General features: G+C 41.9%; 49 protein-coding genes and 2 pseudogenes (1 of these 51 running past the window's edge). 30 read left to right on the top strand and 21 right to left on the bottom strand.

The features are described from left to right. Together Xbud_RS05075 and Xbud_RS05070 are read left to right on the top strand one after the other, a co-directional pair. Positions 1-1,198, top strand: partial view of an HlyD family type I secretion periplasmic adaptor subunit gene (locus Xbud_RS05075; RefSeq protein WP_099135042.1) — the 3' portion only. 155 nt of this gene lie to the left of the window's left edge; only the last 1,198 of its 1,353 coding nucleotides appear in the window; its start codon lies off the left edge, out of view; its stop codon occupies positions 1,196-1,198. 23 nt (positions 1,199-1,221) lie between these two features. Then, positions 1,222-2,607 carry a TolC family outer membrane protein gene (locus tag Xbud_RS05070; protein WP_099135041.1) on the top strand — a complete coding sequence of 462 codons (1,386 nt, stop codon included), beginning with the start codon at positions 1,222-1,224 and terminating at the stop codon, positions 2,605-2,607. 34 nt (positions 2,608-2,641) lie between these two features. On the opposite strand, the gene xni is transcribed toward Xbud_RS05070, so the two are convergent. The 7 genes from xni to Xbud_RS05035 all read right to left on the bottom strand — a co-directional run bounded on the left by xni (position 2,642) and on the right by Xbud_RS05035 (position 12,143). After that, a complete protein-coding gene (gene xni, locus Xbud_RS05065; RefSeq protein ID WP_099135040.1) occupies positions 2,642-3,397 on the bottom strand; it encodes a flap endonuclease Xni in 756 nt (251 codons plus the stop codon). Between the two features lie 61 nt (positions 3,398-3,458). Next, complete coding sequence (gene ppnN, locus Xbud_RS05060) at positions 3,459-4,826, bottom strand: nucleotide 5'-monophosphate nucleosidase PpnN (RefSeq protein WP_099135039.1); 1,368 nt, start codon at positions 4,824-4,826, stop codon at positions 3,459-3,461. Positions 4,827-4,965: 139 nt separating this feature from the next. Next, positions 4,966-5,811, bottom strand: coding sequence for an NADPH-dependent 7-cyano-7-deazaguanine reductase QueF (gene queF / locus Xbud_RS05055; RefSeq protein ID WP_099135038.1), 846 nt, complete (start codon positions 5,809-5,811; stop codon positions 4,966-4,968). Between the two features lie 351 nt (positions 5,812-6,162). Continuing rightward, positions 6,163-7,860: an ABC transporter ATP-binding protein gene (locus Xbud_RS05050; RefSeq protein ID WP_099135037.1), complete on the bottom strand. Its 1,698-nt coding sequence runs from the start codon at positions 7,858-7,860 to the stop codon at positions 6,163-6,165. A gap of 322 nt (positions 7,861-8,182) precedes the next feature. Further along, positions 8,183-9,109, bottom strand: coding sequence for a dimethylarginine dimethylaminohydrolase family protein (locus Xbud_RS05045; protein WP_099135036.1), 927 nt, complete (start codon positions 9,107-9,109; stop codon positions 8,183-8,185). 48 nt (positions 9,110-9,157) lie between these two features. Further along, the gene (locus Xbud_RS05040) at positions 9,158-9,883 is read right to left on the bottom strand and encodes a phosphatidylserine decarboxylase (protein WP_099135035.1); all 726 of its coding nucleotides are present in this window, start codon (positions 9,881-9,883) and stop codon (positions 9,158-9,160) included. A 565-nt stretch (positions 9,884-10,448) separates the two neighbouring features. Then, positions 10,449-12,143, bottom strand: coding sequence for a cholesterol oxidase substrate-binding domain-containing protein (locus tag Xbud_RS05035; protein WP_099135034.1), 1,695 nt, complete (start codon positions 12,141-12,143; stop codon positions 10,449-10,451). 343 nt (positions 12,144-12,486) lie between these two features. Between Xbud_RS05035 and syd the strand changes: the two genes are divergently transcribed. The 4 genes from syd (at position 12,487) to Xbud_RS05015 (ending at position 15,255) form a co-directional block, all read left to right on the top strand. Beyond that, positions 12,487-13,038 (top strand): SecY-interacting protein, encoded by a 552-nt coding sequence (gene syd / locus Xbud_RS05030; RefSeq protein ID WP_099135033.1) that lies wholly within the window; start codon positions 12,487-12,489, stop codon positions 13,036-13,038. Between the two features lie 571 nt (positions 13,039-13,609). After that, on the top strand, positions 13,610-13,960 hold the full coding sequence (locus tag Xbud_RS05025) for a YqcC family protein (RefSeq protein WP_099135032.1): 351 nt from the start codon (positions 13,610-13,612) through the stop codon (positions 13,958-13,960). 5 nt (positions 13,961-13,965) lie between these two features. Continuing rightward, a complete protein-coding gene (gene truC, locus Xbud_RS05020) occupies positions 13,966-14,727 on the top strand; it encodes a tRNA pseudouridine(65) synthase TruC (RefSeq protein ID WP_099135031.1) in 762 nt (253 codons plus the stop codon). An 81-nt stretch (positions 14,728-14,808) separates the two neighbouring features. Beyond that, on the top strand, positions 14,809-15,255 hold the full coding sequence (locus tag Xbud_RS05015; protein ID WP_099135030.1) for a flavodoxin: 447 nt from the start codon (positions 14,809-14,811) through the stop codon (positions 15,253-15,255). An 86-nt stretch (positions 15,256-15,341) separates the two neighbouring features. Here the strand turns inward: Xbud_RS05015 and Xbud_RS05010 are convergent, their stop codons facing one another. Then, a complete protein-coding gene (locus Xbud_RS05010; protein WP_099135029.1) occupies positions 15,342-15,728 on the bottom strand; it encodes a DUF3461 family protein in 387 nt (128 codons plus the stop codon). Positions 15,729-15,964: 236 nt separating this feature from the next. Between Xbud_RS05010 and Xbud_RS05005 the strand changes: the two are divergent. After that, positions 15,965-16,600: pseudogene (locus tag Xbud_RS05005) on the top strand (hypothetical protein). A 121-nt stretch (positions 16,601-16,721) separates the two neighbouring features. On the opposite strand, the gene dapD reads toward Xbud_RS05005, so the two are convergent. The 4 genes and pseudogenes from dapD to map form a co-directional block, all read right to left on the bottom strand. Further along, complete coding sequence (dapD, locus tag Xbud_RS05000; protein WP_099135028.1) at positions 16,722-17,564, bottom strand: 2,3,4,5-tetrahydropyridine-2,6-dicarboxylate N-succinyltransferase; 843 nt, start codon at positions 17,562-17,564, stop codon at positions 16,722-16,724. Positions 17,565-17,609: 45 nt separating this feature from the next. Beyond that, positions 17,610-20,264, bottom strand: a complete 2,655-nt coding sequence (gene glnD, locus Xbud_RS04995; RefSeq protein WP_099135027.1) for a bifunctional uridylyltransferase/uridylyl-removing protein GlnD — start codon at positions 20,262-20,264, stop codon at positions 17,610-17,612. Between the two features lie 178 nt (positions 20,265-20,442). Beyond that, positions 20,443-20,941: pseudogene (locus Xbud_RS04990) on the bottom strand (IS1 family transposase); the annotation flags it as partial. A 208-nt stretch (positions 20,942-21,149) separates the two neighbouring features. After that, the gene (gene map, locus Xbud_RS04985) at positions 21,150-21,953 is read right to left on the bottom strand and encodes a type I methionyl aminopeptidase (RefSeq protein ID WP_099135026.1); all 804 of its coding nucleotides are present in this window, start codon (positions 21,951-21,953) and stop codon (positions 21,150-21,152) included. 398 nt (positions 21,954-22,351) lie between these two features. Here map and rpsB point away from each other — a divergent pair, with 398 nt between their 5' ends. The 17 genes from rpsB to accA all read left to right on the top strand — a co-directional run bounded on the left by rpsB (position 22,352) and on the right by accA (position 42,144). Next, positions 22,352-23,077, top strand: a complete 726-nt coding sequence (rpsB, locus tag Xbud_RS04980; RefSeq protein WP_099135025.1) for a 30S ribosomal protein S2 — start codon at positions 22,352-22,354, stop codon at positions 23,075-23,077. Positions 23,078-23,239: 162 nt separating this feature from the next. Continuing rightward, positions 23,240-24,097 (top strand): translation elongation factor Ts, encoded by an 858-nt coding sequence (tsf, locus tag Xbud_RS04975; RefSeq protein WP_099135024.1) that lies wholly within the window; start codon positions 23,240-23,242, stop codon positions 24,095-24,097. A 140-nt stretch (positions 24,098-24,237) separates the two neighbouring features. Continuing rightward, positions 24,238-24,966, top strand: a complete 729-nt coding sequence (gene pyrH / locus Xbud_RS04970; RefSeq protein ID WP_099135023.1) for a UMP kinase — start codon at positions 24,238-24,240, stop codon at positions 24,964-24,966. 146 nt (positions 24,967-25,112) lie between these two features. Continuing rightward, positions 25,113-25,670, top strand: coding sequence for a ribosome recycling factor (gene frr / locus Xbud_RS04965; RefSeq protein ID WP_047679441.1), 558 nt, complete (start codon positions 25,113-25,115; stop codon positions 25,668-25,670). A gap of 167 nt (positions 25,671-25,837) precedes the next feature. Continuing rightward, positions 25,838-27,034 (top strand): 1-deoxy-D-xylulose-5-phosphate reductoisomerase, encoded by a 1,197-nt coding sequence (gene ispC, locus Xbud_RS04960; RefSeq protein WP_099135022.1) that lies wholly within the window; start codon positions 25,838-25,840, stop codon positions 27,032-27,034. Between the two features lie 349 nt (positions 27,035-27,383). After that, positions 27,384-28,103, top strand: coding sequence for a (2E,6E)-farnesyl-diphosphate-specific ditrans,polycis-undecaprenyl-diphosphate synthase (ispU, locus tag Xbud_RS04955; RefSeq protein WP_211283495.1), 720 nt, complete (start codon positions 27,384-27,386; stop codon positions 28,101-28,103). A gap of 9 nt (positions 28,104-28,112) precedes the next feature. Then, positions 28,113-28,976 carry a phosphatidate cytidylyltransferase gene (gene cdsA / locus Xbud_RS04950; protein WP_099135020.1) on the top strand — a complete coding sequence of 288 codons (864 nt, stop codon included), beginning with the start codon at positions 28,113-28,115 and terminating at the stop codon, positions 28,974-28,976. Positions 28,977-28,986: 10 nt separating this feature from the next. Continuing rightward, positions 28,987-30,339, top strand: coding sequence for a sigma E protease regulator RseP (gene rseP / locus Xbud_RS04945; protein ID WP_099135019.1), 1,353 nt, complete (start codon positions 28,987-28,989; stop codon positions 30,337-30,339). A gap of 34 nt (positions 30,340-30,373) precedes the next feature. Then, the gene (gene bamA, locus Xbud_RS04940; protein ID WP_099135143.1) at positions 30,374-32,839 is read left to right on the top strand and encodes an outer membrane protein assembly factor BamA; all 2,466 of its coding nucleotides are present in this window, start codon (positions 30,374-30,376) and stop codon (positions 32,837-32,839) included. 96 nt (positions 32,840-32,935) lie between these two features. Then, a complete protein-coding gene (gene skp, locus Xbud_RS04935; RefSeq protein WP_099135018.1) occupies positions 32,936-33,433 on the top strand; it encodes a molecular chaperone Skp in 498 nt (165 codons plus the stop codon). A 4-nt stretch (positions 33,434-33,437) separates the two neighbouring features. Then, positions 33,438-34,466: a UDP-3-O-(3-hydroxymyristoyl)glucosamine N-acyltransferase gene (gene lpxD / locus Xbud_RS04930; protein WP_099135017.1), complete on the top strand. Its 1,029-nt coding sequence runs from the start codon at positions 33,438-33,440 to the stop codon at positions 34,464-34,466. A gap of 162 nt (positions 34,467-34,628) precedes the next feature. Beyond that, complete coding sequence (gene fabZ, locus Xbud_RS04925) at positions 34,629-35,081, top strand: 3-hydroxyacyl-ACP dehydratase FabZ (protein WP_099135016.1); 453 nt, start codon at positions 34,629-34,631, stop codon at positions 35,079-35,081. Between the two features lie 3 nt (positions 35,082-35,084). Further along, a complete protein-coding gene (lpxA, locus tag Xbud_RS04920) occupies positions 35,085-35,882 on the top strand; it encodes an acyl-ACP--UDP-N-acetylglucosamine O-acyltransferase (RefSeq protein ID WP_099135015.1) in 798 nt (265 codons plus the stop codon). Positions 35,883-35,886: 4 nt separating this feature from the next. Beyond that, positions 35,887-37,071 carry a lipid-A-disaccharide synthase gene (gene lpxB / locus Xbud_RS04915; protein WP_099135014.1) on the top strand — a complete coding sequence of 395 codons (1,185 nt, stop codon included), beginning with the start codon at positions 35,887-35,889 and terminating at the stop codon, positions 37,069-37,071. Next, a complete protein-coding gene (gene rnhB / locus Xbud_RS04910; RefSeq protein ID WP_099135013.1) occupies positions 37,071-37,661 on the top strand; it encodes a ribonuclease HII in 591 nt (196 codons plus the stop codon). The genes lpxB and rnhB overlap by 1 nt, the downstream gene beginning before the upstream one ends. A 28-nt stretch (positions 37,662-37,689) precedes the next feature. Beyond that, the gene (gene dnaE, locus Xbud_RS04905) at positions 37,690-41,172 is read left to right on the top strand and encodes a DNA polymerase III subunit alpha (RefSeq protein WP_099135012.1); all 3,483 of its coding nucleotides are present in this window, start codon (positions 37,690-37,692) and stop codon (positions 41,170-41,172) included. 12 nt (positions 41,173-41,184) lie between these two features. Beyond that, positions 41,185-42,144, top strand: coding sequence for an acetyl-CoA carboxylase carboxyl transferase subunit alpha (accA, locus tag Xbud_RS04900; RefSeq protein WP_099135011.1), 960 nt, complete (start codon positions 41,185-41,187; stop codon positions 42,142-42,144). A gap of 350 nt (positions 42,145-42,494) precedes the next feature. On the opposite strand, the gene Xbud_RS04895 is transcribed toward accA, so the two are convergent. Continuing rightward, positions 42,495-43,397, bottom strand: a complete 903-nt coding sequence (locus tag Xbud_RS04895; protein WP_099135010.1) for a DMT family transporter — start codon at positions 43,395-43,397, stop codon at positions 42,495-42,497. Positions 43,398-43,409: 12 nt separating this feature from the next. Then, the gene (locus tag Xbud_RS04890; protein WP_099135009.1) at positions 43,410-44,183 is read right to left on the bottom strand and encodes a 2OG-Fe(II)-dependent halogenase WelO5 family protein; all 774 of its coding nucleotides are present in this window, start codon (positions 44,181-44,183) and stop codon (positions 43,410-43,412) included. 420 nt (positions 44,184-44,603) lie between these two features. On the opposite strand from Xbud_RS04890, the gene Xbud_RS04880 reads away from it, so the two are divergent. The 4 genes from Xbud_RS04880 (at position 44,604) to Xbud_RS04865 (ending at position 48,985) form a co-directional block, all read left to right on the top strand. Next, complete coding sequence (locus Xbud_RS04880; protein ID WP_099135008.1) at positions 44,604-45,149, top strand: biotin transporter BioY; 546 nt, start codon at positions 44,604-44,606, stop codon at positions 45,147-45,149. A gap of 623 nt (positions 45,150-45,772) precedes the next feature. Then, positions 45,773-46,687 (top strand): DMT family transporter, encoded by a 915-nt coding sequence (locus tag Xbud_RS04875; RefSeq protein ID WP_099135007.1) that lies wholly within the window; start codon positions 45,773-45,775, stop codon positions 46,685-46,687. Between the two features lie 32 nt (positions 46,688-46,719). Next, the gene (gene tilS / locus Xbud_RS04870; RefSeq protein WP_099135006.1) at positions 46,720-48,105 is read left to right on the top strand and encodes a tRNA lysidine(34) synthetase TilS; all 1,386 of its coding nucleotides are present in this window, start codon (positions 46,720-46,722) and stop codon (positions 48,103-48,105) included. 418 nt (positions 48,106-48,523) lie between these two features. Continuing rightward, positions 48,524-48,985: a VapA/VapB family virulence-associated protein gene (locus tag Xbud_RS04865; RefSeq protein WP_099135005.1), complete on the top strand. Its 462-nt coding sequence runs from the start codon at positions 48,524-48,526 to the stop codon at positions 48,983-48,985. Between the two features lie 218 nt (positions 48,986-49,203). Here Xbud_RS04865 and rof read toward each other — a convergent pair whose 3' ends face one another. Further along, entirely contained in the window at positions 49,204-49,470 is a 267-nt protein-coding gene (rof, locus tag Xbud_RS04860) for a Rho-binding antiterminator (RefSeq protein WP_099135004.1), read from the bottom strand. A gap of 325 nt (positions 49,471-49,795) precedes the next feature. On the opposite strand from rof, the gene nlpE reads away from it, so the two are divergent. Next, positions 49,796-50,494 carry an envelope stress response activation lipoprotein NlpE gene (gene nlpE / locus Xbud_RS04855; protein WP_099135142.1) on the top strand — a complete coding sequence of 233 codons (699 nt, stop codon included), beginning with the start codon at positions 49,796-49,798 and terminating at the stop codon, positions 50,492-50,494. A gap of 101 nt (positions 50,495-50,595) precedes the next feature. Here nlpE and proS read toward each other — a convergent pair whose 3' ends face one another. The 6 genes from proS to metN form a co-directional block, all read right to left on the bottom strand. After that, on the bottom strand, positions 50,596-52,317 hold the full coding sequence (gene proS, locus Xbud_RS04850) for a proline--tRNA ligase (protein WP_099135003.1): 1,722 nt from the start codon (positions 52,315-52,317) through the stop codon (positions 50,596-50,598). Positions 52,318-52,481: 164 nt separating this feature from the next. Then, positions 52,482-53,198, bottom strand: a complete 717-nt coding sequence (gene tsaA, locus Xbud_RS04845) for a tRNA (N6-threonylcarbamoyladenosine(37)-N6)-methyltransferase TrmO (RefSeq protein ID WP_099135002.1) — start codon at positions 53,196-53,198, stop codon at positions 52,482-52,484. Positions 53,199-53,248: 50 nt separating this feature from the next. Beyond that, complete coding sequence (rcsF, locus tag Xbud_RS04840; RefSeq protein ID WP_099135001.1) at positions 53,249-53,641, bottom strand: Rcs stress response system protein RcsF; 393 nt, start codon at positions 53,639-53,641, stop codon at positions 53,249-53,251. A 152-nt stretch (positions 53,642-53,793) separates the two neighbouring features. After that, entirely contained in the window at positions 53,794-54,609 is an 816-nt protein-coding gene (locus Xbud_RS04835; protein WP_099135000.1) for a MetQ/NlpA family lipoprotein, read from the bottom strand. Between the two features lie 179 nt (positions 54,610-54,788). Next, entirely contained in the window at positions 54,789-55,442 is a 654-nt protein-coding gene (locus tag Xbud_RS04830) for a methionine ABC transporter permease MetI (protein WP_099134999.1), read from the bottom strand. Next, positions 55,435-56,466, bottom strand: coding sequence for a methionine ABC transporter ATP-binding protein MetN (gene metN / locus Xbud_RS04825; RefSeq protein ID WP_099134998.1), 1,032 nt, complete (start codon positions 56,464-56,466; stop codon positions 55,435-55,437). Before metN ends, Xbud_RS04830 begins: the two co-directional genes overlap by 8 nt. Positions 56,467-56,650: 184 nt before the next feature. On the opposite strand from metN, the gene gmhB reads away from it, so the two are divergent. Beyond that, positions 56,651-57,217: a D-glycero-beta-D-manno-heptose 1,7-bisphosphate 7-phosphatase gene (gmhB, locus tag Xbud_RS04820; protein WP_099134997.1), complete on the top strand. Its 567-nt coding sequence runs from the start codon at positions 56,651-56,653 to the stop codon at positions 57,215-57,217. Positions 57,218-57,671 lie beyond the last annotated feature (454 nt).

Here is a 57,671-nt window from a genome sequence, read left to right as displayed (position 1 = left end):
CCCGCTCGATAAAGGGGTTGCCTCTTCTGGCCTTGTCGTGGTGGATGGTAATCGTAAAACGGTGCAGTCCCCGACTAATGGCATCATCAGGCAGATACTGGTGACAGAAGGAGAACATATCAGTGCAGGTCAGGTATTGGTTCAGCTCAGTCAGGTTCAAGTCAATGCCCAGATTGATTCTTTGACACAACAGTTACATACCACATTGGCAACGGAGGCGCGATTACTGGCTGAACAACAGGGGTTGGATACACTGGTTTTTTCGCCTGATTTACTGGCTCAGCGCTCAGAACCACGGTTTGACAATATCCTGGCGTTGCAGAAACAGCTTTTCATGTCACGTCGGGAAATGTTGAGAAGTGATCTGGCGGGAATACAGCAGGCAGAGGAAGGATTGATTTTCCAGATCAAAGGGCTGCGGGAAGCAATGGCAAACAAACAGCGTCAGCAGGCCTCACTTAAAGAACAGGTTACTAACCTGAGTCCGTTGACGGAAGAAGGCTATTTTCCCCGTAACCGTTATCTGGAACTGCAACGAAACCAAATTGAGTTAAGTGGCAGTATGGCTGAGATGACTGGTCGAATAGGACAACTTGAGAAGCAGCAACAGGAAACGCATCAGCGCATGATTCAACGGCAGGCAGATTATCAGCGTGAAGTACGCAGCCAGCTTGCAGATATTCAGGTTCAGGCCAATGAGCTGAAAAATAAACTGGAAACAGCGCAGTTTGATCTATCCCACACTTCTATTACGGCACCTGTTGAGGGAACAGTTGTGGGGTTGAAAGTATTTACCCAGGGAGGCGTTGTGGCATCGGGGGAGAAACTGATGGAAATCCTGCCTGATCAGAGTGCGTTGGAAGTTGAGGCACGTTTGATGGTGCACCTGATTGATAAAGTGAATATCGGGCAGAATGTTGATCTGATGTTTACTGCATTGAACCAGAACAGTACACCTAAAGTGACTGGAAAACTATTGGTCATTTCTGCCGATCGTTTAGTCGATGATATGACCAGAGAATCTTATTACCAAATCCGGGTAAGGGTTACGCCAGAAGGTATGGAAAAACTGGCTGATCTGCATATCAAACCGGGTATGCCAGTTGAGGTTTTTGTTAAAACAGGGTCACGTTCATTGTTGAGTTATTTATTCAAGCCATTGGTGGACAGAGCATCTACATCGCTGATTGAGGAGTAATAGGCATGTTCAGGAATCATCGAATGATAGGGAAATATTATGCACGATTCTCCTTGTTGGTGACCTTGTTTTTGATCATTGTGCTGACAATATTGCGTTCTGGCCCAGTTAAAGCACTTTCTTTGACCGAGGTTTATGCGCTGGCACTGCAACATGACCCAACATTTCAGGCCGCGATCAAAGAACTGGAAGCAGGGCAGGAAGAAAAAACGCTTGGTCGGGCAGAATTGTTACCCAAGTTGTCAATTAGCTACCAAAATGCCCCGAAGAATTGGCAGAAGATGGAAAACAATGTCTCAGAGCGGCGGGGGAATGCGGTTAAAGAGCGTTATGATCGGCAGTACGACAGCTACAGTGGTGCACTGGTTCTGACCCAACCATTATTCGATGTCGAAGCATGGGCACGTTATCAGACCCGTAAAGCTTATGCGTTGATGAGTGATGCCCGTTTTCGGGCTGACAGCCAGCAACTGGTTGTGAGGGTGGTGAACAGTTATGTGGCTGTCGCTTATGCGCAGGACAAACTGACACAGGTTGCTCAGCAGCAGATGGCTTATGAAAAGCAACTGGAGCTTAACCAGAAGTTGTTCGTTTCTGGTGAAGGCACCCGCACAGATGTAGCGGAAACTCAGGCCCGTTACAGTCAGGTACAGGCTGATGTGTTAACTGTGCAGGATGAGTTGGATGCCGCGATCCGTGATTTACAGTTATTAGTAGGTACTCCGTTGCCGACGGACGTACCTGTCACACGTTTATCTGATGTTGAACACTTCAAAGCAATAAAGCTGGAATTTGAACATTATGCCGATTGGGAGCAGATAGCATTACGCCGGAATCCCCAATTAGCGGTTGCCCGCCAGAAAATTGAGGTGGCGTATCATGATATTGAACGCAGTCGATCTGGTTTCCTGCCGAAACTAGAGTTATACGCTTCTCATAGTGAGAATAAATCCAGCAACGATAACAGCGTTAATCAGAAATACCGGACAGATTCTGTCGGGGTGCGTGTTTCCATGAATCTTTATAACGGCAATGCGACATCAGCATTGGTGCGTCAGTCGGCGGCTAATTATAACAAGAGCAAATTCGAAATGGATGCACAAGCCGGGGAAATACTGAATGCACTGCGACGCCATTATAATGGGTGCGTCAATGGACAGAAGCGGATACGTGCTTATGAAGTGGCGGTGGAAGCGGCAGAATTACAGGTTCAAGCCACGCAAAAAAGCGTTTTATTGGGGCAGCGGGTAAACGTGGACATATTGAATGCGGAGCAGCAACTTTATACTGCCCGTCGTGAGCTTTCCCAGGCAAAATACGACTATATGAAATCCTGGATTGGTTTGTTGAGTGAGTCCGGCCAGTTAAATAGTGAACACATTAAGTTAATTTCGCATTATTTTGGCTGAGTGATTTGGTCATCTCTGACTCAGATGATGTAGCTTAACTGCGGGTCAGCCTAAGTTGTTGCAAATTACCGTTCAGGGATAAATTAGTTTTTAGCGAAGCAACTTCACGGCAGATATAAGCCATTTCTTTGTCAGAGGCTAATTTGTTGCGCCATTTCTCTGGCTGAGTTTCCAGATGTTGGAATAAATTGTCTAATGAGCCAGCTTGTTGCAACAGAGCAACGGCTGTTTTTGGGCCGATCCCCTGAACACCTGGGATCTTGCTGCTACTGACACCCACCAGTCCCCAATAATCGGGAAGCTGGATAGGAGAGACGCCAAATTCCTGTTGTACAAAAGGCAAATCCAGCCAACGTTTTTGGAAGTAGTCACGAATTTGGATATTGGGTGATAGTAGCTGACAATAACCTTTATCTGTGGAAACAATGGTCACCTGATGCCCTGTAGCGGCAACCTTGGTTGCCAGTGTTGCCGCTAAATCGTCCGCTTCATGTCCTTCAGCATGCCAGCAAGCGACACCTTGAGTATCAAATGCTTGCTTAATCAGTGGCATTTCTTGCTGTAAATCTTCTGGCATAGCAGAACGCCCGGCCTTGTAATTAGGAAGTAGCTGATGGCGCCAGCTATGGTGTCTACCATCTTCATCAAATACGGCAACAGCATGGGTTGGAGAAGAATGAGAGATTAATTGCTTCAACGCATGTTCACAAGCGGCAATGCAAGAGCTTCCCTGCACAGCATGGATACGTCGAATCAAATTCAGGGCATCTACAATCAAAAGGTGTATCATGGTCTCTAGCTATATACTCCATCCGTGGTGTTATTCCGTGGCGACTGCCTCAGTGGATTGTTTATCTGATAATCTTATAACATGGGTCATAAGCTGTGCCACCCGGAAGTTTCATTCGATCTTGTTTCACAAAATTTTCCAATAGATTATCCATTTGGCGCATAATTTCTGCATCACCGTGAATTTTGAACACCCCATGTTTTTCAATGGATTGAATTCCGACCTCTTTCACATTGCCTGCGACAATGCCGGAAAATACACGTCGCAGAGCAGCCACCAGTTTTTCAGTTGATTGATTCGGATGTAAATCCTGATTCGCCATATTTTCATGCGTGGGTTCAAATGGAGATTGCAAATCATGAGAGATTTTCATTGCCCAGTTAAAGCTATAGGCATCTCCGGTTGAACGACGGTTTTCTTTAACCTGTGGCATAGCTGTTTTCATCACTTTGGCAACTTCTGATGGGTTCTCCATAATAATGCGATAGTGATTACGGGCCTGTTCACCCAACGTTTTGACGATAAACTCATCCAGAACATGAAAATAATCAGCGCTCTCTTTTGGCCCTGTTAATACCAGAGGCAATACCTGATTCTGATTTTCAGGATGCATCAAAATCCCCAGTAGATAAAGTAGTTCTTCTACTGTTCCAACGCCTCCCGGAAAGATGATAATGCCGTGAGCGATACGAACGAAAGCTTCCAGCCGTTTTTCGATATCCGGCATGATAATCAGTTCATTGACCAGTGGATTGGGGGGCTCGGCTGCGATAATGGAATGCTCTGTAATACCGATGAAACGGCTGTTTTTATAGCGCTGTTGTGCATGTCCGACAGCAGCCCCTTTCATCGGTGCTTCCATTGCACCCGCCCCACAACCAGTACAAACATTCAGCTCGCGTAAACCTAGTTCGTTGCCTACTTGGCGGGCATACAAGTATTCTTTTTCACTAATGGAATGCCCACCCCAACAAACGATCATATTGGGATCTTCTGCAAGAGGCAGAGCTTTGGCGTTGCGCAGAATGGAGAAAACGGTATTGGTAATGTGCATACCATTTTTCAGATTCAGAGAGTCTGCTTTTTGTGCATCAACAAGTTGAGCGTGAACAAACAGAATATCCCGCAATACTGCAAATAAATTTGCTCGTAAGGATCGAATGATCTTACCATCAACAAATGCTTCTTCTGGCGGATTAACCAGCTCCAGTTTGACGCCTCGCTCTCTGCGCAGAACGTTAATGTCAAAATTTTTATATTTTGACAGTAATTCTTTACCATTGTCAGTCTGACTGCCGGAGTTGAGCACGGCCAGTGAGCAATTACGGAAAAGACGGTATAGATCGCTGCTTGCGGTGCGTTTCAATGTATCAACTTCAAGCTGAGAGAGTGAATCCATTGACCCTAACGGGCTGACATGTGTAATCAAGAATAGCTCCTTTATACCCAAATGGGGTTTCCTGAATAATGATTTTACCCTGAAATATGTTGGGTGCTAATTGAACATTAAAATCAGCCCGTTTGGTGATTAAATGGCATTAGGATGAATGCCATCTGTGCTAATTCAATTACTGACGGGCTAATCTTCCGGTTGTTGGTACAAATGTGTCGTTACTACGCCATGGGTTAATATCCAATCCACCACGACGAGTATAACGTGCATAAACAGTGAGTTTTTCCGGGCCACACAATTCGATTAAGTCGTTGAAAATACGCTCAACACATTGTTCATGAAACTCATTGTGGTGACGGAATGAAACCAGATAACGTAATAATTTTTCCTGATCGATTTTGGGACCTTTATAGCGAATCTGTACTGAGCCCCAATCAGGTTGGTTTGTGATCAGACAATTTGATTTCAGCAAATGGCTAACCAGAATTTCTTCAACGACAGGCCCGGTTGCTGCATTGTTAAGATAATCACGATTGAACTCATAATCATTAATTTCAATATCCTGATTATCAATACATTTACCCTCAAAATCGGTAATTGGCTGTTGATTGACGTCATGCAGAGGATATAAAACAACTTCAATATCGCCTTTAGCGCAAGCGGATAAATCCTGTTGCAGGGTTTTTTGCACTGTTTCCCAATCAGTAAAGCGGGTTTGGTTAAAACTATTCAGATAAAGTTTAAAGCTTTTGGATTCGATAAGATTTTCGCTGGTTGCATTCAGGCTAACGTGACCAATAGCGACTTGAGGAACACCCCGTGAATTGAGCCAGGATAGCTCATACATTGTCCAGATATCAGCCCCGTGAAATGGGAGGTTATCGGGAGACAATCCAAGCGGCTCACGGTTCATACTACGAGGAACGGCTTGTAATAATGATGGCCCATAAGTATCGCAATAGGAAGTCGGTTTGCCGAGAGTAAGTTCGGTGAGGGTCTGATTATTTTGATACAAAGACATAAGATTCCTTAAAGCTAATTACCCTGCATGTAAGAGCTATCGGGTAGAGATTATTGTTGTTCAAATAGCTTGTAGTGTATCAAGGAATTTTGATGATTCGTATTTTTATTGTGCATTAATCATTACTTACCGTATTTATCAAGTCAGTGTCATTCGGCCTGTGTGAAGCTGAGTCTTCTTTCAGCGCTTTCATGTTGGTTTTATACGAGGGAGGAAGTTACATAACCTTTTATAATCGTAGGTCAATTGAAATAGTCGGTCACTTGAAGGAGACTCAGTCCGACTCTGTGATCTGATTCATCACCAAATCATTAAGCGGACTGAGTTATGTCATTCATCAAATATCAAAAATCAGTTTGTTCTTGGTTGTTCCATATATTCCTGGAGAGAACCATCAAAGGCAATTCTCCCTTTGTCGACTCTGATAACCCGCTCTGCAAGTCTAAAGACTCGTGGATCATGGCTTATCATGAGCACTGTTTTACCATGAACGATATTATTCAGTGCTTCTGCAAAGTTATTTATCTTACTATTGTCCAGATAAGTGGTCGGTTCATCAAAGAGCAATATTTCCGGCGTTTTAAGGTACAGACGCGCTAAACCAACGACCTGCCTTTCACCGCCTGACAAAGAAGAGCCTTTTTCATCAATGTGTGAATCCAGACCATCTTTCAGTTTACCTAATAGTTCACTGCCACCCGCTTTAATTAACGCAGAAACCATATCTTCTCTGGTTGATTCTGTATTGGCGATGTGCAGATTATCGTATAACGTGCCTTTTATGATCTGAGTCTGTTGTGACATCACGCCAAATTTTTGCAACCAATGCTGATGATCGGGGTTATCCAGAACTTCACCAAAAATTGAAACATAACCGTCAGTTAATGGGGTTAAACCAGTCACAATATCAAATATCGTACTTTTACCCTGACCGTTATCACCAACAATAAGGATACGTTCACCTTTTTGTATAGAGATGTTCATATCTCTGAACAAAGTATCTCTGTCATTATAGGAAAACGTATTGATGTTGATATCAATAGTATCAGGATTGTAATTACCTGTTGATTTATTGTGTTTTTTGGGAATTGGCTTATAAGAACCTAACAATTCGAAAACCCTGTCTAACAGCGATTTGAGTGAAGCAAATTTATTTAAGTGATTGCTGTATCTCTTAATCGAATCAGACATTAATTGCTCGTAGGTAAAAGCAGCAACAAAGTTACCGGGATTGATCGTTCCATCCATCAATAACAAGCCACCATACCAAAGTACGGCAATTGTTGATGCTAACTGTGCAAAAAAGCCAAGCGGAACAGATAAGGACATAAATAACCCTGTGATCCTCTCGACGTTTTTTACTTTAGTATTGGCATCATTAATTCTCTTTTTTTCTGACTCTTCAGAATTAAAAATTTTGACAGATTTGATCCAGGAAAGAGACTCTTGTATCACTCCGGTTAATCGTGAGTTATAGATTTGTAGAATTCTTTCATAAATTGCGACTCGATTAGTGATCGGTTTGCTGATCAAGGTGGTCAGACAAACCATCATAAATGCCAAAATAGCTAATTTAATATCAATCAGAGCCATGGCAATGAACGGGCCAATAATAGATAGCGTATCATAGAGAAATTCGCTATATAAATCTCTGACTCTATCCGATACGAGATAAGTATCGTTTTTTATTCTGAATGCCAGATTAGCTGAGTGAAATTTTCTGGTTATATGGTAGGGAAAAGAGAGGAAAGAATCGACCAGCGATTTCCTCATATTGTAACTTAGTTCTGACGCATTAATTGTCTGCATCCAGATAATAATAGCGTGACTAATAACAATTAATAATGATACTCCAATTAGAGAAGCAATTAATTGGTTAAATGAGAAGGAAAGAATCAACTTGTCCTTCAACAAGGTGTTAACTAATTCCTGTACAAGAAATGGAAATACTACCTCAGCTAAAGCTGCCACTATAGTAAAAGCAATAGCCAGCACTAAGGCTGTTTTTTGTTTCCGTATAAAAGAGTAAAGGAATGTAATATATTTCATATACTGATCACTGTTAAGTTATCAATTTAACTAGTATAGGCAACATGTTAAAACTTACCATCCTATAAAAATGCAGCCGACTCCATCCCTGGAATATACCTATTGTCTTTCAAGTTGCAGTTTGAAATCCATAGGGTATATATGTCCTATTTCACTAAAATACAGGTGGTTTTAAAAGTCATCATGGTGCTATATATAATGGATTAAAAACCCAATAAGCACGAGAATAATATAAACCAAAGATACTATTTATATTGTAATTAACTCAATAACTATGAGTGAAAACGATGTGGTCAATATTATCGCTTTGTTTATCACAATATTATATTACCTGTATTTTGTGAGAATATCTATTTAAATGCATAACCATGCAGGAAAGTAGCGCGCCGCTCTTCATATATTCAGATAAGTTGAATAGTTTTGGCGTTAATGCCAGTTTGGAACAAATTTTTTCCAATTCATGGTTTTTGTTCATTTCATAGATATAACCCTCCGTACCTGCTTTCAGGTCGTTGATATTAGATGAACAGAGAACATACTTATTAACTCTGACAGAGTTACAGATCCCACTGTAAGCAATATCTTTGCTTATGCTGATAATGTTGGTAACTTTTTCCAGTTCTTTCAGTTCGTCACTGCTGAACCCATCGGTATATACGAGAGTATTTTCTTTATCCAGAGAGAAGATACTGCAATCCAGATGGTAAAGATAAGGATCTCTTTCTTCCACTTTCACGATTTTAAGATCGAATTTCTCTTCCATCCAGTCGAAAGTTCTGATGTCACTTCTGATTCCATAACCGCCGACCAATACATTGTCATGCAGATATTTTAACTCAGCTTCACCCTCAAAAAAGTAAGGTGCAACTTCAGTTTTATAGCCTAATGATTCAAAGAAACGCACCCCAATAGGTGTTTCTGATCTTCTGATTTCTGATGCAAAATTGGCAACTATTGCTGTTGGATCTTCGTCACCAACAATAATTCCCAAGTTGGCAACATACACTTGATCTTGCAGCTCTTGATGAGTGTCAGATGGCAGCAAATAGACCAATGATTGTGATGACATAAAGCTGTACAGCTTATAAAACTGTCTTAATGAGACATTGCTGTTAACAGTAATAGCGGATTCATCAAGTTCCTCCATCCAAATATTATTTCTTACGTTGGTATTTAATGAAAATGGAGGTGCCAATAAAAAGGCTGGCATTTTTAAATCAGAAATGATATTGGGAGAATTCTTTAACATCTTAAGACCTCAAATCTAGTTTATTTTATTTGTTTATAGAGAGTTTATTTATAGAGAGCTGTCATTGATTCTAACTAACTTAGTCATGCCACCCGTGACATGTTCTTTTTCAGTCACTAATGAGGTTAATTCATCATCATCAGTAACAGGGATCACTAAGTCTACTTGTGAACCATACCGAATCATTGAGAATCTATCACCCTGATATACTGGCTTATGCTGCTGTATATGGAATGGTGTGATTGTATCAACATCATAATCACCAACCTGAACTATATAGTATTCTCTATTAATACCAGGGGAATAGACTTTATTGACGACTCGCTGATTCAGAGATAAATAATCGTCATAAACTAACTCGATATTCTCTTTATAAAAAATATTATTCTCTACATCGATCATTGGTAGATTGTTTGTTTCTAGAGGTTCATGTTCCGAGTAACTAAGGATGCCATCATAGGGAACTCTATTAATATGTACGTCATAGCATGTCATAAAGATACCAATGACAAGTGAACGCTTATCATAATTTTTATCTCTAATGATATCCTGAATGCTGTATTTTTTCCCTTTTACTTCGGTAATCGCCTCATCCGGGTTTATTATTCCGCTATAAATAACGAACCCATCAGCAGGGGATAAAAAATACCTGTCATCTGTATTAATTGTTCTCACCGGATCCCTGAAAAAACCTTCTTGAAAATAGGTTTCATGTGGGATATCAGGTAGCCCATTAAATATCGATTTAATGGCTTCTGTCATTTTGTTATTCATTATTACCTTCTAAAAAAATGTCTATCAATTGGAACAGGAAACAGAAAAAAACAACATGATGTAAACATTTACAGCGAGATATAATACAGCCTATTATTAATGATTCAATTTTATTTTATTTGGGGATATCATTATTTTTTGTTGGTCAGTAAACACAATTTCACCTAAGTTATCTGGAACGATAGATTGCTAACTAAATGTAATTATATTGATAATATAAATTATGACCGTTAAGGTAGTTTATTATATATATCTGTCAGTGACATTTATCACAAATGCAGAAAAAAGTTTAAATAATCTGTTTGTAATAGGAACAAATTTATTTTTTATCCCTGATCCCCGATAATTAAAACAACTTAATTAACATCTTTATACATATAATTAACTATTGCTTACACTGACGATAATTTTATATAGTTACTTTATAAATGATTACTTTCGAAGTTCAATCTTATTTAGCTAGAACAATTCCCTGAATCACTCAAGTTGCAGAATAAAATCCGCAACTTGAACAACGAAAGGATATAGCTATGACATTTAATGTTACTTGACTGAATGTAATTTTTTATTTACCGGAAAGTAGCTTTTCTAACAATGGTGATCTGAATAAGCCATATGGATCAAATTTCTTTAATGCGTTAACGGCTGAATACCAGTTAGTATCAGTGGGTAATCCATCAGTAAACGAAGCAGGAATTTTCTTGGTTAATATATCTTCGTCATCCCATGCTGCGTTTTTACTGTATGCCCAACCTTTACTCCATTCGACACGAATAGATGCGTAAGAACCGTCAAACTCCTTAAATAACCATTGTTCAAGTCTGTTATAGAAATCAGCGGCATATTTCGCTCCTGGCAGGGTTAAAACATCAAGCCAAATAGCAACATCCCATTCTGGATGATCCGGGCGTGGGCGGATCGCAGATAAACTTGGCACAACAGCATCTTTTTGTACTACTTCAGAAGGTGTATCCAGCCCTGAAACACGGATCTCGATTGGCCCGTTGACAGGATATTTTCCATTTCTCTCATATTCTTTTATCAACGTCTTCCATTGTGAGTAAAAAAGATTGAGGACTTTCTGAATATTATCTCGACGGGTTAATATTGCGTAACCATTTGCAGTAACACGTAATGTAGTCGGCTTGACATAGAGTAATAAGTTTTTACTCCAGCCCCAGAGGTCGGCTCCCCCAGTTAAAAAATAACTTGCCATGATAAAATATTGGCCTGCCCCAAATGCCGGCGTGATATTTGGGAGGTTATGGGTTAGCTTTTTGATTAAATCAGATAGCTGAATGGGAATATTATCGGAAAATGGATAATTGTACGGCTGTGTAACCTGGACGCTGGAAAGGGGCTTTTCAGGTGAGATACTCCATACCTTTAACCAAGGATGAATTGTAAATGGAAATAAAATGGCTTCAACACGACCACTTTTATCAAGGAAATGGCTGAAAGTTTTTTTATTTTTTTCATCTTGTACAGGAGCAAATAATTCTGCTGCCGGGATATTAATAATACTTTCACACCGAAGACGTTGGTTTTTTCCTGCCTGAAGCTCGACATTTAAAATCAGAGAACACCCTAAATGAACAAGAAGAGGCGCACAATTCGGATCATTTCGTTTAAAGCGCTTAATGACATATTGTGTATTTTTCTCATCCCACACTACAGCAGACAAAGACAGTATAGAGTTGCTGAGTGAACCATAACTGTGACCTGACTGAGGTTTTTCATGCAGCGCTTTTATACCTGTCCCATGACCACCTATTGCCAGTACTCCCCCCAGTGTTAAATCACCCGGTGCTGGGGTAGCTGTAAAGCCTATTTCTTGTTCTTCCATTTTTGTCGTAAGTGTTTCCATCAATACGCCAGTTTGCGCGGTAACAATTGAATATTGAGGAAGGTGCTTAATACTTATTTGTGTAAAATGTTGTGTGAGATCGATAAGTATAATGCGGTTACTATTCTGACCTTTCGGTGGAATGATCAGAGGAGACCAGTTATGTGATTCACCCACAACTCTCAATTTATAATTTTGTTTCCAGGCCCAATTGACGACAGAAATAACATCTTTGTCAGAATTAGGTATACAGTATGGAATATTCTCTGCATGAATTTCTTCTGACCAATTGGTAAAGCGGCGATATGTTAGTTTTACATTTTCAGGGAAGTTAATTAAACTGTGTTTTTTCTTAATGTCAGTATATTCTTTATGTAGTTCATGGTTTTTTTTATTTTTATTTTCTGTATTCATATTGTTATTGATCTATTTTAGGTAAATAAAATCACCATTCTAACTTCATGTTTTTAATATGAATATACAGTGATGTTATTTTTTATATTAATATCATGTTTAATTTATTGCTTGCAGACGTTTTTTATTGACTATACCCAATAAATCTGAATCGAATGCAAAAGGTATGTTACTTGAAGGGAGTTAATTCTTTTTGTAACTGTAAATAGTATCATTTTTCATACTATTACTTTTGACAGTGATGCCGCCCGAAATCTATTAGGTATAGTTGTTATTTCGTTGAAAAACGTATAGGAATGGGTAGAACAACAGTATTGGACTGAAAAATGGAAGAAATAATCATATGACTTTCAATGTGACAGAGGCACTTTCTGACTTTACCAAACGCTATGTTGAACTGTGGCAGGAAGAAACGGGGTTACCACCCGCCAGCAGCGAGCTGTATGGTATACCTTCACCTTGTATCGAACGGACGGGGAACGGTGTAGTGCACTGGCTTCCCAAACCATTTTCTGTCCGGGAAAAACTCAGTAAGGTAGAAAATGCGCTGGAGATTTGTTTGCAGGACTCAATCCATGATTACTATGTCACGCAGTTTGCTGGTGATATGACTGTCAATTTTGAGGAGCAAGCTCTCAATTTGATTCAGGTATGGAGTGAAGATGATTTCATCCGATTGCAGGAAAATCTGATAGGCCATCTTGTGACGCAGAAACGGCTGAAACTTCCACCTACGGCATTTATCGGAACAACGGATACAGAGATGCAACTGGTTTCTGTATGTAATCTGACAGGACAGGTGATACTTGAACAGTTTGGCAGCCATGAACGAACCATCTTATCTGCTGATTTAACGACCTTTCTTTCCACTATCAGTCCTGTGACAGTTTTGTAGATGCAGATATCGGTTTAATTTTTTGTGAGAGATATCTTACATAATATGTAAGATATCTCTCATAATCATATAATGAATATCTTTGATGAATATTATTTTTATTTTATATCAATAATATGCAAATTATTATCATGATATCTTTCTTATAGCGTACTTCTTCTGCTGATTCAGATAGCTTGTTTCAACCCACCGAATAATAGATCCTTTTGTTATTCCATTAGGAATCATAGCAAAAAAATCATTAAGGAATCGAACCATCAGGAAGGTGGCTCAGGGACGAAAAGGTATAGGCAGGTTTGCCGGATACTATCAGTATAATGATCTTTTAAGGAGTAACTGACAGGGATGTATTTTATCAGGGAATGAGCAGGAAGCGACCAATTTAGCAGGACTGCTATGACAATCAAATAAGAGGGGAGATTTTGTCTCCCCTCTTATTTTGTGACACTTTATCTTGCCACAAATTTTCCGCTGAAATCGAACAATGGTACTCTTACGGTCTAATGACGTGATGGCAACTTCTGTCATCAGAACATCAGTCATCAGCACAACTGAGATAAGATAAATAACCATGAGTATCGAGACACAAATTCTACACAAATTACAGCTTATTGAAGCCACTATGAAAACAGTTGGTTTATGGCAGAGCTATTCTCCTAAACCAGAAGTGTTTGAAAGCACAGAACCTTTTTCGATTGATACTATGGCTGCTGAAGAGTGGCTCCAGTGGGTGCTCATTCCGAGAATGTGTGCTCTGATTGAACAGAAAGCTTGTCTACCGACGGAGTTTGTCATCGCACCATATTTTGAAGAAGTATATAAGGAAGAAACAGAACGTTATTTGCCGTTGCTTGAGCATCTGCGCGAATTGGACAGTCTGTTTGTACCGGGGGATTTTACACAGAATAGTGACATGGAATAGTTGATATGTTGGAGATTATTTATCAGGATGAACACATTGTTGCTGTGAATAAACCTGCGGGCTGGTTGGTTCATCGTAGCTGGCTGGCTCGTCATGAAACCGTGTTTGTCATGCAGACACTGCGCGATCAACTTGGGCAGCATGTTTTCCCTGTTCATCGGTTGGATAGACCAACATCGGGCGTTTTGTTGATGGGACTGTCAAGCGAAGTGGCAAGAACACTTTCTCAACAATTAGAATACCAGCAGATGCAAAAAATCTATCATGCGGTTGTGCGTGGTTATGTCGACGGAGAAGATATTATTGACTACGCATTAATGGAAGAGTTGGATAAAATTGCGGATAAGTTCGCGGATACGGATAGGGAAGCACAATCAGCAATTACTCATTACCGTGCATTGGCGAAAATTGAGTGTCCGGTTGAAATTGGGCGCTATCCGACATCACGTTTTAGTTTGTTGGAACTGAAGCCCAAAACTGGCCGTAGGCATCAGTTGCGGCGGCATATGGCGCATATCCGTCATCCCATCATCGGGGATACTACACACGGGGATTTGCGACAAAATCGAGGAGTTGCTAAATATTATCAAACGGGAAGATTAATGCTGCATGCAAGCCATCTTCAGCTTCAGCATCCGGTGACAGGAGAAAACCTTCTGTTGACTGCCCGATGGGATTCACCGTGGCAGTATTTGCTTGAACAATTTGGCTGGCAAGGTGTTGTGCCAGAGCTGGAATGTCCACGCCCGATAACTTTCGAGTTGTAGCCAAAAATAGCAGCTTGAAAAATAAAGGGGCCAACCACTCACGAATAAAAGCAGTATCAAACATTAAAGAGATCAATATCTATGGCAAAGATTGGTATTTTCGTTGGTACAGTTTATGGTAATGCGCTGGCGGTTGCGGAAGAAGCGCAGCAAGTTCTTGAGCAGCAAGGGCATGAGGTCGAGGTCTTTGAAGATGCGACTCTGGAACAATGGCAAGTGTATTTGCAACAGGTTGTTCTGGTGGTGACATCAACAACCGGACAAGGTGATCTACCTGATAATATTCAACCGCTTTATACCGAGTTGAGTGATCAATTGGGCTATCAACCTGATTTACGTTATGGCCTAATTGCATTGGGTGACAGTAGTTATGACACATTTTGCGGAGGCGGTCATACCTTTGATGAACTGTTACAAGAACAGGGCGCTAAACGGTTCGGAGAGCTTTTGTTGATTGATGCCGCTGAAGTGGTTGAGCCGGAAGTCTTTGCCCAGGATTGGGTTGAGGATTGGGGAACCTTGCTATAGGATTTCTGTCACACCGCTTATACCCTTCATTTTGGTCAGGTCAATTTACGAAGAGGAATAAGCGGTGTATAACACGTCTGACTTAATTACTTACGAGTCAGTTTTTCCAAATCTGCTTCGATTTCTGCAATCTTATTGGCAACAACATGCTCAAGATGACGTAAGTCGTCCAGAATTTTGTGTTTTAAATCTACCTCTGCTTGCTCACGTTTGCAAATTTGATCCAGTTCCTCAAGCACATAACGCAGATTAGTGTTGATCTCTTTGACTTCTTTGTAACCTTGCCCTGAGTTATCGTCAGATACCGTTTTCAGTTGGCGTGGATATTTGAATTTAACGCTTTTGGCAAAAAATTCACCTTTATCTTTACGGAAATAAATCTTAAGAATGTCGTTATTCGCTTCCTGACGGATGCTATAGCGATCAATATCTTCAGGATGTGTGATCCCCAAACTCTTCAAGTTATCGTACATAGCGCGTTACCTAGTCACCTAAATAAAAATGAAATGGAAAAGGCAAAAATGGTAGATTTATTATCCATTTCGTCATTGTTAAAAGTCAATTGGTTAATCGTTAGGAAAAAATCGAACAAAAAGTAACAAGTTCGCTTATTGAACTTAGGGTTCAATCCAACTAATATCCAATGAAGAAATATTTATCAATTTGATAACTGCGTTATTTATTTTAAGTGAGAAGAAGGGGGGAAGATCTGCCTAAGAGATTGATAGATCCTCAGAAGATCAATGAGGTTTTCGCTCACCTAAATGAAAGTTCAGATAATCATGCCTTCTATAACTTCATTAATGAGCGGAGCAGAGATCACAAATCAGATAAAAGGGTTAATGCTTCCTCCCGGCTATCGTATGGTTCGTGTTGATAGACGATTGAGTGATTGGATTAGTCAGTCTCATTTCGAATTAGCTTTGGTTAATGATGCCTCTAAGGAGGTTGCTTATTATAACCGAGTGGTTATACAGTCAGATGTTGTATTGAATTGTCGGCCTGTAACACAAATTCTTGTTTGGCGTATCAGGACTCCTCAGCATAGAGCAGTATTACGTGACTTAGCAGGCAAGGTGTTTTTGATTATCTCATTGAACGATATAATGTCATTGTATCAGATATGAATCCGGCTACTGATGGTATGGCTTTTTGGCAGGATCGGATGTATGACGCATTGGCATACAGCATGTATGTTTATGCCTATGATATGATTACTTGTGAGTTACGCAGGATCTTGGCTGAAGATGATGTTAGCCGCCAAGAAATGTGGTTATGGGGAGACCCGGAACATCATCAGAATAGGTTAGCAATCATTTCTAAAGACGAATTATCAGTTAAATAAAGTGGTTTCGGCAAGGTGGAATTTTATATCGTTCAAGAAAAAACCCCGTTATTTTTAACGAGGTTTATATCTGTTAGCAGGTTGAATCAATTAATTAGATGGTTTTTGCTATTTTTAATATTTAATCAATATTTCTCAGCAATTCATTAATGCCAACCTTGCCGCGAGTTTTAGCATCCACTTTCTTCACAATAACAGCGCAATACAGACTGTAACTGCCATCTTTGGAAGGCAAGTTGCCGGATACGACGACAGATCCCGCTGGTACACGGCCGTAGTGGATTTCGCCTGTTTCACGATCATAGATTTTGGTGCTTTGACCGATGTAAACACCCATTGAGATCACGGAACCTTCTTCCACGATAACCCCTTCTACGATTTCAGAACGGGCACCAATAAAGCAATTGTCTTCAATAATAGTTGGATTGGCTTGCAATGGCTCCAGCACACCGCCAATGCCAACGCCACCAGACAAATGAACGTTTTTACCGATTTGGGCACAGGAGCCGACAGTTGCCCAAGTGTCTACCATTGTACCTTCATCTACATAGGCACCGAGGTTGACGTAAGATGGCATTAACACTGTATTACGTGCAATATATGCTCCCTGACGGACTGCCGCGGGAGGCACGACACGGAAACCTTCTTTTTCGAAACGAGCCTGATCATAATCAGCAAACTTCATAGGCACTTTGTCGAAATAGCGGCTTTCAGCCCCTTCCATAACTTGGTTGTTATTAATACGGAAAGAGAGCAATACTGCTTTTTTCAGCCATTGATATGTGACCCATTCATCTGCGATTTTTTCAGCGACACGCAGTTTACCACTGTCCAGCATTTGAATGACTTGGTTGACGGCGTTACGAGTTGCCTTGTCAACGGTCACAGGTGTGATGTCGGCGCGGTTTTCAAATGCATTTTCAATAATGGCCATTAATTCGGTAATGGATTGTAATTGCTGCATTGGTATGGGATCCCTCATATTTAGTCGAATATTGGTTAGTTAAAGTTATACTTTATCCTTGGTGTCAAGGGCTTCTGTCAACCTTTCTGATAATTCCTCTCTGATTTTTTTATCTAGTGCCAGGAGATCTTTGTTAGCCAGCACAAAAAAATCTTCCACGCGTTCACCGATAGTTGTAATGCGGGCACCATGCAGGGAAACTCCTAATTCAGCAAAAATACTGCCAACCCGTGCCAACAGCCCCGGTTGATCCAGCGCAACCAGTTCCATATAAGTACGGCGGGGATTTTGTGTCGGTAAAAAATTCACGTTAGGCGGAACATCAAAATGACGTAATTTCGCTGGTAAGTTACGTATTTTAGGGGCTTTGGGGTGAGGAGTATTAATGGCTTTGAGTAAAGCCCGGCGAATGGGTTCATGACGATCTGGTGCCAGTGAGTGATCGTTCGGATCCAGTATGACAAAGGTATCCATCGCCATTTCATCCCGATTGGTAAAGATCTGGGCATTATGGACGCTTAAGTTACGTCGATCTAACTCTCCAACAACGGCAGCGAAAAGAGAAGGCCGATCCTGACACCAGATGAAAATTTCTGTTCCTCCATGAGAAAATGAGGCACTGATTAATACCATTGGTTCCGGTGATTGATGGTTAACCAGATGGCTGGCGTGCCAGGCTAACTGATCCGGTGTATGACGCAAAAAATAATCTGCATGACAGCGGCTCCAGATGTTATGTAATCTTTCTTCGTCAATAGCTTCCTGACGTAGCAGAGCCAGAGCTTGTAGGCGGTGATGGCGGATACGCTCACGTAAATCAGGTGTATTCTGTATTCCCTTGAGTAACTGGGTTTCGGTAGTGAAATAGAGTTCGTGCAACAGGCTCTGTTTCCAATTGTTCCATAGTTTGGCGTTTGTGGCGCAGATATCTGCGACAGTAAGGCAGAGTAGGTAATTCAGGCGATTTTGATTTTTGACCTGACAGGCAAATTGCTGAATGACTTCGGGATCTTGGATATCCCGTCGCTGTGCAGTGATTGATATAAGCAAATGATATCGAACGAGCCATTCTACTAACTCTGCTTCACGAGTTGTCAGCCCATGTTGTATGGCAAAGGTGAACGCATCTTTGGCACCCAGCTCGGAATGATCGCCGTTACGCCCTTTGGCGATATCATGGAAAAAAGCAGCCAGTCGCAACAATTCAGGTTGTGGAATACGAGGATAGAGTTCGACACATACAGGGTGGAGCATGCGGTTATTTTCATCAGCAAAGCTTTCCAGCTTCTGCAATACCCGAATAGTATGTTCATCAACGGTATAAACATGGAACAAGTCAAACTGCATTTGACCGACAATATTACTCCAAAGTGGCGTATAGGCACTTAGAACACTATGGCGATGCATTGGGAGCAAAGCGCTTTTGACCGCATGAGGATGGCGCAGGATTTTCATGAAAATTTTTCGGGCCTCAGGCAGTTCACACAAAGGCTGTCTGAGATTTCTGCGGGCATAGCGAAGTTGGCGCAATGTAGTGGAGTAGATCCCTGTAATCTCCTGATGGACTGCCATATGATAAAACATTTTCAGAATTGCGGCAGGATCACGGCTAAACAGTGTATCATCAATCACATCAATAAGATCTCCCCGCAACTGAAATGTATCATTCAGAGCGCGTGGCTTTTCGTCAGGCTGTAGTGTCAGAATTGCTTCATCAAAAAGTTGCAGCAGCATGTTGTTCAGCTCACTGACACGGCGCATCATGCGGTAGAAATCCTTCATCATCCGCTCAACAGGTTGATTGCGTTCTCCTTCATACCCGAGAAGCCGGGCTACACTGAACTGGCGTTCAAACAGCAGTCGGTTGTCATAACGGGTAACGGCCAGATGGAGGGCAAAACGGATACGCCAGAGAAAATTCTGGCATTCGTTTAATTCATTACGCTCCTCAAGGGTCAGAAAGCCAAAATCAACCATTTCATCTAAAGATGTTGCCCCGAAATGGCGGTGAGCAACCCAAAGTAAAGTATGAATATCACGTAATCCCCCTGGGCTGCTTTTGATATCGGGTTCCAGATTATAGCTGGTGCTGTGATAGCGTTGATGGCGTTTTTTCTGTTCGGTTAATTTGGCGGCAAAGAATTGGGCTGATGGCCAGAAATCATCACTGAAAATTTGCTTCTGTAAGCGGAGGAACAGGGGTAAGTCACCACAAATTAAACGGGATTCAATAAGGTTTGTGGCGATTGTCAGATCAGCAAGCCCTTTCTCAAGGCACTCTTCGTATGTTCTGACACTGTGACCGACTTCCAGACGAATATCCCAGAGCAGCGTAATGAATTGCCCTATGCGGGTTGATTGCTCTTCAGTCAGAGGAGACTCACTCAGTATTAGCAGGTCAATATCAGAAAGAGGGTGCAACTCGCGTCGGCCATAACCACCGACCGCAATCAGGGAAAGTGAATCTATCTGATCAAACCCTTGTTGCTGCCATAATCGTGTCAGAAGCCTGTCAATATAATCACTGCGGGTATAAATCAATGCTGTCGGAGAAATGCCAGCTTTGAATGCTTGCTCAAGCCACAATTGAAACTCATCGATATGCTGTTTCAGTGCGGGACACTGAAGGTCATTGTGGGAAAATTCCACTGGAGACAGAGGAGGAATAGGAGCATGCGCAAAAGCAATATCAACTGGCATATTCAGAAACCTATGATAAGAAAACCGTGAGATGAACAGGCGTTAGTGGTCGATGATGAAGCCCTGATGGGGACAGTTTATGTACAAGAACTGTATTTATCAATATCCTATTCAGGGTCATGCATTCAACGTATTGATTGGCTCTAAATATAATATTCTCTTTCGATAAAAGTTCCGAATTGTCTGTACACCAGAAGGCGACATTGAATCGAGAGAGCTTTTTCAAGCGTTTCTTGAGTGTTTGTTTGCTTCGTTTGCCGAAAGTATGTGCAATGATACGCTTTAGTCGAGGTTCCCAAGCATACCATAGCCAACGTTGTTGCTTTTTATTTCCAACAAAAGACCACATTCGTCAACTTCGCAAGTAAGCTGAATTTCCACATTATCCAGAGGGCGTGTTGTTACACATCGCGGGCAGAGTTTTTTAAAGTGTGAACAACCGCATTAATGCTGATATGTAATGCCCGTGCGGTATCACGAATACCTGCATTATTCATCGCGAGATCAACGACTTTTTCTTTAATTCCGGCTTCGCAGGCACGATAGGAATAGTCAAGTTGGAAAGTGCGATTACAAGACAAACAACGATAACGTTGATGACCACCTCTACCCGTACCATGCTTTTTGACATCTTTTGTCTGATCGCAAAAGCGACACTTCACTTCAACCGTTGCCACTAAAATTCTCCCTCATCAAAAAATGGCTATTATATCTAAAGAACAACGAGTTGAATTCGTGACCATTTAGACATATAGGTTATGCTCTTTGATATTTCTATGAAGAGAAAGCGGGCATATTATATTTAATACAGATTGATGTTTTGAATAGATGAATTATTTAAGCCCAACTCGGTATTGGGCTTTTAAGGTCTGGCTTTGCCTATTTTTATGGTTGTATATTAACTAATACGGCTGAAATATGTGGTTCTTCTTCTTTACGCCATGTCATGATTTCGCAACCATTGTCAGTAACAACAAGGGTATGTTCATATTGCGCAGACCAGCCGCGATCTTTAGTTTTGACTGTCCAGCCATCTTTCATGGTACGGATACGGAAATCGCCGGTGTTGACCATAGGTTCAATAGTGAAGGCCATGCCTTTTTGTAGAATAACGCCACCGTCATCAGCATCGTAATGAAGCACGTGAGGTTCTTCATGGAAACCCCTGCCGATACCGTGACCACAATATTCGCGAACTATAGAGTAATCGTGATTTTCCACGTATTGCTGAATTGCTTTGCCGAGGCTGCGCAGACGGATACCCGGTTTAACCATTTTCAGGGCAAAGTACAGGCTCTCCTGAGTGATACGGCACAGGCGTTCGCCCTGAATAGTTGGTGTACCGACAATAAACATTTTGGAAGTATCACCGTGAAATTCATCTTTAATCACAGTTACATCAATGTTAACGATGTCGCCTTCTTTCAGTACCTTGTCATCACTTGGAATACCGTGGCAAACCACGTCATTAACAGAGATACAGACGGATTTGGGGAAACCGTGGTAACCCAGACAAGCAGAAATGGCCTGTTGTTTATTCGTGATGTATTCGTGGCAAATGCGATCAAGTTCACCAGTGGTTACGCTCGCCTTAACGTGCGGTTCGATCATCTCCAGAACCTCTGCTGCCAGACGCCCGGCAACGCGCATTTTCTGAATTTCTTCGTCTGTTTTGATAGTAATAGCCATGAAATCAGTCCATCAGAATCGGGGAGTTACCGATTCTTTGATATTAATTAAGAAAAAAATGATGATGGTAATGGTATCAGCCCACTGTATATCTAACAATAACTGTTGATCGCCAAGACTAGCAGAAAGCTGTAACAAATGTTGGTGTATGGGCGCGGTTTATGGTATAAACCGCGCCGGTATTCTGTGTAATTGTTTCCTGTAGAAGCAGTATTACAGAAATGCTGAATAAACTCATTTGTGTAAATAACACACACGGATCGGCACATACACCGGGGTGCTCTCATGTGGCTAATTCGTATGAATATCCTTCATATGGTATGAATAGCACACAGTTAAAGAGTCGGTGTCATGGGATCTGTGGAGGCATAACCCCAATTAACTTTATGAGGTCTAAAATGGCAACTGTTTCCATGCGCGATATGCTACAAGCGGGCGTTCACTTCGGTCACCAGACTCGTTACTGGAACCCAAAAATGAAACCTTTCATCTTTGGCGCTCGTAACAAAGTTCATATCATCAATCTGGAAAAAACTGTTCCAATGTTCAATGATGCTTTGGCAGAACTGAACAAAATTGCTTCCCGTAAAGGCAAAATTCTGTTTGTTGGCACCAAACGTGCTGCAAGCGAAGCAGTAAAAGAAGCAGCACTGAGCTGTGACCAATACTTTGTTAACCACCGTTGGTTGGGTGGTATGCTGACCAACTGGAAAACTGTTCGTCAGTCAATTAAACGTCTGAAAGATCTGGAAGTTCAGTCTCAGGACGGTACTTTTGACAAGCTGACCAAGAAAGAAGCGCTGATGCGTTCTCGTGAACTTGGCAAGCTGGAAAACAGCCTGGGCGGTATCAAAGACATGGGCGGCCTGCCTGATGCTCTGTTTGTTATCGATGCTGAACACGAACATATTGCTATCAAAGAAGCAAACAACCTGGGTATCCCAGTATTCTCTGTTGTTGATACTAATTCTGATCCAGATGGTGTTGATTTCATCATCCCTGGTAACGACGATGCAATCCGTGCAGTAAAACTGTACCTGAACGCTGCGGCGACTGCTGTTCGTGAAGGCCGTTCACAAGATCTGGTTGTTCAGGCCGAAGAAGGTCTTGTAGACGCTGAATAATAAGGCATGCTCGTTCTTGAGCCCCTTATTGACCAGGTATTGAAATATATTGGTTAGGGGGCCTGTTATGGCCCCCTTTACTTATCTGATATAGAACTACTATCTGATAACTTTCCACGCGGAATATTATCTTCCCGCGAGACACATCGAGGAATGAAACAAATGGCTGACATTACCGCTGCTCTGGTAAAAGAACTGCGTGAGCGTACTGGCGCAGGCATGATGGAATGTAAAAAAGCACTGGTTGAAGCAAATGGTGATATCGAGCTGGCGATCGATAACATGCGTAAATCAGGTCAGGCAAAAGCAGCTAAAAAAGCAGGCCGTGTTGCGGCTGAAGGCGTTATCCTGGTTGAAGTTTCAGCTGATGCTAAATTCGCAGGTATTGTTGAACTGAACTGTGAAACTGACTTCGTTGCTAAAGATTCAGGTTTCCTGGCATTCGGTAAAGAAGTTATTGCTTCCGTTATGGCTGACAAAAACGCTGACATCGATGCACTGAAAGCTAAGTTCGAAGAACAGCGCACTGCTCTGGTAGCGAAAATCGGTGAAAATATCAACATCCGTCGCGTTGCTATTCTGGAAGGTGAAGCGGTAGGTTCTTACCTGCACGGTGCTCGTATCGGTGTTCTGGTTGCTGCTGAAGGCGCAAATGAAGAGCTGATCAAACACATCGCAATGCACGTTGCTGCAAGCAAGCCAGAATATGTAAACCCAACTGACGTTCCTGCTGACGTTGTTGAGCGTGAGCATCAGATCCAGCTGGACATCGCTATGCAGTCTGGTAAACCACGTGAAATCGCAGAGAAAATGGTTTCTGGCCGTATGAACAAATTCACCGGCGAAATCTCTCTGACTGGTCAGAATTTCGTGATGGATCCAAGCAAAACTGTTGGTGCTCTGTTGAAAGAAAACAATGCTAAAGTTATCGACTTTATTCGCTTCGAAGTGGGCGAAGGCATTGAGAAAGTTGAAGCTGATTTCGCAGCAGAAGTTGCTGCAATGAGCAAACAATCTTAATTGTTTAAACGGAGCCGCCGATTGGCGGTTCTGTTTTATTTCAAGATGAATTTTACATCTGGCTGCATAGCATGGATGTGTAGTAATTGAATAAATCGTAGTAATCCCCAATAATCCTTATCTGCTTAGGACTGAACACCATGGCAACCAATGCAAAACCCGTATATCAGAGAATCCTGCTTAAGCTCAGTGGAGAAGCCCTGCAAGGCGCAGAAGGTTTTGGTATCGATGCCAGCGTTTTAGACCGTATGGCTCAGGAAATCAAAGAACTGGTTGAGCTGGGTATTGAGGTCGGTGTCGTTATTGGCGGAGGTAACCTGTTTCGTGGAGCCGGGTTGGCTGAAGCAGGAATGAACCGTGTAGTCGGCGACCACATGGGCATGTTGGCGACCGTGATGAACGGTCTGGCAATGCGTGACGCCTTACACCGCGCCTATGTGAACGCCCGTTTGATGTCCGCTATCCCGCTGAATGGCGTATGTGACAACTATAGTTGGGCTGAAGCTATCAGCTTACTGCGTCACGGTCGTGTTGTTATTTTCTCGGCAGGTACTGGCAACCCGTTCTTTACGACAGATTCCGCAGCTTGCTTGCGTGGCATTGAAATTGAAGCGGATGTTGTGTTAAAAGCAACCAAAGTTGACGGGGTCTATTCTGCTGATCCTACAAAAAATCCTGAAGCCGTTCTCTATAATAAGCTTACTTATCAGGAAGTATTGGAGCGTGAATTGAAAGTCATGGATCTCGCAGCCTTTACACTGGCCCGTGACCATAACCTGCCAATTCGTGTTTTCAATATGAACAAACCAGGTGCACTTCGTCGTGTTGTCATGGGGGAAAGTGAAGGTACATTGATTTCTCACGGCTGATTTATCACTTCCCGTACTCAGAGACATCGGTGAAATTTGACGGTATTATCAGCGTTCTGATACGCCGAGTTTAATGACACAGGGCCATAAAATATCATGTTAATATTTATGGTCTAGAACATAACCAGCTCCCAAGGGTTTATAACGTGATTAATGAAATCAAAAAAGACGCACAAGACCGCATGGAAAAAAGCGTCGAAGCACTGAAAAACCAAATCAGCAAGGTGCGTACTGGCCGTGCTTCTCCTAGCCTGTTGGATGGCATCAGCGTTGAATATTACGGCGCTGCAACGCCATTGCGTCAGATCGCGAACGTTGTTGCCGAAGATGCGCGTACTTTAGCGATCACGGTATTTGATCGTTCTATGACCGCAGCAGTTGAAAAAGCGATTATGGCTTCTGATCTGGGTTTAAACCCATCTTCCGCTGGAACCATCATTCGCGTTCCTCTGCCACCACTGACTGAAGAACGTCGTAAAGATCTGATTAAGGTCGTTCGTGGTGATGCAGAACAAGGTCGTGTGTCCATTCGTAATATCCGCCGTGATGCTAACGATAAGGTTAAAGCACTGCTGAAAGATAAAGAAATCAGTGAAGATGAAGAACGTCGTTCACAGGACGATATTCAGAAACTGACTGATAGTTTCATCAAAAAGATTGATGAAGCACTGGCGAATAAAGAAGCAGAATTGATGGATTTCTAAGTTGCCATTTCTCGAATCAACGCCGCAGCCTTGCGGCGTTGTTCTTATTATTTGATATTACTAATATTCCATTTCGTATCACATTTCTTTCTCAAGCAATGGACATAACGATCAGGACAGATCAAACTATTGCGATTTTATGTCAGTAGAATACTTAGAGTATAAAAATGAAACGCTTAACTATCCTCGGTTCAACGGGGTCCGTCGGGAAAAGTACGCTCTCAGTTGTCAGAAATAACCCAGATAAATTCCGAGTTGTGGCACTTGTCGCCGGGAAAAATAGCGAACTTATGGCACAACAATGTTTGGAGTTTCAGCCTCAATATGCTGCAATGGCAGATGAATATTCAGCAACAGAATTGCGGAATTTATTGCAGGAACAAGGCAGCCAGATCGAAGTCCTGTCTGGAAAAGATGCCATTTGTGATTTAGCGGCACTGGGAGATGTCGATCAAGTCATGTCTGCCATTGTTGGTATCGCTGGGTTACTGCCAACACTGGCGGCGATTCGCAAGGGTAAGCAAGTTCTGCTGGCTAATAAAGAATCTCTTATTACTAGTGGCCGCCTGTTTATGGAGGCGGTTAGCCAATATAAAGCGCAATTACTGCCGATTGATAGCGAACATAATGCTATTTTTCAAAGTCTGCCTGAATCAGTGCAACATAACCTCGGTACTGCGAGTTTAAAAGATCATGGTATCTCCAGTATTATTTTGACAGGCTCCGGTGGACCATTCCGCAAAACACCCTTGGAAATATTACCTCATGTCACACCTGATGAGGCCTGTGCTCACCCAATCTGGTCAATGGGGCGTAAAATTTCCGTTGACTCTGCAACAATGATGAATAAAGGGTTGGAATATATTGAAGCCCGTAATCTGTTCAATGCTTCTGCTGATGAAATGGAAGTGCTGTTACATCCGCAATCAGTGATCCACTCAATGGTTCGTTACCATGATGGTAGTATCATCGCGCAATTGGGAACACAGGATATGTGTACTCCGATAGCTTATGGTATGGCTTATCCTAGTCGCATTGTATCCGGTGCGAAACCACTGGATTTTACTGAACTTAGTACACTCACTTTTGAAGCGTTGGACTATCACCGCTATCCCTGCCTTAAATTGGCGATTGATGCATGTCATGAAGGTCAGGCTGCAACAACAGCATTGAATGCAGCTAATGAAGAAACCGTCAGTGCTTTTTTACAGAATAGAATTCGTTTTACTGATATCGCCATGGTGAATCGGCAGGTAGTTGAAAAATTAAGTTTATCTGAACCTCAAAGCATTGAGGAGGTCTTAGAAATCGATAACATCGCGAGAACTTTAGCGAAAGAGGCAATCAAAGCCTTTGCTAATTAGCGAATTTCGCTAAATAAGTATATGTTTGTTTGCGTTTGGGCAAATGATATAGTTCGCAGGTAAATTATAGTTGTTATAAGAGCCATTTCGATATTTGGCACACGTTTTTGCGGGCGTATATACCCGATAGATTCTGAGTTGTCGCACAGCCAACAACGAAAGAAGCAGCTTAAGAGATCAAGGGTATATCAGAGGTAAAGGCTTTCATTCGGGTTTATTCCAGAAATAGCCGTGGTAATCGTTAACACGGCTTTTTCATGTGTGAAAGTCTTGAACCAGTAAGAAGCCAGCTTATGTTATTTAAGGATTAGTTTGAGTGATATCGCCTAGTGATTGTGGCTCATCGCTAATGTTACCCAGACACGTTGCTATCATTATGGATGGTAATGGCCGCTGGGCAAAAAAGCGTGGGAAATTAAGAGTTTTTGGTCATCGTGCTGGAATTAAATCTGTACGAAGTGCTGTGAGCTTTTCGGTTAAGAATAACATCGAATCACTGACATTATATGCTTTCAGTAGTGAAAACTGGAATCGTCCACAACAAGAAGTCAGTTCATTGATGGAACTGTTTGTTTTTGCCCTTGATAATGAAGTGAAGAACTTACATAAGCACAATGTGAAATTGTCTGTTATTGGTGATATCAGTCGGTTTAGCCCACGGTTACAGGAACGTATCCGTCGTTCAGTTGAATTGACTGCGGACAATACCGGATTGCAGCTTAATATCGCCGCCAATTATGGAGGCCGTTGGGATTTGGTTCAGAGTGTCAAGCAAATTGTTGAGAAAGCCAGAGCAGATCAGCTTAATCTTGAGGAAATTACCGAAGCAACAGTAAGTAGTTTCATGAATTTGAGTCAGCAGTCTGATGTTGATTTAGTGATCAGGACAGGAGGCGAACATCGTATCAGTAATTTCCTGTTATGGCAGATCGCTTATGCAGAATTGTATTTTACCGATATACTTTGGCCTGATTTTGATGAAACAGCTTTTGAAGGTGCTATTCATGCCTTTGCCAAACGAGAACGCCGATTTGGCGGAACACCAGACGATGCCGAAGTGGGATCATAGGAGGAGAACTTGCTGAAGTACCGTCTTTTAACTACGTTAATATTAATTCCACTTGTTGTTGCAGCTCTGTTTTTACTTCCCCCCTCAGGATTTGGGTTGGTTGTCATTGCAGTTTCAGCACTTGCTGCATGGGAATGGGGGCAATTTGCCGGATTATTGACACAGGCTAAACGTGTTACTCTGGCAGTGTTGTGTACTGTGGGGTTGCTGGTCTTGCAATACTCTTTGGCAGATCTTACTCACCTTACTGAAAAACCACAAATTGTATATCTATTGTGGGCAGGAATGCTCTGGTGGGCTGCGGCTATTTTATTAGTTATTGCGTATCCTGCTTCAGCTTCTATTTGGAAATCCTCCGTTACATTGCGCGTGTTATTTGGTTTTCTGACGATTGTGCCATTTTATTGTGGAATGATGGTGCTACGTACCCAAGGATATGAAAATAATACTTATCACGGTGCGTGGTGGTTGTTGTATGTGATGTTGCTGGTGTGGGCTGCTGATTCGGGGGCTTACATTTTTGGTCGCACATTAGGTAAACACAAAATGGCACCTAAAGTGTCTCCGGGCAAAACGCTTGAAGGACTGGCTGGTGGATTGTTAACTGCTGCGCTTATATCATGGTTGTTCAGTAAATTTGCTCCAGTGCCTGTTATGCCTGAAAACTTATTGTTGATTTCCGCCATCGTTGTTATTGCATCTGTTTTCGGTGACCTGACCGAGAGTATGTTCAAGCGGGAATCAGGAATTAAAGACAGCAGTCAGTTGATCCCAGGGCATGGCGGTGTGCTGGACAGGGTAGACAGTTTGACTGCGGCGGTTCCTGTTTTTGCAGGGCTGGTAATGTTAATTTCTTCTGGATTTGGTCTTTGAAGGTACATTAATGGATATTCTCTGGAATCTGGCTGCATTTATTGTTGCATTGGGTGTGCTTATCACAGTGCATGAGTTTGGTCACTTTTGGGTGGCCAGACGATGTGGTATTTACGTTGAGCGTTTTTCCATCGGGTTTGGTAAAGCACTTTGGCGTCATACAGATAAACAGGGAACTGAATACGTTATTGCCCTTATTCCCTTGGGCGGATACGTCAAAATGCTTGATGAAAGGGTTGAAACTGTTGCTCCTGAACGTCGTCATATGGCATTCAACAACAAAACCATTGGTCAGCGTGCGGCAGTTGTCAGCGCTGGTCCAATCGCAAACTTTATTCTGGCTGTTGTCGCTTATTGGTTAGTTTTTGTGATCGGTGTGCCTTCGGTACGCCCGGTGGTTTTGGATATCAAACCCGATTCTATAGCAGCGCAGGCAAATATTTTGCCCGGGATGGAACTAAAAGCTGTTGACGGTATCGAAACTCTTGATTGGAACTCAGCAAGGCTGGCGTTAGTGAGTAAAGTTGGTGAATCCTCCGTTGAGGTGAATGTAGCACTAATGGACTCTTCCGATGCCATTCAAAAGACACTGGATTTGCGACATTGGGCATTTGATCCATCCAAACAGGATATCTTGCTATCTTTAGGAATTATGCCTGTTATTCCGCACCCCAGTTCTCAGGTGGATAAAATCCATCTTGGTTCGGCAGCCGAAAAAGCGGGTTTACAAAGTGGGGACAGGATCGTTAAAGTCAATGGTCAGGATATAGATGTCTGGCACAGTTTTGCATCTTATGTCAGGAAGAATCCGAATATTCCTCTAAAATTGGACGTTGCGAGAGCTGGCAGTATGATCACTTTATCATTGACCCCAGCTGCTAAAAAGCTTTCCGATGGGCGTGAAATAGGTTTTGCTGGTATCGAATTTAAAATCATCCCACTGGCGGATGAATACAAAACAGTTCAACAATATGGGCCATTCTATGCTTTTTATGAGGCTGGGGATAAAACCTGGCAATTGATGAAGCTGACCGTCAATATGATTGGCAAATTGATTGTTGGGGATGTAAAACTCAATAACCTCAGCGGCCCTATTTCCATAGCCAAGGGAGCCGGTGTATCGGCTGATTCTGGCTTGGTGTATTATTTGATGTTTTTGGCGCTAATCAGTGTCAATCTTGGGATCATTAACTTGTTCCCATTACCTGTACTAGATGGTGGACACTTGCTTTTCCTTGTTATCGAGAAGATCAAGGGAGGGCCGGTTTCCGAGCGTGTACAAGACTTCAGTTATCGCATTGGTGCTATATTGCTGGTGTTATTAATGGGGCTTGCACTTTTCAATGATTTCTCCCGCTTTTAAGGTGGGAGACCAGTTAGGAAAACGCATAACAACGATGGCGATGAAAAAGTTGCTCATAGCGTCGCTGCTGCTCGGCAGCGCCACTGCATACGGTTCAGACGGATTCGTAGTTCGGGACATTCATTTTGAGGGTCTTCAACGTGTCACCGTTGGTGCAGCATTATTGAATATGCCTGTTCGCGTCGGTGATACAGTCAGCGATGAAGATATCAGTCGCACGATACATGCCCTGTTCGCGACTGGAAACTTTGAAGATGTTCGTGTCTTGCGTGATGGCAATTCACTGGTTGTTCAGGTAAAAGAACGGCCAACCATCGCCAGCATTACTTTCTCCGGTAACAAGGCGGTGAAAGATGACATGCTCAAGAAAAACCTTGAGGCCTCCCGTATTCGTGTTGGTGAAGCCCTTGACCGCACTATGCTGTCGAATATCGAAAAGGGGCTGGAAGATTTCTACTATAGTGTTGGTAAATACAATGCCACAGTAAAAGCCGTTGTCACACCACTTCCCCGCAACCGTGTTGACCTGAAACTTGTCTTTTCCGAAGGTATTTCTGCTAAAATTCAGCAGATTAATATTGTTGGTAATAAAACCTTTGCTACCAATGAATTGCTCGATAATTTCCAACTCAGGGACGATGTTCCGTGGTGGAACCTGACAGCTAATCAGAAATATCAAAAACAGGAGTTAGACGGTGATCTTGAAAAACTGCGTAGTTTCTATCTTGATAGGGGTTATGCCCGTTTCAACATTGATTCGACTCAAGTTAATCTGACACCTGATAAAAAAGGGATTTATATCACCATTAACATCACGGAAGGTGATCAATATAAAATCTCAGGTGTTGATGTAAATGGTAATTTAGCAGGATACCAATCTGAAATAACGAAACTGACTAATATTAAACCTGGTTCATTGTATAATGGAACAGGAGTGACCCATATGGAAATGGCGATCAAATATTTTCTTGGCCGCTATGGTTACGCCTACCCTCGGGTCATGACACAACCTGAAATCAATGATGTAGACAAAACTGTGAAACTCCATGTCAACGTAGATGCAGGTAACCGTTTCTATGTCCGTAGCATACGTTTCACTGGTAATGACACCAGTAAAGACTCAGTATTACGCCGTGAAATGCGTCAGATGGAAGGGGCATGGCTAGGTAATGATCTGGTTGAGTATGGAAAAGAACGCCTCAATCGTTTGGGCTATTTTGAAACGGTTGATGTTGCAACCGAACGTGTACCGGGCAGCCCTGACCAGGTTGATGTAGTTTATAAAGTTAAAGAGCGTAATACGGGCTCCATGAACTTTGGGGTTGGTTTTGGTACTGAAAGTGGTATGAGTTTTCAGGTCGGAGTTCAGCAGGATAACTGGCTGGGAACAGGTAATGCCGTGGGTATCAATGCCAGCAAAAATGATTACTCAACGTCTGCGGATTTGTCCTTTACGAACCCTTACTTCACTGTTAACGGTGTGAGTCTGGGGGGGCGGCTGTTTTATAATGATTTCCGTGCTGATGACGCCTCTCTTTCCAACTATACCAACAAATCATACGGTACAGATGGTTCTTTTGGTATTCCGTTGAATGAAAATAACTCGTTATACTTCAGATTAGGCTATGTTCATAACTCATTATCTAATATACGTCCTCAGTTAGCGATGTGGCGTTATATGAAGAAAATGGGTAAAGAGCCGGGGTTTACGGATAAGGTCAAGTTTGATGCCAATGACTTTATGCTGACAGTTGGCTGGAATTACAATAGCCTTGACCGTGGTTTCTTCCCGACTTACGGGATTAAAGCAGGGCTGGATACGAGAATCACTGTGCCTGGCTCAGATAACCAGTTCTATAAAGTTACTCTGAACTCTGCGGGTTATTACCCTATTGATGACGATCATTCATGGGTCATAATGGGACGTGCGCGTTTGGGCTATGGTGGCGGTTTCGGTGGCAAGGAAATGCCATTCTATGAAAACTTCTATGCAGGTGGTTCCACTAGTGTTCGAGGTTTCCGCCCCAATAATATTGGCCCAAAAGCAGTTTATCTCAAAAAAGGGAAAGATGGTCTGCCTGAAGTTGATAGCAAGGCAGTATCCCAGGATGGTAATGCAACATATCTCAAGAAATGGAAATATGGTCTGCCTGAAGCTGATAGCAGGGGAGTATCCCAGGATGCAGTAGGTGGTAATGCAACAGCAGTTGTCAGCTTCGAGCTGATTACGCCAACGCCGTTCCTGGATGCAAAATATTCTAACTCTGTGCGGACGTCTCTGTTTGTAGATGCAGGAACAGTATGGGATACCAACTGGAGCAATGTTTACGCTGGTTTACCTGATTACAGTAAGCCGAATAATATCCGTGTTTCTACTGGTATTGCGTTGCAATGGTTATCACCATTGGGACCTCTAACATTCTCTTATGCTCAGCCAATTAAAGATTATAAAGGGGATAGAACAGAGCAATTCCAGTTTAATATTGGTGGGACCTGGTAAAAAATCAATCGTTCTTGGTGGAAAGTCGTCTTATTATTAAATAAGGCGATTATAAATGTCCCAACATGTAACTAGCGTAAGTCAAAGGAGTTTATAGTGAAGAAAGTACTGTGTGCAGCAAGCCTTGGTATCGCATTAGCTTTTTCTACTGGTGTCCAGGCGGCAGAAAAGATCGCTATCGTGAATGTTGGTGAAATATTCCAGCAACTGCCTGCTCATGAAGCTGTTGCAAAACAGTTGGAAAACGAGTTTAAAGGCCGCGCATCCGATTTACAGCGTATGGAATCCGACTTGCAGTCTCAGCTCCAAAAATTGCAGCGTGATGGCTCAACCATGAAGGCGAGTGAGCGCGAAAAATTAGAAAAGGAAGTGCTGACTAAACGTAATGAATTTTCACAAAAAGCACAGGCTTTTGAAAATGATAACCGTCGTCGTCAAATGGAAGAACGTAACAAGCTCTTGGGTCGAATTCAGGATGCAGTTAAAGTGGTTGCAGGTAAAGAAGGTTATGACCTTGTTCTTGATGCAAATACCGCAGTATATGCTGCATCTGGTAAAGATATTACCTCAGAAGTATTGAAGCAGGTTAAATAAATAAATGGTTTCAATTCGATTGGCTGACCTTGCTCAGCAGTTGAATGCGCAATTACATGGTGATGGCAATATCGTCATCACTGGTATTGCCCCTATGTATTCAGCAAATAGCGAACAAGTTACATTTTTATCGGATAGCCATTATACCGAGAAACTTGCAGAGTGTCAGGCAGCGGCTGTTGTGCTGCGCGAAGCCTATTTACCTCATTGTAAGGTTGCAGCGCTGGTGGTTGATAATCCTTATCTTGCCTATGCACGCATGGCGCAAATCATGGATACAACACCACGACCTGCGCAGGATATCCATCCATCAGCAGTGATTTCTCCAGAAGCAACATTGGGCAGAAATGTTGCAATTGGGGCAAATGCAGTTATCGAATCAGGTGTTGTGCTTGGTGATAACGTTATCATTGGTGCAGGTTGTTTTATTGGCAAAAATGTGTGCATTGGTACAGGAACTCGCTTTTGGGCCAATGTTTCTGTGTACCATAATGTTGAAATCGGTGAACAATGCCTCATTCAGTCAGGGGCTGTTATAGGCTCTGATGGTTTTGGTTATGCCAATGATCGCGGTAATTGGATTAAAATCCCTCAGTTAGGCACGGTAATGATTGGTGATCGTGTTGAAATAGGTTCCTGTACTACTATAGATCGTGGTGCTCTGGATAACACTATCATCGGTAATGGTGTTATCATTGACAACCAATGCCAAATTGCTCACAACGTCACAATTGGTGATAACACTGCAATAGCGGGTGGTGTCATTTTGGCGGGGAGCCTGAAAATTGGTCGTTATTGTATGATTGGTGGAGCCAGTGTCATAAGCGGACATATGGAAATCTGTGATAAAGTAAGCGTGACTGGTATGAGCATGGTGATACGCCCTATTACTGAGCCGGGTGTATATTCATCTGGTATGCCAGCACAGCAGAATAGAGTTTGGCGTAAGACTGCTGCTTTGGTAATGAATATTAACGAAATGAATAAGCGGCTTAAATCTGTGGAACGCCAGCTTGAAGGTGACAGCAAGTAATCATACAAACGTTTTGGTTGAGCTTTTATTTTTGCGGCCTGTCTGATAACTCCTCCGGGAGTTGACGCAGGCCGTGTCGTTAATGCTGTATGTTTTGACAATATTGTTTAATAACACATTTTTTGATACTACGATTGAAATATAGACAGGAAGAGTATTTAGATGAGTGATAATCATACTCTGCAATTTGAAGAAATTTTGGATTTACTACCTCACCGCTACCCTTTTTTGCTGGTAGACCGTGTCTTGGATTTTGAGGAAGGCAAGTTTCTACGAGCAGTTAAAAATGTAACGTTTAATGAGCCATTTTTTCAGGGGCATTTCCCGGGTAAGCCGATTTTTCCTGGCGTATTGATCCTTGAAGCAATGGCCCAGGCAACTGGAATTCTGGCATTCAAAAGTGTTGGAAAACTGAAGTCAGGAGAATTGTATTACTTTGCAGCTATTGATGGTGCGCGTTTTAAACGTCCGGTTTTACCGGGTGACCAGATGATTTTAGAAGTAGAATTTATTAAAGAACGCCGTGGTGTTGCACGTTTCAGAGGTGTAGCAAAAGTCGATGGAGAAGTGGCTTGCGAAGCTGAAATGATGTGTGCCCGCCGCCGTGAGGCTTAATGTATGATAGATCTGACTGCTACTATCCATCCCTCTTCTATTATTGAAGAGGGAGCTGTTATTGGTGCCAGTGTTCGCATTGGCCCATTTTGTTATATCGGTCCGCAAGTAGAAATTGGTGAAGGGACTGAACTGAAATCTCACGTTGTGATCAATGGGATAACTAGGATTGGTCGTGATAACCAGATTTATCAATTTGCGTCAATTGGTGAAGTCAACCAGGATCTCAAATATCAGGGTGAACCCACTCGTGTTGAAATCGGTGATCGTAACCGTATCCGCGAAAGCGTGTCGATTCACCGTGGCACTGTCCAGGGCGGCGGTGTAACCAAAGTTGGCAGTGATAATTTGCTGATGATTAATGCCCATATTGCCCATGATTGTATTGTCGGTGATCGTTGTATCATTGCTAATAACGGTACGTTAGGGGGGCATGTTATTCTTGGTGATTATGTGATTATCGGTGGAATGACGGCAGTTCATCAATTTTGCCAGATTGGTTCCCATGTTATGGTGGGTGGTTGTTCCGGCGTTGCTCAGGACGTGCCTCCTTATGTTATTGCACAGGGTAACCATGCCACGCCTTTCGGTTTGAATATTGAAGGTCTGAAACGTCGTGGATTTGATAAAGAATCGCTGCACGCTATTCGTAATGTGTATAAGGAACTTTATCGCAGTGGAAAAACCTTGGAAGAAGCCAGAAAAGAGATTGAAATTCAGGCTACAAACAACCCACATGTGAAAGTATTCAGTGATTTTCTGGCGAGTTCAGCAAAATCCAGTCGTGGCATCATTCGTTAAGTAGATGAAGGACACTCCTTTGACTACCTTTTCTTCTGTTAATAATCAGCGTTCACTGATAATTGGCTTAGTCGCCGGAGAAACATCCGGTGATATCCTTGGTGCGGGGCTGATCCGTGCATTGAAAGCTAAAATCCCTGATGCCCGTTTTGTGGGTGTCGCAGGTCCTCTTATGCAAGCTGAAGGTTGTGAAGTCTGGTATGAGATGGAAGAACTGGCGGTCATGGGGATCGTTGAGGTTTTAGGGCGTTTGTCCCGCCTGTTGAATATTCGTAAAGATTTAACGACGCGTTTTACTGAGTTGAAACCAGATGTCTTTATTGGCATTGATGCTCCTGATTTCAATATCACCTTGGAAGGTCGGTTGAAACAACAGGGGATCAGAACTATCCATTACGTCAGCCCATCGGTATGGGCATGGCGTCAGAAACGGGTGTTCAAAATCGGTCGTGCGACAGATCTGGTACTGGCATTTTTGCCGTTTGAAAAAGCGTTCTATGATCGATTTAATGTTCCGTGCCGGTTTATTGGTCATACAATGGCAGATGCAATGCCGCTGCAAACTGATAAAACTGCCGCCAGGCAAACGTTAAATATTCCATTAGATGCTCATTGTCTAGCGCTTTTGCCAGGTAGCCGACATGCCGAAGTAGAAATGCTGAGTACCGATTTTCTCAGAACTGTACAATTGCTAAGGAAGCATTTGCCTGATTTGCATGTATTGGTTCCATTGGTAAATGCCAAACGGCGTGAGCAATTCCAGCATATAAAAGATGAGATCGCACCGGAATTATCTATTCATTTATTAGATGGTAAAGCTCGTGAAGCCATGATTGCCAGCGATGCGACTTTACTGGCATCCGGTACAGCAGCACTGGAATGCATGCTGGCTAAATGCCCAATGGTAGTGGGCTATAGAATGAAACCTTTTACCTTCTGGTTGGCAAAGCGTTTGGTGAAAACACCTTATGTCTCCCTGCCTAATTTGTTGGCAGGTAAAGCGTTAGTCAAAGAGTTACTACAGGATGAATGCCAGCCAGAAGCACTGTCAGAGGCATTGCTGCCGCTCTTGCGTGGTGGTGCTGAGGTGGAAGCGTTGAAGCAGACCTTCCTGCATTTGCATGAAAGTATTCGTTGTGATGCCGATGAGCAGGCGGCACAGGCGGTACTGGAGTTAGTGAGAAGATAATGAATTTTGTTTATCCTCAGGCGAATTTGATTGCCGGTGTTGATGAAGTTGGGCGTGGCCCGCTGGTAGGTGCAGTGGTTACTGCGGCAGTTATTCTTGATCCTGCCAACCCCATTGCAGGCTTGATGGATTCGAAAAAACTGCCAGAAAAACGTCGTGAAGCGCTTTATCTGGAAATCAAAGAAAAAGCGTTGTGTTGGAGCCTTGGGCGCGCTGAGTCAGAAGAAATTGACCAGCTCAATATCCTCCATGCCACAATGCTTGCTATGCAGCGGGCTGTTGCAGGTCTGGCTATTCAACCTGATTATGTTTTGATTGATGGAAATCGTTGCCCTGTATTATCGATGCCAGCACAGCCGGTAGTAAAAGGAGATAGTTTGGTAGCGGAGATCAGTGCCGCTTCTATTCTGGCAAAAGTAACACGAGACAGGGAAATGACTGAACTGGATAAACAGTTCCCTGAGTACGGTTTTGCGAAACACAAAGGTTATCCCACCGCCCTGCATTTGGAAAAACTGTCTCTGTTGGGGGCTACGGAACACCATCGTAGAAGTTTTGCGCCAGTCAAACGTGCGCTGGCTCTTGGATAAAAATCTGGAATAAGTATCTGGGCAGACTATGACAGAACCACGTTTTGTGCACTTACGTGTTCACAGTGATTATTCAATGATTGATGGCTTAGCCAAAACAGGCCCACTGGTAAAAAAAGTGGTCAAACTTGGTATGCCTGCATTTGCAATCACGGATTTTACTAACCTGTGTGGCTTGGTGAAATTCTATGGTAGTGCCCATAGTGCGGGTATTAAGCCCATAATTGGGGCCGATTTCTACATGGAAAGCGATCAGTTGGGTGATGAATACGCCCATCTGACCATTCTGGCCCGCAATAATGAAGGTTATCAGAATCTGACCTTACTGATTTCCGAAGCCTATCAGAAAGGCTATGGGGCAATTGGCCCAACTATCAAACAAGAGTGGCTGGTAAAACATAAAGCGGGGCTAATATTGCTGTCTGGCGGACGTATGGGTGATGTCGGCAAGTTTTTGTTGCGTGGCAACCATGTGTTAGTTGAGCAATGCCTCGATTTTTATCAGGAACACTTTCCAGATTGTTACTATTTGGAACTCATCCGCACCGGACGTCAGGATGAAGAGACTTATCTTCATGCTGCTGTTGAATTAGCAGCAGAAAAAAATCTTCCAATTGTAGCAACCAATGATGTCTGTTTTCTGGAAAGTGAAGATTTTGAGGCTCATGAAATTCGAGTTGCCATCCATGACGGCTATACACTCTCTGATCCTAAGCGTCCGAAAAAATACAGTCCTCAGCAATATCTGCGCAGTGAACAGGAGATGTGTGGGCTTTTTTCTGACATCCCTGAAGCATTAGAAAATAGCGTAGAAATTGCGAAACGTTGTAATGTTACGATCCGTCTTGATGAATATTTCTTGCCAAAATTCCCGACAGGGGGTATGAGCACTGAAGACTATCTGATTGAAAAATCAAAACAGGGTTTAGAGCAGCGCTTAACATTCCTTTATCCTGATCCGGCAATCAGGGCAGAAAAGCGAACAGAATATGATGAGCGTCTGGATGTTGAGTTGAAAGTGATCAACCAGATGGGATTTCCGGGCTACTTCCTGATCGTGATGGAATTTATCCAGTGGTCGAAAGATAACGGTGTACCAGTAGGGCCGGGACGTGGTTCTGGTGCAGGTTCTCTTGTCGCTTATGCCCTGAAAATTACTGACCTCGATCCACTTGAATTCGATTTACTGTTCGAACGTTTCCTTAACCCAGAACGTATTTCCATGCCTGACTTTGACGTTGATTTCTGTATGGAAAAACGCGATCAGGTTATTGAACACGTTGCTGATATGTACGGGCGAGATGCAGTATCACAGATCATCACTTTTGGTACGATGGCGGCAAAAGCGGTAATTCGTGATGTTGGGCGAGTACTTGGTCATCCCTATGGCTTCGTTGATCGGATATCAAAGTTGGTTCCCCTTGATCCGGGAATGACGCTGGAAAAGGCATTTGCAGCAGAGCCTCAGTTACCTGAAATTTACGAAGCGGATGAAGAAGTTAAGGCGCTGATTGACATGGCGCGTAAACTGGAAGGGGTGACTCGTAACGCAGGTAAACATGCGGGTGGGGTAGTTATTGCACCGACCAAAATCACCGATTTTGCTCCTATTTACTGCGATCCAGAAGGTCAGAACCCGGTCACCCAGTTTGACAAAAATGACGTGGAATATGCCGGATTAGTGAAGTTTGACTTCCTCGGGCTGAGAACATTAACCATCATAAACTGGGCACTTGAGATGGTGAATGCACGTCGTACTAAGAAAAATCTGGAGCCGATTGATATTGCGGCAATTCCACTGGATGACCAGAAAAGTTTCGACATGCTGCAACGTTCTGAAACGACTGCTGTGTTCCAGCTTGAATCCCGTGGCATGAAAGATTTGATCAAGCGTCTGCGCCCTGACTGTTTTGAAGACATGATCGCTCTGGTAGCACTGTTCCGTCCGGGGCCGCTGCAATCAGGCATGGTGGATAACTTTATCGACCGTAAACATGGGCGGGAAGAAATTTCTTATCCAGATGTCGAATGGCAACATGAGTCCTTAAAGCCTGTATTAGAGCCAACCTATGGCATTATCTTGTATCAGGAACAGGTGATGCAGATTGCACAGGTATTGGCGGGTTATACCCTCGGTGGTGCAGATATGTTGCGCCGTGCGATGGGTAAGAAAAAACCAGAGGAGATGGCTAAACAGCGCTCAGTATTTGAAGACGGCGCGGTAGAACAGGGGATAAATGGCGAACTTGCAATGAAAATCTTCGATTTAGTGGAGAAATTCGCAGGTTATGGTTTCAACAAATCTCATTCTGCTGCCTATGCGTTGGTTTCTTATCAGACATTATGGCTAAAAGCCCATTACCCGGCAGAATTTATGGCTGCCGTAATGACGGCTGATATGGATAATACAGAGAAAGTCGTTGGTTTGGTGGATGAGTGCTGGCGTATGGGGCTGAAAGTTTTGCCTCCTGATATCAATAGTGGTTTGTACCATTTTCACGTCAATGATGAAGGCGAAATTGTTTATGGTATTGGTGCGATCAAAGGTGTTGGTGAAGGGCCGATTGAAGCCATTATTGAAGCTCGTCAGAAAGGTGGGCACTTTAAAGAGCTGTTTGAGCTGTGTGCCCGTGTTGATATCAAAAAACTGAACCGCCGAGTGATGGAAAAACTGATTATGTCAGGGGCATTCGACAGGCTGGGGCCACACCGTGCAGCCTTAATGTCCTCACTGGAAGATGCTCTGAAAGCAGCGGATCAACATGCCAAGGCCGAGGCCATTGGTCAAACGGATATGTTTGGCGTGCTGGCAGAAAAGCCTGAACAAGTTGAGAATTCATATGCCAGTACGCCAAAATGGCCGGATCAGGTGGTATTGGATGGTGAGCGGGAAACTCTGGGGCTATATTTGACCGGTCATCCGATCACCGGTTATTTAAAAGAGATTGAACGATATACGAATGGATTACGTCTAAAAGACGTGAATCCAACACCTCGTGGGCAAGTTACAACTGTGGTAGGTTTGGTGCTGACATCCAAAATTGTAACGACCAAACGGGGTAATCGGATTGGTATCTGCACATTGGATGATCGCTCAGGGCGGCTGGAAGCCATGTTGTTCTCTGATGCCCTGGAAAGATATCAGCATTTGTTGGAGAAGGACAAAATTTTAATCGCAACCGGACAAGTCAGCTTTGATGACTTCAGTGGTGGGCTTAAAATGACTGCCCGGGAATTAATGGATATCAGTGAGGCCCGTGAAAAATTTGCGCGTGGGCTTGCTATCTCGTTGTCAGACAGGCAAATTGATGAACAATTATTGAACCGTCTTCGTGGCACATTGGAACCACATCGTTCAGGTACGATACCGGTTCATCTTTATTACCAGCGGGTGGATGCCCGTGCCCGTTTACGATTCGGGGCAACATGGCGGGTAACTCCAACGGATACCCTTTTGACAGATCTACGAACTCTGCTGGGTAGCGAGCAGGTAGAATTAGAATTTGACTAAAATAGGAACGTTATGAGTCTGAATTTTCTGGATTTTGAACAGCCGATTGCCGAGCTGGAAGCGAAAATCGATTCGCTCACCGCAGTTAGCCGTCAAGATGAAAAGCTAGATATCAATCTGGATGAAGAAGTCCAGCGTCTGCGGGAAAAAAGCGTAGAGCTGACTCGCAAAATTTTCTCTGATCTGGGGGCATGGCAGATTTCTCAACTGTCACGTCATCCCCTTCGTCCCTATACACTGGATTATATTCAGCGCATTTTTACTGATTTTGAAGAATTGGCTGGTGATCGTGCTTATGCGGATGACAAAGCGATAGTCGGTGGATTGGCACGTATTAATGGTCGTCCGGTGATGGTGATTGGGCATCAAAAGGGTCGTGAGACAAAAGAAAAGATCCGTCGTAACTTTGGTATGCCATCTCCAGAAGGGTATCGTAAGGCTCTGCGATTGATGGAAATGGCAGAGCGTTTCAAACTGCCAATCATCACTTTTATTGATACTCCAGGCGCATATCCGGGGGTTGGAGCAGAAGAGCGTGGGCAGTCAGAAGCTATCGCTCGTAACCTACGTGAAATGTCCCGTTTGTCTGTGCCTGTTATCTGTACGGTTATCGGTGAAGGTGGCTCCGGTGGTGCATTGGCACTGAGCGTTGGTGATAAAGTGAATATGTTGCAATACAGCACGTTTTCTACCATTTCGCCGGAAGGTTGTGCTTCCATTTTATGGAAAAGTGCTGACAAAGCACCTTTGGCAGCAGAAGCGATGGGCAATACAGCACCTCGCCTGAAAGAGCTGAAATTGATTGATTCAGTGGTTCCGGAACCATTAGGTGGTGCACATCGTAATTACGAAGTAATAGCAGATACGCTGAAAGCACAATTACTGGCTGATCTTACTGAATTGAGTGAGCTCAGCAGTGAAGAATTAGTGAACCGTCGTTATGAACGTTTAATGCAGTACGGCTATTGCTAACATTTGGTTGTTATTTCATTAAGCTATTTTAAAAAATGTTTCTGACCGATTAGCTGAATATAGGGGTTATTGCCGTTTATACCCCCAATTTCTTTAGATTAGCTCTATAAGCCTGACTTAAGAAATATCGTTATTTCATAACATTTGGATGGTTTGTAATTTGAGCCATCCTTTTTTAGAGTTAAAAAAAGTTCTCTTACAATATATAACCATAGTTACTACTGGATGATTTGAAAATTCAATCCATCAGTGAATCTATTAACGCATCCTAACTACGCTCCTTATAAAACTATGATCCAAATTAATTCCATTGATAAAAAATATTGCATTGTATATTAATAAAATAAAAACTATTTAGAGTTTTTCTGAGTGTTATTGGCTTGATTGTCTATGATTATATAGTTACCGACTAAGATAAGAAAAGTTCCTGCCAGTGTCCATATTGATAGATTATAATCTTCAGTAAATGTTGAGATTAACAACGCCATTATAGGCACAATGAGTAATGTATATGCGGCATGTTGCATACCTAAACGAGCGACAATAAAGAAATAAATGGTATATCCAATAACAGATGGAAATAAAATAAGCCAACCTAGTGACAATACATATGAGAGAGAACTATCGAAGATGAAAGGAACTCCAGTAATCACAGCATATCCAAGTAGAAATAGTACTCCCCAACACATAGAATAACCAGTCATAGGTAATACATTTATTCCTTGAGATTGTAAATGGTTGGCGCATACATTAGAAAAAGAGAAAGCGATTGTAGCGCCTAGAGCATAAATAAAACCGAGCCAATTCCAGTTCCCAGTAAATAACTCTGGTAGAAATACTAAAAAAATACCTATTGAACCTATCACTGCTGCTGTAATCACTGAAAATAAAAGGCGTTGCTTAAAAAATAGAGCGGCATTTAAGGTATTAAAAAAAATCACGGTGGAATATATAAGTGCAATAAAACTGCTGGTAATGAGTTCAGCTGATTGATAAATAAGTAAAAATGCCAGCGAGAAGCATAAGAATCCCATCAGTGCCAGTAATCCATGTTGTCTCCATGTATAACACTGTAAACTACCGTTTAATTGACTCAATAACAAAAGTATTAATGCCGCGATAGTAAAACGGTAGATTAGAGATATAACTGGAGAAACATCGGTAAGTTGCAATGTTGTGGCATACCAAGAAGTTCCACCAGTAAGAATCGTGATAATATAGCAACTTATTGTATTAAAATTGGTTTTCATCATTTTCTCACAATGTTATGACCAAGCAATAATCTGATTAGGCCGTAAGAGCCCTAAAAATGATCCTGTCGCTATACGAGGGATTTTGGCTTTCTGTGCAGCAGGAAGGACGATATGTGGATTCATCGTGTTAAAAATCACGACAGAACCAACAGTGGGCTTAAATGTATAAGATTCACATCCTTCTAACAATTGGGTATCGTAAGCCTCATAAGTTTTATTAATACCGGAAAAAGTATAGGGTTGATTATACACAACAGTTTCTCCTCCTTCTTCGGGTGATGAAGCATAAAAATTCCAAGCGAGTTGGGTGCTTATCTCTCCGACTATCAATTCTCCTTTTGTAAAAGTCGGTGCATAATCTACGTGAGGATCAGTTCCGTGTGATATGACACGAATAATACCTGCAAAATATGAACCAAACGTTGATTCATTGGCTACTGAAATAGAGTAATCAGTTTGTTGGTTAATATATTGGAAAAAACGAGCAACAGGGTCAAAGGATTGTTTAATAATTTCTAAACGCTGTTCTTCAGCTTCTTTGACTTTTGTAAAATATTTTTCTTTTGAACTATTTCTGTAATGTGCTAACGATACGCCTAAATAAGAACCTGGCTGACCAAATTCGTATGCTATTGTTTTCTTTTTTAGAACGGTTTGAGAAAAATTAAAAGATTCTTGGCGGGTTGCAAAATCTGCTATTATGAGAGCAGGAATCTGGTTATCAATAACAGCTTTGAGATTTCTAGAGTTAAGTATATTGGTAGATGTAGATTTCCAAAATAACACCGTATTTTCCTTTTATTAGTAATTTTGATAAATAAATTAGCAGGTAAAGTGTTTTTTTTTCCTTTCCTCTTGCAATGAGAGATTCTTTTTTCTGCCGATAATATCACAATATTATTCTGGCTTTTCATTAAAGCCAGCTCAATTTTTAATTTTTCATCCTCTTTTATAGTTCGCATGATATGTGATAACCTTAAAAAATTAGGGAAGATATCATTTGTATCCGAATTGTAGTGATATTATATATTATCGGTGTGCCGATATTTTTTACCGGATCTAGGTTGATAGCTATTGCTATTCCTTTGATAGTAAAAATATTGAAAATGGCAGATGATATTGCAGCTGCGATTGAAGCACGTTCTTATAATCCATAGAAATAATGGCATAAGAATAATTCTTAAATATCAATAAGAGAAAGATTATATGAATAGTAAAAATATTGTTTATATTGCGTTATTTTCTGCATTAACGACAGCTTTGGGTTTATTTCCACCACTAACGTTACCAATAGGTGTGCCGTTGACGGCTCAATCAATAGGGTGCATGCTAGCAGGTAGTATTATTGGAGCGAAGAGAGGTTCAATTGCTCTTTGTATTTACATTTTATTAATTGTAATAGGCTTTCCTGTTTTAGCTGGAGGAAAAGGAGGCTTGGGGGTGATGCTTAGCCCAAGTGGTGGCTTTATTCTTGCTTGGCCATTAGCCGCAGGTTTGATTGGTTATTTGTATGAGAAAAATTTAAGGTCTTTGACAATTATTAAAGAAGCTTGTTTTATCGTACTTGGGGGAATTGTTCTTGTTTATGCTATTGGCATTCCGTGGGTAGCTGTTTTTGCTGAACTGAGTTTATATCAAGCTGCTGTAGGTACTCTTTTTTTCCTTCCTGGAGATATTGTGAAGGTAATATTGGTGATATTTGTGACTAGACTTATTCGCCGTGCTTATCCTAGCATTGATATTAAAAATTAGAATATTATTTGTTAAATGATAGAGATTATGTTCTTCATTGTACTGATATTGTTTAATTTTATTCTGTTATTAAATGTAATAAAATGAATATTTATTATTGCTATACCCAATGGATTTTAAGATACAGCGCGGCGGCAAGGGTACTAATCCCCGGGAGCATAAAAACTGTATGTTTATAAAAATGGTGACCGGGGTTAGTTGTAAAAAAGAGTAACGCAGCCAATAAAGCTGCAACTTGAAAGACGAAGGGTATATCTAAATTTACGATTTTTCCTTGATATTTTGAATAATCTATCTGGTATTCTCCAGTAATTATTCCATCTTTTAGTTTATTGATTAATTTAGTTTAAATTTCAGGCAATGATTTTACACAGAAAAAAGATATAGTACTTTTTCCATATTTGTATAACAGACATTTTCGGAAATCAGGTTATGTTCTTTTTGTGATAAATGAAGCTACTTAGTTGTATGAGTCGTTTACGTCCCTAGGGATCTTGGTCGTATTGCTTTCGGCATGATATGTCGGCATTGTGATTTTTGTGGTGGAAATAATGATCTCAAGCTATCATGTTCTCTAAAATTCCTTACAGAATGTCAACATTCCTTAATAATGGATTTATTCTATGCTCAATAAATATATTATTTATGCGTTTTCCTGTGTATTCATTTGGAGTTTCATTCCGTCTATATCGCGTTTTGGTCAGAAAGAGATGGATCATTTCCAATTTTTATTCTGGTCAAATGTACTGTCTGTTTTGGCTGTCTTTCTGGTTGCGGTCATGATGGGGAGAAACTGGAAGCAACTTTTATTTATTCCTTTTCCTGTAATGATTAAGGTCCTCATATTAGGGGCTTTGGACTGTTTCTTTTATTTACTGCTCTACTATGGTTATTCTATCGAAAATGGTGTTGCTGTTTTGGTTATTCAATATAGTTGGCCGTTGATGATAATCGGACTGTCATTTCTCTTGTTCAAAGAGAAATTATCTATCAAGCAGATGATAGGTATGACAATTGGCTTTATTGCAGTTGTTATCACCTTTACCCAAGGTAATATCACCCAAATTTCTGTACAACACCCACAGGCTCTATTACTGGTGTTTAGCGGAGCGTTCTGTTTTGCTTTATTGTCTGTTTTATCAAAACACTTTGCTATTGATCCTTATATCAGTACGTTTTGGGTTTTCACTAACTCAACTATAGTATCTCTCGTATTTTTATTAGCGTTCAGCAGATTCCAGTGGCCTGTGGGAAATTCTCTAATGCCAACACTGCTAAATGGCATCATATTGAATGGGATATCTTATATTATCTGGTTCAAGGCCATGAGCAGCCCTGACTCACCGAAAATTGCCTCGATCTTATTTTTATCACCAATATTGTCGATGATGTGGCTGATTTTGTTCTTTGGTGATGAATTCGTTCCGGCCTATGTGGTGGGATTAGGACTTGTTATCATATCCGGGTTACTTTGTATCAGTGAAAAGAATGAAACTTCGACGAAAAATAAATTGTCGGATGATTTGATTGAAGATTGATATTCCGAATTAAAAAAAGAGTATTAACCACAATGAATAGTGCACATGAGCCTTTGATGATTACATTGACTGATCAGATAGGGACACATAAAAAAATTTTAGTCGGATTTAGTGGTGGACTGGATTCTACCGTGTTGCTGCATTTACTGGTTCGTCTGCGCCAACAATCTTCACAAGCGGACTGTGATAAACAGAATCCAATCACATTAAGGGCAGTCCACATTCATCATGGCCTAAACGTAAAAGCGGATGAGTGGGTTGCTCATTGTTGCCAGATTTGTGCTGACTGGCAGGTTGATTTCCATGCCGAAAGAGTGAACCTGGATAGCCGGAAGAAAGGTATTGAAGCTGCGGCTCGTGATGCTCGCTATCAGGTTTTTCGGCATGAATTGCAACAGGATGAGATTCTGGTAACGGCACAACATCTTGATGATCAAGCTGAAACATTTTTGTTGGCATTAAAAAGGGGAAGTGGCCCGGCTGGCTTATCTTCCATGCCATCTTCTATGTCATTTGCTGAGACAACGCTCATTCGTCCATTACTGAATGTCAACCGTGCAGAATTAGAGAATTATGCGCAAGAACAAGGGCTGAAATGGGTTGAAGATGATAGTAATCAGGACGATCGGTATGATCGCAATTTCCTGCGTTTGAATATCATGCCACTGCTCAACCAGCGTTGGCCACACTTTCCACAAGCGGTTTCCCGTAGTGCCAGTTTGTGTGGCGAGCAAGAGCAATTATTGGATGAATTGCTTGATGATTTATTGAATTCGCTGATAACTCCAGAGGGAGCGATAGTAATTCCTCCTTTGGAAACATACTCTGAGGCTAAACGCAACGCATTACTGCGTCGGTGGCTCAATCGGCATGGAGTGAAAATGCCCGCTCGTGAACAACTTCAACGGATTTGGTTAGAAGTCGCACTTTCCCGACAGGATGCAGAACCTTGTTTCAGGTTAGGACAGTTTGATATTCGCCGTTATCGACAACAGTTATGGTTAGTTTTTCAATATCATTCACTTGTTGATATGGTTATCGAATGGAATACAGAGCAGGAATTGCTATTACCAGATGGTCTGGGAACACTTTTCCTTTCCGAAAGTGGGGAGGGTAAAGGAGATACGGTTAACATCAGAGCACCTAAGAATAATGAGCGGGTTACAATCCGCTTTGGAATTCAGGGAAATATCAGCATTGTAGGACGGCAGCATTCCCGCCATAGTAAAAAGTTATGGCAGGAGCTTGGAGTGGCACCTTGGCTCAGGGAAAGAACGCCATTGCTCTACTATGATGATAAATTCATTGCAGCATTGGGGGTTTTTGTGACGAAAGAGGGGCAACTTTTGGCTGAAGACATGGGTTTTTCAGTTCAGTGGCAAAAAATTTTACCTTGTACTATTTTACCTCATACTTAGTTTCTCATCGGTAGAAGCCTGGATTGCGGTTTTAGGAGATTACATTACTCCTAATGTAATCTCTTGTTATTTAATGAATTAATTTTTAGTTGTTAACACTATAAGTTAAAAAATGAAAAATAGAAATAATTTATTATTGAAATTATACGAATGTGTACTAAATTTTAAAATATAGGATGATTTTTTAGAGGTAAATCCGCTTATAAATTCAAATAAGTTTGATCTTGTGGAGTTATTTATTATAAAAATAAATTGGATTATAAATTTAACCCAATTCACTCTAAAATGAGTGAATAATAAATAACATCTGGTAATCAGATGATGTCACAGTTTTTTGGGAAAATATTTTAAATATAACTCTGTCATGAAAATAATACTGTAATTTATTTAGTGTTTCATTTTGAATAAGGTTATTGTTATGAGTGCTGAAATTAATGAGAGTGAAATTAAACTTCAAATTGTACAGGCATTTTCTACAGCAATGAAAGATAAACTGGATCAAAATAAGATTGATGAAATATGTAAAGCGTTTGTTCTAATTGAATCAGGCGGTTTTTATAAAGCATCTTTTAAGATTTCTAGTCTTATATTTAAAACATACATTACTGTCTATTTAAGTAGCACTGATCGGACATTTAACGGAAAGGGTGATGCGTTAGGTACACCTGGGAAGGGGAAATATTGGGGGACATGTTACACCAGTGATTATGGAAAACTCTTGAGATATACAACTAATTATTGGGCCAACACATTTGTTGCAACTGCAGGCATATTATTTTTTGATGAGCATAACTCATTATTAGGCTCTTTCATTGGCAGTGGAGTATCAAGCGTTGTATCTGGATGTGCCGGAGAAGGTGCCTGGGATGCTATTGAGTAACTCGTTTTATATACCCAATGGATTTCAAGTTGTGTTGCGGCACGTTAGGTTATGTTGAAGCTTGCGTGTACCATGAAAACGTGGCAAGAGGAATGTTTTTTATGTTTGATTTACATGGGTAAATTTATTTTTTCAACGATAAAAGTCCTCGCATTGAGTGAGGACTTTTTGTTATGTAGTAAGCTTTTGTTATGTAGTAAACGTGTTTTACGTGTTATTTACAATGAAGAATGCTCAATAACAACTGTTCCAATTTCTGGATTACTGAAACTGATAATGTGATCTAATCTTAATTCACGGGTTTCTTCATTTGATTCTACGAGAATATATTCGACTTTTTTTCTCAAAATCAATTTATTAGCTTTTCCCTCAAATATTTCACCACCCCGCAACTGGATATGTAAGTAAAGCTGGTTTTGGCAAGCTAGTTCAAGGCTATCGTAATCATCACAGTTAATTGGTTGATATTCAGTATCTATAGACATATTTGCTCACCACTATGTTAGTGGCGGTTATCGTGCCGCCCGTGATTGACCAAACTCAAATGCAAAAATGCTACCTACGACTATAGCACAGTAACTTTTCCTCAGATTACTGGATAAGTCTGTTGAGTTACATTGAAAAAGTCAGTAGGTTAAATCCTTACTTTACCATTACGCAACAAAATTACGCCATTATTACTTGGTTTTTCACTGTGTATTTTGAGATACGGTAAAGTAATGTCAGCCTGATTAAGAAAACTTCATATCTTATACAAGACTGATGTTATAAAGATGGTATATCTGCTGGGTTTATTGAATGAGAATTGTGATGAATAAAAACATATTACTTGCTCTTGTAGCGTCAGGAGTGCTGACAGCGGTTGGGTGTCAGAATAATCCTGCTCATCAGAATGGAGCTGTCGATCAGAATGATTTGACACCTCAAAATCAGTTCCGAATTGATGAGAAGGTGTTTAACGGTGTAATACCTTGTGCCGATTGCGCCGGTATTGAGACTACCTTACAGCTTTCAAATGATGGCGCATATATTCTGGGACAAACTTATTTGAAATCCGGACAAGAAAAACCCTTTTTTGAAACAGGGCATTGGGTCGTCAATGGTAAAAAGATAACTTTAACCAGTGATGAAGGTGAAAAAGCCTATTACCAGATGACAGGGGAGGATCTGGTTATGCTGGATATCAAAGGCGAACCGATCCAGTCGGAATTAAATTATAAGTTGGCAAAGGTGACACCCAAGAAACTGGCAGGTGAATATCGTTATTTTGCTGACAGTGCTATTTTTACCGAATGCCACAGCAGAAAATTCTATGATGCATCGGAAAATATCGAGCTGGAACGAGGTTATAGCGCAATGGGTGCGGAAGGCGGAGAGCCTGTTTATGTAGAAATGGAGGGATATTATACTCTTCGCCCCTCAATGGAAGATGGATTGTTTGATAATGCACTGATTCAGACAGGTAAAATCCGTTTTGATAAATCGTCTTCTTGCCAGACTAAAAAGTAAGAAGTGATCTCTTCTGCCACATATAAAAAACCTGCGTATTGCGTACGCAGGTTTTTTTGTTACTGTTTCTGCCTGACGGCAGGCTGGATGCTTAATCAGAATTAAGATTGTTTAATGTTACTTTTGAGGTAGTTAACTACGTTTTCCAGTTTCAGCATCTGTTTGTCACCATTACGGCGGCATTTATATTCGATTTCGCCATTATCGAGATTGCGATCACCAATAACCAGAGCATGTGGTACACCAATCAATTCCATATCTGCAAACATCACGCCCGGACGCTCTTTACGGTCATCGAAAATTACATCAATACCGCTGGCACGTAAGTCAGCATACAGTTTTTCGGCAACCTCTTTGACACGATAGGATTTGTGCATGTTCATTGGCAAAATTGCTACCTGGAATGGCGCAATCGCATCCGGCCAAATAATACCGCGATCATCGTGATTCTGCTCAATGGCAGCCGCGACAATGCGGGTCACGCCAATACCGTAACATCCCATTGTAACAACTTGGTTATGACCATCTTCGTTCTGTACAGTTGCTTTCAGGGCAGCCGAGTATTTTGTGCCGAGTTGGAAGATATGACCGACTTCAATACCACGTTTAATTTGTAATATACCTTGACCGTCTGGGCTGGCATCACCGTCAACCACGTTACGAATATCTGCGATTTCTGGCAGAGGCAGGTCACGCTCCCAGTTAATGCCAAAATAGTGTTTATCATCAATGTTGGCACCTGCACCGAAGTCGCTCATAACGGATACACTACGGTCAATGATAACAGGTATAGGCAGATTCACCGGGCCTAAAGAGCCAGGGTCAGCTTTGACGATAGCACGAATTTCTTCTTCGCTAGCGAACGCTAGTGGGCTGGTCACCAATGACAGTTTTTCAGCCTTGATCTCATTCAATTCATGGTCACCACGAACCAGTAATGCCACCAGTTTGTGCCCGCTTCCTTCTGTGGCATGGACGATCAGTGTTTTGACCGTCTTCTCAATCGGCAGATTGAATTGTTCTACTAATTCAGCGATGGTTTTTGCATTTGGTGTATCCACCAGACGCATATCTTCTGTTGGTGCTGAACGTTCCTGAAATGGCATGACCGCTTCAGCAAGTTCGATATTTGCTGCATAGTTAGATTCTGTAGAGAAAACGATATCGTCTTCACCGCTGGCGGCCAGAACCTGAAACTCATGGGAAGCATTACCACCGATAGACCCCGTGTCTGCTTGAACTGCGCGGAAATCCAGCCCGATGCGGGTAAAGATCTTGCTGTAGGCATCGTACATTTTGTCGTAAGTTTCTTGCAGAGATGCTTGATTGGTGTGGAAAGAGTAAGCATCTTTCATGATGAATTCCCGTGAACGCATTACGCCAAAGCGTGGACGAACTTCATCGCGGAATTTGGTCTGGATCTGGAACAAATTTAATGGAAGTTGCTTATAGGAAGTCACTTCGTTGCGGATCAGATCAGTAATGACTTCTTCATGGGTTGGCCCCAGAACAAAAGGACGGGCACCGCGATCTTCCAAGCGCAGTAATTCCGGGCCATATTGTACCCAACGGCCACTTTCCTGCCACAAATCCGCTGGCTGAACTACCGGCATGGAAACCTCAACCGCTCCAGCATTATTCATTTCTTCACGAACAATGTTTTCAACTTTTCTCAACACGCGGACACCAGTCGGCATCCAGTTGTAAAGACCAGAAGCGAGTTTACGGATCATTCCGGCACGAAGCATCAGTTTATGACTGACTACTTCTGCATCAGCAGGCGTCTCTTTTAAAGTAGAGAGCAGATATTGGCTAGTACGCATAGTAAGTTTCCATTGGATAGCAAGTTGCTTCTGGATGGCGAAATAAGATAGGGCCACCCAGCCCAGAAAATAAAGTAAGCCGCTAGTCTACCAGTGAGTTTGCGATGTCAAAAGGAGTTTTATCCCTTTCATCTTTCAAGTATTGCCGCGATGCAACTCGAAATCTATTGGGGATAGCGCGGTTCGATAGAAACTACTTTCGTTATGGTGTCGTTAACCAGCCAGCGTATGTTGAAATCCAGTATATGAGCTGCATATATTCGCTTTTCCTGCTCTTTCTGACGGTAGGCAGGACGCGGGTCTTGAGCTAAAACCTGGCGGATAAAACGCCGTAACTGAGGATAATTTACCTGATGACATAAAAGTTGATGTTCTGCGGTTGGCGAAAAACAAACATCCATATCTGCATCTGGCGCATCTTGAGCAAATCCTGCTTTAGCTTCAGGGCGCGATTCAACAAAAGGTAGATAGGGTTTGATATCGAGCACTGGTGTTCCATCCACTAAATCCAGACTACCCAGTTGCAGTAGTACACGATTGTTTTGACAATCAATGCCTTTCAACTCAACTAAAGACATGCCGATCGGATTGGGGCGGAAGGTTGAGCGGGTAGCAAATACGCCCATTTTAGCATTGCCACCTAAGCGGGGAGGACGAACTAACGGATTCCAGCCACCGTTCATCGTCTGATGAAAAACGAAAACAATCCAGAGATAGCTGAATTGTTCCAATCCACGCACAGCATCTGCCTGATTATAAGGGGCGAGTAATTCGAGTTGACCGATGCCATCTTCCACCAAACCTGGCTGACGAGGAATGGCAAACTTCTCTTTGTAAGGAGAGTGAATCGTTCCTATTTGAGTAAAATGAAAATCTGCCATAAGCCTTTTTCAGTACCGAATACTTTTATTAATAAATAACTTGATAATGACTAATGAGTGGTTCTCACCGCTGTGCCTTCACAGATAGCAATCTGATAGCACCCCTGACCAGACAGGATTGCACATTGATGCAGTAGAACGGCATTGGCATTCAAGCCAGAGGCTTTTGCCAGCATCTTCTGTCGTGCAACCGCAATACTTGCCGGAGGATCTTGTAGTGTATTGCGGCAGGATTCCCCTGCAACGATACCGAGATCTTTAAATGGCGAGCCTAATAGTTCGTCTGGTTTTGTATATACCCGAACATAAGTTGCACTCTGGTTTTTTCTGGCTGAATAGTTTTCTGTCTCTGAATCCAGCCTATCAGTTTTATCAACCTGAGTTGGCAGGGAAGTACACCCAACCATAAAAAGCGCTATGAAACAGACAGGTAACATACGCATTGAAATGAATCCTTATTCTGATTGAATCAGTGTGTGTGGGATGATTGAGTATTGGTGAAACGATGATAAAAAGCATTCCCTTCTCCAATAAAAATGGGCGGATAAAAATATCCGCCCCAGAATTTTAATCTTGATTGCCTAAATATGAAAGGTTACCAACCTTTTATTGCGCCACCTTTGAAAACTTTCTGAGCTTCCTGATCGACTTCAGGTGATTGATAGGCTTTCACAAATTTTTGAACGTTTTCAGCATCTTTATTGTCTTCACGACTGACGATGATATTTACATAAGGTGAATTTTTATCTTCAATAAAGATCCCGTCTTGCTCTGGTGTTAAACCAATCTGTCCTGCATAGGTATTATTGATAAGTGCTAAAGCGATCTTCTGATCATCCAGTGAACGTGGTAATTGTGGTGCTTCCAGTTGCACAATATCCAACTGCTTAGGATTGCTGGTAATGTCCAGAATTGTTGGCAGCAAGCCGACACCATCTTTCAATTTGATTAGACCTTGTTTTTGCAATAACAGCAGAGCACGCCCCTGGTTGGTTGGATCGTTTGGTATAGCAATCTGAGAACCATCTTGTAGTTCGTCCAGTGATTTGATCTTCTTAGAGTAAGCTGCCATTGGATAGATAAAAGAATTACCAACAATTGCCAGTTTATAGTTACGCTCTTTTGTTTGCTGATCTAAGTAAGGTTTGTGCTGGAAAACATTGACGTCTATATCCCCCTTGCTCAATGATTCATTCGGTAGAACATAGTCATTGAATGTTGTCAGTTCAACATCAAGGCCGTATTTCTCTTTCGCTACTTGTTTTGCAACTTCAGCAACTTGTAATTCAGGCCCTGCAATGACACCCACTTTAATGTGGTTTGGGTCTCTCTGTTCTTGACCGCAGCCTGCAAGTGCGAGTGTTCCCAATAATGCCCCAATTACAGCAATGGATTTCAATTTCACTGACATATTTTTACCCCTATTGAATACTGATTTATAACCTGTCTTATCAAGTTATTGCGTACTACTATAATGAGGCTTTTGGATGTAAGCCCGGTAATATACCTTTTAGATTTTAAGTTGCAGCTTTGTTTACTGCCGCCTGAAAACTATCGGTATAGGTGCCGTTAATCGGCACACTTGTTGAATTATTTACGATTTACGGCCTTAACTAAATGGTCGCCACCTAATTGAATTAAGAATACTAAGACAACTAATAATGCTAATACGATATTCATCACGGTTGCATTGTAGCCAATATAACCATATTGATAACCAATCTGACCCAAGCCTCCGGCACCAACAGCACCACCCATAGCAGAGTACCCAACCAATGTAATTAAGGTAATTGTGGCTGCGTTGATCAAACCAGGTAATGCTTCAGGTAGCAGAATCTTTTTGACAATCTGGAATGGCGTTGCGCCCATTGCTCGCGCTGCTTCGATCAACCCGGATGGAATTTCTAATAACGCATTTTCTACCATGCGAGCAATAAAAGGTGCTGCACCAACAGTTAAAGGAACAATCGCTGCCTGTAACCCGATTGAAGTTCCCACAATCAGCCGCGTGAAAGGGATCATCCACACCAGCAAAATAATGAATGGAACTGAACGAGTTATGTTTACTAGGGCAGAAAGTATGCGGTATAGCGTACCGTTTTCTATAATCTGCCCAGGGCGAGTAACATACAAAAGTACTCCGGCAGGTAAACCAATCACAAAGCCAAAAAAGCCGGAAACAAAAGTCATCACCAGAGTTTCCCAGACTCCTTTAGCCAATAATAAAATCATTCCTTCAGACATAACCGAGAACCTCTACTTTCACATGATGCTCTTTTAAGAACGCAATTGTTGATTCAATACTGCTATTTTCGCCGTCCAATTCAGCCAGCATAACGCCAAATTTAACACCACCGGCATAATCCATTTGAGAACTCAATATACTGATATCGATATTAAAACGACGTACTGCCATGGAAATTAGCGGAGCATCAACGGATTTGCCCGTAAATTCCAGTTTCAATAATGGGCAGCTATCCGGAGTTGATTCAGATTGTAATCTTTGCTGATAGTCCTCAGGAATATCCAAATGTAGTGTGGATTTAATAAACTCTTGAGCAACAGGCGTTTTAGGATGAGAAAATATTTCGCTAACCACATCCTGTTCAATCAACTGCCCACCGCTAATTACTGCAACTTGGTCGCAAATGCGTTTAACAACATCCATTTCATGGGTAATCAACAAAATGGTTAACCCTAAACGACGATTAATATCTTTCAATAACTCCAGAATAGAGCGCGTTGTTGCTGGATCCAGCGCACTGGTAGCCTCATCACATAAAAGTACTTTTGGAGAGTTTGCCAGAGCACGGGCAATGGCGACACGTTGCTTCTGACCACCAGATAGGTTGGCAGGATAAGCATCATGTTTCTCAGAAAGACCAACTAACTCCAGTAATTCATCAACTTTTGTTTTTATTTCTGTTTTTGAGGTGTTGTTCAATTCTAAAGGTAGTGCCACATTGTCAAATACCGTTCTGGATGACAGTAGATTAAAATGCTGGAAAATCATTCCAATATGACGACGGGCACGAGTCAGTTCACGTTCTGAAAGAGAAGTTAAATCCTGCCCATTAACGAGTACCTGACCGGAAGTGGGGCGTTCAAGTATATTCACACAGCGAATCAAAGTACTCTTTCCGGCTCCAGAGGAACCAATCACACCATAAATTTGCCCTTGCGGGACATGCAGATTGATATCAGAAAGTGCTTTTATACTGCGCGTTCCTTGTTGAAATACTTTATTTATCTGAGTCAGTTTTATCATTTTTATGTTTTTCTTAGAGATATAAAAGTGAGTAACTTGAAAGCATTTGCAACAAGTCATGAATTAAAGTGGATGTTAAGGCGTCTAGACGTCTAAGTCAACTAGGAATAAATTAAATGCTGCATTCTCATTCAATAACAAATCATGCGATACTGTCTGTTCAGTACATTCTTGGAGCAATCAGGTGACTCAGGGTATTCCCGCCGTATTTTTAGATCGTGACGGCACGATCAACATTGATCATGGGTACGTCCATGAAATAGATAATTTTCAATTTATTGATGGCACAATTGAAGCTATGCTTGAATTGAAAAAAATGGGTTATGCATTGGTATTAGTAACAAATCAATCGGGAATCGCCCGGGAAATGTTCACAGAGGAGCAGTTCTTACAATTAACAGAATGGATGGATTGGTCACTTGCAGATCGGGGCGTTGATCTTGAAGGTATTTTTTATTGTCCACATCATCCAGAAGCAAGTGATGAACACTATAAAAAGAACTGTGATTGTCGTAAACCACAACCAGGCATGTTACTTGATGCACAAAAAGCACTGCATATTAATATGGCGGCTTCTTATATGGTGGGAGACAAAATAGAAGATATGCTGGCAGCAAATGCCGCTAATGTCGGGATTAAGGTGCTCGTACGTACAGGGAAACCTGTAACACAAGAAGCAGAACAGGCTGCTGATTTGGTCATTAATAGCCTTGCAGAACTGCCAAATGTGATGAAAAATAGGCAAAAATAATCTTTTTGCTTAAATTTTATCCGGTTGAAAAAGGAATTACAAAAAACACTTGCGTAAATTCGAAGGCTCCCTATAATGCGCATCCGTTGTCACGACAAACACACAAACAGGTCGGGATGACAGGAGTTAAAAGCCGCGAAAATAAAGGCTTGACACTCTGAGAGGAAAGCGTAAGATACGCAGCCTCGCAACCCGGAACGAACGTTCGGTTGCACTGCTCTTTAACAAGTTAATCAGACAATCTGTGTGGGCACTCGCAGGACACTATCGAAAAGCCGCAAGGCAAAAAAGATTAAAGTCTTGAAGAGTGACTGAACAGTTAATTCATTATGAACTAACAGCAGACAGTTTAATGCTTTGAGCAGCAAACTTTTAATTGAAGAGTTTGATCATGGCTCAGATTGAACGCTGGCGGCAGGCCTAACACATGCAAGTCGGGCGGCAGCGGGAGGAA

Source organism: Xenorhabdus budapestensis (assembly GCF_002632465.1).
In the GTDB taxonomy this organism is placed as follows: Bacteria; Pseudomonadota; Gammaproteobacteria; order Enterobacterales; family Enterobacteriaceae; genus Xenorhabdus; species Xenorhabdus budapestensis.
Note: the sequence above shows the minus strand (reverse complement) of the source record. Positions and strands in the feature narration are given on the sequence as shown.

Coding starts and splice junctions, on each gene's coding strand:
- Xbud_RS05070 (WP_099135041.1), top strand. CDS start 1,222: ATGATAGGGAAATATTATGCACGATTCTCCTTGTTGGTGACCTTGTTT.
- xni (WP_099135040.1), bottom strand. CDS start 3,397: ATGATACACCTTTTGATTGTAGATGCCCTGAATTTGATTCGACGTATC.
- queF (WP_099135038.1), bottom strand. CDS start 5,811: ATGTCTTTGTATCAAAATAATCAGACCCTCACCGAACTTACTCTCGGC.
- Xbud_RS05050 (WP_099135037.1), bottom strand. CDS start 7,860: ATGAAATATATTACATTCCTTTACTCTTTTATACGGAAACAAAAAACA.
- Xbud_RS05045 (WP_099135036.1), bottom strand. CDS start 9,109: ATGTTAAAGAATTCTCCCAATATCATTTCTGATTTAAAAATGCCAGCC.
- Xbud_RS05040 (WP_099135035.1), bottom strand. CDS start 9,883: ATGAATAACAAAATGACAGAAGCCATTAAATCGATATTTAATGGGCTA.
- Xbud_RS05035 (WP_099135034.1), bottom strand. CDS start 12,143: ATGAATACAGAAAATAAAAATAAAAAAAACCATGAACTACATAAAGAA.
- syd (WP_099135033.1), top strand. CDS start 12,487: ATGACTTTCAATGTGACAGAGGCACTTTCTGACTTTACCAAACGCTAT.
- Xbud_RS05025 (WP_099135032.1), top strand. CDS start 13,610: ATGAGTATCGAGACACAAATTCTACACAAATTACAGCTTATTGAAGCC.
- truC (WP_099135031.1), top strand. CDS start 13,966: ATGTTGGAGATTATTTATCAGGATGAACACATTGTTGCTGTGAATAAA.
- Xbud_RS05015 (WP_099135030.1), top strand. CDS start 14,809: ATGGCAAAGATTGGTATTTTCGTTGGTACAGTTTATGGTAATGCGCTG.
- Xbud_RS05010 (WP_099135029.1), bottom strand. CDS start 15,728: ATGTACGATAACTTGAAGAGTTTGGGGATCACACATCCTGAAGATATT.
- dapD (WP_099135028.1), bottom strand. CDS start 17,564: ATGCAGCAATTACAATCCATTACCGAATTAATGGCCATTATTGAAAAT.
- glnD (WP_099135027.1), bottom strand. CDS start 20,264: ATGCCAGTTGATATTGCTTTTGCGCATGCTCCTATTCCTCCTCTGTCT.
- map (WP_099135026.1), bottom strand. CDS start 21,953: ATGGCTATTACTATCAAAACAGACGAAGAAATTCAGAAAATGCGCGTT.
- rpsB (WP_099135025.1), top strand. CDS start 22,352: ATGGCAACTGTTTCCATGCGCGATATGCTACAAGCGGGCGTTCACTTC.
- tsf (WP_099135024.1), top strand. CDS start 23,240: ATGGCTGACATTACCGCTGCTCTGGTAAAAGAACTGCGTGAGCGTACT.
- pyrH (WP_099135023.1), top strand. CDS start 24,238: ATGGCAACCAATGCAAAACCCGTATATCAGAGAATCCTGCTTAAGCTC.
- ispC (WP_099135022.1), top strand. CDS start 25,838: ATGAAACGCTTAACTATCCTCGGTTCAACGGGGTCCGTCGGGAAAAGT.
- ispU (WP_211283495.1), top strand. CDS start 27,384: ATGTTACCCAGACACGTTGCTATCATTATGGATGGTAATGGCCGCTGG.
- rseP (WP_099135019.1), top strand. CDS start 28,987: ATGGATATTCTCTGGAATCTGGCTGCATTTATTGTTGCATTGGGTGTG.
- bamA (WP_099135143.1), top strand. CDS start 30,374: ATGGCGATGAAAAAGTTGCTCATAGCGTCGCTGCTGCTCGGCAGCGCC.
- lpxD (WP_099135017.1), top strand. CDS start 33,438: ATGGTTTCAATTCGATTGGCTGACCTTGCTCAGCAGTTGAATGCGCAA.
- fabZ (WP_099135016.1), top strand. CDS start 34,629: ATGAGTGATAATCATACTCTGCAATTTGAAGAAATTTTGGATTTACTA.
- lpxA (WP_099135015.1), top strand. CDS start 35,085: ATGATAGATCTGACTGCTACTATCCATCCCTCTTCTATTATTGAAGAG.
- lpxB (WP_099135014.1), top strand. CDS start 35,887: ATGAAGGACACTCCTTTGACTACCTTTTCTTCTGTTAATAATCAGCGT.
- rnhB (WP_099135013.1), top strand. CDS start 37,071: ATGAATTTTGTTTATCCTCAGGCGAATTTGATTGCCGGTGTTGATGAA.
- dnaE (WP_099135012.1), top strand. CDS start 37,690: ATGACAGAACCACGTTTTGTGCACTTACGTGTTCACAGTGATTATTCA.
- accA (WP_099135011.1), top strand. CDS start 41,185: ATGAGTCTGAATTTTCTGGATTTTGAACAGCCGATTGCCGAGCTGGAA.
- Xbud_RS04895 (WP_099135010.1), bottom strand. CDS start 43,397: ATGATGAAAACCAATTTTAATACAATAAGTTGCTATATTATCACGATT.
- Xbud_RS04880 (WP_099135008.1), top strand. CDS start 44,604: ATGAATAGTAAAAATATTGTTTATATTGCGTTATTTTCTGCATTAACG.
- Xbud_RS04875 (WP_099135007.1), top strand. CDS start 45,773: ATGCTCAATAAATATATTATTTATGCGTTTTCCTGTGTATTCATTTGG.
- tilS (WP_099135006.1), top strand. CDS start 46,720: ATGAATAGTGCACATGAGCCTTTGATGATTACATTGACTGATCAGATA.
- Xbud_RS04865 (WP_099135005.1), top strand. CDS start 48,524: ATGAGTGCTGAAATTAATGAGAGTGAAATTAAACTTCAAATTGTACAG.
- rof (WP_099135004.1), bottom strand. CDS start 49,470: ATGTCTATAGATACTGAATATCAACCAATTAACTGTGATGATTACGAT.
- nlpE (WP_099135142.1), top strand. CDS start 49,796: ATGAATAAAAACATATTACTTGCTCTTGTAGCGTCAGGAGTGCTGACA.
- proS (WP_099135003.1), bottom strand. CDS start 52,317: ATGCGTACTAGCCAATATCTGCTCTCTACTTTAAAAGAGACGCCTGCT.
- tsaA (WP_099135002.1), bottom strand. CDS start 53,198: ATGGCAGATTTTCATTTTACTCAAATAGGAACGATTCACTCTCCTTAC.
- rcsF (WP_099135001.1), bottom strand. CDS start 53,641: ATGCGTATGTTACCTGTCTGTTTCATAGCGCTTTTTATGGTTGGGTGT.
- Xbud_RS04835 (WP_099135000.1), bottom strand. CDS start 54,609: ATGTCAGTGAAATTGAAATCCATTGCTGTAATTGGGGCATTATTGGGA.
- Xbud_RS04830 (WP_099134999.1), bottom strand. CDS start 55,442: ATGTCTGAAGGAATGATTTTATTATTGGCTAAAGGAGTCTGGGAAACT.
- metN (WP_099134998.1), bottom strand. CDS start 56,466: ATGATAAAACTGACTCAGATAAATAAAGTATTTCAACAAGGAACGCGC.